The sequence below is a fragment of the Bacillus sp. EE-W1 genome (assembly GCF_009760835.1).
In the GTDB taxonomy this organism is placed as follows: domain Bacteria; phylum Bacillota; class Bacilli; order Bacillales; family Bacillaceae_G; genus Bacillus_A; species Bacillus_A wiedmannii.
In genome coordinates this window covers 1-48,512 of sequence record NZ_WIPE01000101.1, presented here as the reverse complement: position 1 = coordinate 48,512, position 48,512 = coordinate 1, and the positions used below count along the sequence as shown (strand labels likewise).

The following is a 48,512-nucleotide window of genomic DNA, read 5'->3' as shown; positions in this document are numbered from 1 at the left end:
GCGATTCTGAACGAGCCGCTTCCGCTTTTAGATTAAAATACTTGTTCTACTTCAATAACGCCTGGTACTTCTTCTAGTAATGCGCGTTCGATACCAGCTTTTAGTGTGATTGTAGAACTTGGGCAGCTTCCGCAAGCACCCATAAGGCGTAATTTTACGATACCTTCTTCAATGTCTACTAATTCAACGTCTCCGCCATCGCGAAGTAAGAATGGACGTAATTTATCTAATACTTCTAGTACTTGTTCTTCCATATGTGGGTTTTCCATTTTTATCGACTCCTTTCATCAGTTTTATTATAATCAAGATAGAGGGGAAAATCTATTTTTTCTGTTCTTGTTTTAATGTCGAAATTTTTTATCATGTTTACAACGTGTTTTTTCAGTATAGGGGTATGGAATAAGTTTGTAAAATGATGTGCTTATGTACTAAGACATCTGAATATACTGTTGAAACAAGAAGTGGGGGAAAAGAAATGGTTAATGTGCAAGTGTATGGGACGAAAGTAATTTGTGCGAGCTGCGTTGGAATGCCATCTTCAACAGAAACATTTGAGTGGCTACAAGCGGCGATTGGTCGTAAATATGAAGGACAAAAAAATAAATTTAATTTCGAGTATATTGATTTTCAAGAAGAACAAGAAGATGAAGATAAAAAAGCATTCGCAGAGCGCGTAGTGGAAGAAGATCTATTTTATCCGGTCGTTCTTGTAAATGGAGAAATTGTTGGAGAAGGAAATCCTCGTTTGAAGGATGTTTACGAAGAAATCGAGAAATATTTATAAAACAGGAAGCCTTTGCGAATTTGCGAAGGCTTTTTTTAATGGAGGGATAGATGTGAAAAATGGAGTGAAGCATGCGTTACCAACAGAAGTACGACAGTTAATGGAGCGGTACACAGTAGAATTAAAAGAAATTTTTTTAGATGAAAAAATAGTCGGGGTATATATTTACGGCTCCATCGCACTCGGTGCATTTCATGCAGAAACGAGCGATGTTGATTTTATTACAGTAATAAGTGATTCCGTGAATGAAGCTGAAAAACAGCAACTTGTCGAACTTCATAAGAAAATTAGTGGTAGTACGTTAGGTAAGAGAATGGATGGTATGTATATTCCGCTTGCTGATTTAGGGAAATACAATGATGAAATGAATGAGTACGTGTATTGTGCAGATGGTAAAGCGAATGTAGGTCATTGGGATATTAATGCGGTCACATGGTGGACATTGAAAAATCAAGGTATTACAGTTACCGGGAAAGAAGCGGAAGATCTTCCGTTTCAAATAAGGTGGGACGATGTAGTCAATACGATGAAATACAACGTAGAACAGTACTGGAGTGAAAAAGCGAAGCAGCCGTATTTATTTTTCATAGAAGAGTGGGTAGAATCAGCAGTCGTTACGATGGGCCGTATTTTATATACACTAGATCATAAAACAATCGTTTCAAAAGATAGTGGATTGCAATACTTGTTAGAACGTTCAGGGGAAGAATGGGAGCTTTTATTAAAAGAAGTAGCGAGAATACGGCAGAATCCAAAAGAAAAGCGAATGCTCTCAAGGTGGAGAAGGGCAGATATGACGAGGAAGTACTTATTGCATTTAATTGAAACATGTAGAGAGAAATGGTAGGGGAAAAACCGACGATGCAGTAAATTGTATCGTCGGTTTTTGTGTTGAGAATGGTATATAATGGATTAAAAGGTTTAATTATACTGGAGGGGATAGGATGAATACAGAATTAACTACTTATGAAGAAAAGAATGTAGCAATAAGTATGCGCGAAGTAATTAGCATGATAATAATTATTTTTGGGGTAATGTATGGAATTGTTTTTTTGAACATTATATATGACTCTTCCTTATATCCATGGTATGTAGATCATCTTATTCCACCTTTAACATTTCTTACTATTATTTTAATATATGCACCAGCAAGAAATTGCTGTGTGCAGTTAGTAAAATCAATGCAGTTTAATAATTTAAAACATTATGTAAAGATAGTAATGACGATGATTGTACTACTTATATATCTTGCAGTATTAAATTTAGTTTTACCACATGGGCTTGGTGTGAATGAATCTAATATAGTAATAAAGCCTACTAAAAGTGAAATCATTTTATACGTAGTTGTACTCACCACTTTTGCACCGATTTGGGAAGAACTTTTATTTCGGGGGATGTTTTTCACGAAATTATCTCAGCGCTTTTCTACACTTAGTAGTGCCGTTATAAGTGCTGTTATCTTTACTTTAGGTCATCCCCTTACAGTAGGGAGTGTTTTATATATTTTTGGTGGTGGTATATGTTTAGCTTATACGTATAAGAAAACAAATAACTTACTCGTCCCATGGGGGATTCATTTATTAAATAATGCATTTTTTATATTAGTAAATTTTCAACCGTAAAAAGACGCCTTTTGAAAAGGGCGTCTTTCGTATTTTGTAGTAGGTAGAAAAGGCTTTACAAGTATTATGTAGAGGAAAGATAATAGAAAAAATATGTGTATGGGGGAAGATGATGAGTAAATATAAATTACATATAAATAAAGAACAACTATGGAAAGGTTGCATCTTAAAGTCGATTGCAAATGCAATTTTTGTAGCACATGCTCCTGATTTCTCACATGAAAGTTCATGGGATGAATTTAACTATAGTATGCAAGATAGTCAAGGAGGAAGAGGGACAATTACGTTTCATCCGGATTATACGATCGTATGTCTTCAAGATGTGAATAGTGAAAGAATTGATGAGTGGATTGATGCAGCAAATTATTTTGAAGGGGCACCTTCGGAAGTGATAGACATTGCGAAAGAAGAAGCACTTCAATACGTATTAGAAGAAGTAGAAGGCGAAACAGTTCCTTTCATTACAACAGCATTTTGGATTGAGGAGAGCGGTGCATATTCAATTGATTCATTTGAAGAGATGGAAGAGCATGGCGGATTTTTATTAGAAATCCCACTACTTAATCTGCAATCAGCAATGGAAAGATTAGAAGAAGAGTATGAGCTGACAGAAGAACAAATAGAGCTTTTAAAACTCGTGTATGAGAGAAAAATCCAAAATCCAAATGAGGAAATTATGTTGTCTAAAGAAGAGGTGGCGATGATCGGAACTGATGATAGTGAAGGATTAGAAGTGAGTAAGGAGTCGTTTGAAGAGCTGAATGTTACTTGGGAGTTGTAGGAGAGGATAAAATGTTTCCGATTGGTGAGCAGCCGAGGATTATAAAGGACTTGGAAAATGTTACTGCTAATTTAGAAGAACTAGCGATTGAGGGGAAAACAAAAAATATAGAACGATTAGCATCTTTACACGTTAAGAAATTATGGATTTTCGCAGTAAATCAAAAACAGTTTGAACATATTCTTTCGTATGCTCGTCCCGATATATTATATGTTTACGAAATGAGGGTAGAGGATTTAAGTGGCCTTCAGAAGTTATCAGATTTACAACAGTTGTATATGTGCTGGAATACAAAAGCGAAGACGTTATGGGATATCGAGTATAATAAAAAACTCAAATCCTTACTAATTGATGATTTTTCGAAGCTAGACGATTTAAGTGCTTTAAGTAAGTGTCCACAACTTAATACCTTTTACATGGGTGGTGGGATAAATACAGCGATGAAAGTACAAACTTTACAACCACTCGCTGCATTACAGTATTTAAAAAAACTTACTCTTATGAACTTAAAGGTTAAAGATGATTCGTTAGAACCTTTAATACAATTAAAAAATTTACGGGAGTTAAGTTTATCTAATCAATTTAAGGTGGAAGAGTATGCAAAATTATCTGTAGCATTGCCATATACGGAATGTGAATTTTTCAAACCATGCGTATATATGAACGATGCAATAGAAGGAAAAAATATAATGGTGATTGGGAGAAGAAGACCACTCCTTAATTCGAAAATGGATACGGTAAAGATACAAAAGTATGAAGAGCAATTTAAAAAGTTACAAGAGGAATATAAAGCACTAGTAGAAGGTACAATGTAATTTCACATTGTACCTTCTACTAGTTTTTTCATATACATATCAACTTCACGAAAGAAAACTTGCTCTTTTTCCTCGGTATTAAGATGTACAGCACAATGCAAATATTGCTGTAAGTAGCGGTTAGCTTGTTCGTACTGTTTTAATTTGTAGAAAGAGAAACAAGTAAGAAGCAAGAATGCTTTTTCTTGTAATATTGGAACGACAGCTAGCACCGGAGTAATAGCGTGTATATTTGTTTTTGCTAAATTTTCATAAGACGCCCACACTTGAAACCAGTCGAAAATAGTAGAAAGGTAATTCGGAATGTTGATAGTTTCATGTGAAACATTATGCAATAACTGGTTCTGGTTCATATGTATAGGCTCTATTCTCGTTTGTAGAATGCAATCGAATATTGAAATGCTTTCTTTTAGTTGTAATTGACCCGTAATAAGTTGCGGGAGACCAATTGGATGAACCCCGATGTTTATATAAAAACTATCTTCAAACTTGCTTTTTTGTATGTTAATGAGCTTATAAAATCCGTTTTCAGCTTTGCGAAATGTGTGTCTTTTTTTCTTAAATCCAAGTGGTTTTAAAGCAGCGTGCAAATGTGTAATGAAATTTTTCTCCATGACACCCTCCTCTAATGAGAACAATATTTACTTTTTATCATAATGGAACGTAGTGAAGTTTTGTGAAAAAACCCCTTCTGTTCAAACTATACACTTCATATTTAATCACCTGAAATAGTAGTTTTATGAACTTTATTTTATATATTATAGTATGACTAAAGCTAGGTTTTTTAAGAGAGAATGGAGAAACTATTATGATGAATCACAATAAAATTAAACAACTTTTAGAATATGTAGATCGTGCAGAGGATAATGAAGTTGAGTTAGAGTATGAATTTGAACCAATGACAATAGAACTATTTAATAGTGAAGAGATAGAAGAAGGACAACTTGGTTATAGCGTTGATGATGAAGGTCAAAGTTTAATTGGGAATGAAGAAGGAGATTGGAAAGAAGGATGGATTGTAATTGGACTAGATTCATATCTTGGGGATCCAATCTTTATAGATAGTAATGATAAGAATTGTCCGGTTTATACAGCTATGCACGGTGAGGGAGATTGGGAGCCGGATTGTATAGAGGAACGTATAGAAGATGTTATTGAGAAAGTGAAAGGTAGTTTGAAATAGTAAAAAGTTAGTAAGGTGTTTCAAAATAATTTTGAAACATCTTTTTTATGAATATACAAAATGATTAACTTAGTGTATTAAACGTATCATTCATAAGTATTCTAATATATTTAAAAGTAAAATGAAATAATAAACGGATAATTGTCGCAATATATTCGATTTCCGTTCATTTTTATGAAATATATGTACTTTTTGTTAGATTCCTTCTTTTTGTTTCTATAAGATACATGTATGTAGAAATAAGAAAAGGATGATGTACGTGAAGGACACTGTTTTACAAGAAACAATTTCTTCGCAACAGTTACATACAGTCGTTCAAAAGAATACGGCGTATTATGACTTTAAGTGGGGGAAAGTAGAAAATCCAGCGCAAGGGAATACGTGGAATTGGGTAGCCTTTTTCTTCCCAACTTTTTGGTTAGCTTATCGTAAAATGTATAAGTTGTTTATTATACTTACGTTACTGGCGCTACCTAGTATACTTATCCCCCCTTTTATAGACATTCCAGATGGGATTTTTTTATCAATTAGTTTAGTTTTTCAATTAGGAATGATGATATTTACTGGATGGCAAGGAAATCGTTTATATTATAAGCATGCTGTCCGTATTTTACATAAGGAAGAAAATATGCCAGATCATGAGAAGGCATATTACTTACAATTAAAGGGTGGCGCTAGTTTTGCTGGTATGGTTGGTTTACACATCATAGTAGGGTTAGTATTTGGCGGAGCCACGTTCGGACTCTCCTTTTTACCAACTGAACCAAATATAAAAAACGTTGTTCGTGCAAGTGATGAAGGATTTACTTTAGAGATTATGACGGATAATCCAACGTGGAAGCTTGTAACGAAAGAAAAAGATTATGATGTAGTAGAATTTACTGGTTATGATTATACAGAGAAGAAAAACGTAAAAATTAAATTTGCTGTTTATTTCAGTGAAGACTATTTTGAATGGCAAGAAGTATATGAGAATAATAAGAAATTAAGTGAAGAAGAGTTAGAAGAGTATCAATTTTACATTGAAGAAAATAGTTGGGGGTTCTAGTGAGAACTCGTTCATTTTGAAAAGAAGGATCTTGTGAAGGTTCTTCTTTTTTATTGGAAACACCATACGAATTAAAAATTTGTAAAATACAATAAAAAATGAGAATTTGAGGTAGGGTTGTCAATAACGTGAGACTATGGCACTATAAAGAAATGCTATACAAATTTTATTTATCGAGATGTAAACATCAATTTTGATTTTTACGTATAAATAATGAACGGAGGAAATGAATTTATGGCTACTTTACCTAATTGTCCAAAATGTAATTCAGAATATACGTATGAGGATGGCGTTCTTTTCGTATGTCCAGAATGTGCTCATGAGTGGGGCCAAGAAGCAGAAACTGAAAATAATGATGGTGCAAAAGTTGTAAAAGATGCGAACGGAAACGTTCTTCAAGACGGCGATGCTGTTACTGTTATTAAAGATTTAAAAGTAAAAGGAACTTCTTCAGTTGTGAAGATCGGTACGAAAGTAAAGAGTATTCGTCTAGTTGATGGCGATCACGATATTGATTGCAAAATCGACGGTTTCGGAGCTATGAAATTAAAATCACAGTTCGTTAAGAAGGCGTAAATAAAAAGAGGAGGCGATTAGCCTCCTCTTTTTTATTGTCATTTTTTATCGGTAAGTCGATATAATTTTATTTACCATGAACAGTGCAACATTTACTGTGCACCATAGTCAATCTCTTTCAACTGACACCGCTTATTAAAGAATGTTTTATATCCAAGCTGTAAGAAGATAATAACAGCAAAGGCAGTGCTTCCTGAAATACCAAGTATAATGGCGATTTGATATTGAATGGCTGTAAATGGTGATACACCAGATAAGATTTGACCAGTCATCATGCCTGGTAAGCTTATAATCCCCATTCCGACCATAGAATTGATCGTTGGTAAAATAGCAGAGTCAAAAGCGTCTCGTATGAGCGGCGCAGCGGCTTCTTTCGGTGTTGCGCCGAGCATAAGTGCGCCTTCAATTTGACCTCTTTGCGATTTCATATTATTTAAGAACGTATTTGCACCAAGGGAAACACCTGTCATCGCATTCCCAACTAACATTCCCGTAATCGGAACGATATATTGCGGTGCATACCAAGGGTCGTGCCCGATAATAACAAAGATAAATAGTAGAAGTGGGCCAATTGATCCGGCAACCATGGAAAGCGCGGCTACTCGTTTTAATTCTTTAGACATCGGGATATTGACTCGTTTATAAATATTAAAAATTGCAAAGGTAGTAATAGAAGTAATAAGAGCAATTGTATAAAATGGATTACTATTTTCAAATACGTATGTAAGGACATATGCAACAAGTACGAGCTGAATCGTCATACGGAATGTTGCGAGCGCAATTTGTTTTTCACGAGGAATCCCTTTTAATTTTACAAGTCCAATTAAAATAAGAATAAAAATATATGCAGCGGCAAGTTGCCAAATTTGGAGTTCAATAACGCCCTTCAACTGAGAGCACTTCCTTTCTAGTTGCACCGTTTGTTTTACTAATTTCAATAATATCGTCTGCAATTTCTTTTGGAAGTTGTTGTGAGTGTGTAATGAAGATAACTGTTTTTTTCTTTTCTCTTGCTAGCATAGTAAATTGTTTCATAACGCGGCGTTCTGTATCGCTATCTAGTGCCGAGGTTGGTTCATCTAATAAATAAACAGGTGGATCCATAAGTACGATACGTGCAAAAGCAAGTCGTTGTTTTTCTCCGCCTGATAATGAATCAGCGTTGTCTTCTAAATTTTTTTCTAAGCTAACAGTCGTTAATGCGCTTCGCAAGGCATCATCATTTGGAAATGTTTTTTCAGAAAAACGAAGTCCCATTAATAGATTGTCTTTAATCGTTCCATCAAAAATAGGTGGCGTTTGCCCAAGCATGACTACGTCACGTCGTAATTGAATTGGAGGATAATCGGAAATTTGTTTTCCGTTATATTCAATTGTACCGGATGTTGGAGATTGCAAATCATTTAGCATGCGGAGCAATGTACTTTTTCCGCTCCCACTCTCACCGATAATACATGTGATTTTTTCTTTTTGAATCTGTAAATAAGGAATTTGTAGTATATCTTTATATGTAACGTCTTTTAATATAAACATAGATGGCTCCTTTCTGATTCTAGTTCTATCGTATCAAAAAAGAGAGGATAACGGTTATAAAGAACAACGTTTTTTCTTCGTCTTGAGTTCTATTAATAAGTTAAGTAAACGATCTAATTCTTGGCTGAAAGAAATCACTTTATCATGAGTGAATCCGTACTTTTCAACGAGATAGATCAATTCTATCTTCTTCGCTTCTATTCGATCGTTTAGTTTCGTTAAGTTCATAAGTGAAATGGAATACCTCCTGTAAAAGTATTTACAACATAAAAAATAAGACCGAATGACTTCGGTCTTAAAGGAAATAATAAAACAACTTATAAATAGCATACACTGTTTATCAATAGTTTTTAATATAAAAATGAAAAATAAATCATCATCCATATTGAGAAAGATGTGTCTGATAATTATATTTTAACTCATAAAAGAGACTGCCTATTTAGTAGACAGTCTGTAAAGTATTAACCTTTATGATATTTGTACATCCAAAGAAGACCGGATTTTAATAATCTCGGTACACGTCCCATTAATGGTTGGTTTGCTAGTAAACCGAAGCCGTGCTTCTTACCAAGAGAGCCGAGAACACCTTTTAATTTAATTACAGGTAGTTCGTCAGGAAGTGGTTCATTATTCCAACGTTTTAATAATATTTGGACAATTTGTTCTCCTTGACCTTCAGCAAGTTGTGCAGATGGAGCGTGTGGAAGTGCTGCGCAATCTCCTACAACATACACGTGCTCGTTATTTGGAATATTGTGATATTTTGTTAAAACAACCCGTCCGCTACCATCTTGTTCAACTGGAAGGTTTCGAACAACTTCATTTGCTTGAATACCAGCTGTCCAGACGATTGCATCACATTCAAGTGGTTCATCGTGGTTGTACACAATATTTGGTTCTACTTTTGTAATGTTAGAGTTTCGTATAATAGTAACCTTATGTTTTACGAACCATTCTTCTACGTATCTACTTAATTTTTCTGGATATGGGAATAGAATTCTATCTTTTCGATCAAATAAGTGAATTTTTAAATCAGAACGGCTTTCGCGAAGTTCACTTGCAACTTCAACGCCACTTAATCCAGCACCAACGACAGCTACTGTTGCGTTTGGTTCTAGACTATTTAATTGTTCATATGTCTTACGTGTTTGTTCAATCGATTGTAGGCTATGTGTATATTCCTTCGCCCCAGGAACGTTATGATATTTATCCTCACAGCCAAGACCGATAATTAAATCATCATATGGGATTGCTTCGCCGCCATCGAGATGAACAGCTTTTTCTTCGAGATCAATATTTGTTATTGTGCCGTATTGAATATTGAGGCGTGGGTGCTCGGGAAACGGTATACGAATATGTGTTTCTGAAATAGTACCCGCAACTAATGCATAATATTCAGTTTTGAAGCAATGGTATGGTACTTTGTCGATTAATGTCACTTGTACATCATCTGGAAGTTGGTTGCTTGGAAGTAGCCGCTGCAGAATTCTCATTCCACCGTAGCCGCCACCTAGTATTACGAGGTGTTTCATGATGGATTACCCCTTTTCTGTTGAAATATCCCCTAATCATACAATTTTATATTAATAAAATATTTTGACTTTACTCAATCAAATTATATCGAATTTGTGAACAAATAACAATGCATGAATGAATACTCTGTTGTACAATAAGAAGAAAAGTAAAGTAAACTGTTTTTCCTTTTTAATTACTATTTCATTGCGAGTAGCATGTTATATAAAATAAGTCCATCTACTTTGAAGTGAAATAGTGAAGTAACTAAATAGTTTAGAATGTATAACGAAAACAACAAGAGACAGCTTAGTTTTCTTCTTATAGATAGTCAGAAGGTAATTTGTTTTGTAGTACAGGGGGGAGAATTTTGATTAAACCATTAATTGAATTTTGTGTAGGTAACCTTGCGAGTGGTTCACAAGCAGCTTTAGAGAAATTAGAAAAAGATCCGAATTTAGATGTAATGGAATATGGTTGTTTAGGATATTGTGGTATTTGTTTTGAAGGGCCGTTTGCACTTGTAAATGGTGAAGTCGTACAAGGTGCTACAGTAGAAGAACTTGTCCATAATGTATATGAGTATTTGGATGAAAATCCAATGTTTTAAGGTGTTGCAATCAGCAGCACCTTTTTCTATTAGATAAAATCTTCTTTCGCGGGGGAGGATAATATTGTATATAAATAAAAAAAGGCCCTTGTAGAAGGGCTTTTTTTCTTACACAATTTGTGCAAGAATGGCTCATCGCCAAATGTTGTCAAATATGAGAAACGGGGGACATTCATATTGTGTTCTAAAAGCGTGCATTTTATACTTAAAATAACAAACTATTTTTGGAGTGAATACAAATGAGCCAATTTTCTTTTACAAAAATGCATGGTCTTGGCAATAGTTATATATATGTAAATATGTTTGAAGAACAAATTCCTGAAGAAGATTTAGTTCTTGTGGCGGAAAAGGTTTCAAATATTAATACTGGTATTGGAGCAGATGGAATGATTTTAATTTGTCCATCTGACGTAGCTCCGGTGAAAATGCGCATGTTTAATAATGATGGTTCAGAAGGAAAGAGCTGTGGTAACGGTTTACGCTGCGTAGCGAAATATGCGTATGAGCATAAACTAGTAGAAGAAACAGTTTTCAAAATTGAAACGTTAGCTGGTATTGTAACAGCGGAAGTAACGGTAGAAGAAGGGAAAGTTACATTAGCGAAAATCGATATGGGAGCACCGCGTTTAACACGTGCAGAAATACCGATGCTTGGTGAAGGTGAAACACCATTTATTCGTGAAAACTTCTTATACAATAATCATCGTTATGCATTTACAGCTGTTTCAATGGGGAATCCGCATGCGGTTATTTTTGTTGATGATGTAGAGCAAGCACCTCTTACAACACTTGGTCCAGTCCTGGAGACACATGAAATGTTCCCAGAGCGAGTAAATGTTGAATTCGTCGAAATTTTGAATGATGCAGAGATGAACTTCCGTGTTTGGGAACGTGGATCTGGTGTAACACAAGCTTGCGGAACAGGGGCGTGTGCTGCAGTTGTAGCCTCTATTTTAAATGGGAAAATGGAACGTGGTAAGGAAATTATAGTTCATTTAGCTGGTGGCGATTTAATGATTGCATGGACAGAAGAAGGTAATGTGTTAATGAAAGGACCAGCGGAAGTAATTTGCCGCGGAGTGTATGAGTACAAGATAGAAGCGTAAAGATGTATAATAGAATGAGAACAGAAAGGATGGTGTATTTCATGATTGAAGTAACAGAACAAGCAGCTTTTCAAATTAAAGATATGTTAAAAGATGCTGAAGATGGAGAGAAGTACGTGCGCCTTGCTGTACATGGCGGCGGATGTACTGGCCTTTCTTACGGCTTAGGATTTGAAGTAGAACCAAAAGAAGACGACACAGTTCTTGAATTTTTCGGTGTTGAATTTGTTATCGATACAGAAAGTGCTCCAATTGTTAAAGGAGTAAAAATTGATTATAAACAATCTATGCTTGGCGGTGGATTCACAATCGACAATCCAAACGCAATCGCATCATGCGGATGTGGATCATCTTTCCGTACGGCGACGAATGCTGGTAAGCCAGAAGAGTGCTAGTACGAAAAAGTGCGTCAAATCAACGTTTTTAGTATCGAGATATTAGCGTGAAATCTTTTCGTAAACATGAAGCGTATAGGGTGAGGATGGAGAATTGAGGGCGGTAGATAACGTTCGAAATTCGACCATACACAAGTAACTAAGTGTATCTACGTAACCCTACTGCGCATCTATAAGGATTAATAATACCGACCCTTCTTGACGGTGAATTACAAAATTCATTCGTTGAGGGGGGTTTTTTATTGGCATTAAAACGTAAGAAGAAGCGAGCTGAGCGCACTACGCACAAGTCGTACCCTAAGATAACCTTACGGCAAGCTCTCGATATAGCGATAGCAGGTAAAAAAGCAGAGGGTCTGCGAGAACGAACGCTAACAGACTATATGAAGATGTGGGGCTATTTTACCGATTGGCTTGCAGAAAATTATTCCGATATAGATTATGTTAACGAACTTACAGCAGATATTTTCCGTAACTATATTAACTATTTACAGTACGATGCCATACGTTACGATGGTCACAAGTTTATTACTAATCGAGAAGAAAGAGGGTTAAAAGAAACGACAATTAATATAAGGCTGCGTACTTACCGCTCAATGTTGAATTACTTAGAGCGTGAAGAGTTAATAGAGTACAATCCGATGGACAATGTAAGATTGTTGCGTCAAGACATAGACCTTACGAATTGTTTAACAGAGGATGAAGTAAAAGCGGTCTTAGCGCAACCTAATCAACGAGATTATGTAGGTTTTCGAGACTTTGTAATTATTAATTTGTTATTAGATAGCGGGTTACGTATTAATGAGGCTCTTAATTTACGAGTGGAAGAGATTGATTTTAAAACACGCTTTATAACGTTGACGGGTGAACGGAATAAAAACCGCAAACCTAGATATGTACCAATATCGGCATTTGTTGCGAAGCTCTTACTACAGCTTATCGAAGAGAATAGGGCGCATTTTAAAACAGACCGCATATTCCTTTCTTGCTTCGGTGAGTTACTAGGAGCGAATCATTTTAATAAGCGCTTAAAGTATTACGCAGAAAAGGCAGGTATTAAAGGTAAGAAGGTAACTGCGCATGTTTATCGTCATACGTGGGCTAAAAATATGATTTTAAACGGCTGTGATCCATTTACATTACAGAAAATAAAAGTAAAATCTTAGTGCAGTCGCAGTAAGATTCGGACTAGCTGTATTTGCGGCAAATATTACAGATATGATAGGTGCTTGGCGAAAGCGGAGAGGGAAATAAAAAAAAGCGGCGTTTATACGTCGCTTAGTTAATTGTATTATCTGTTTCTTTAATCTCATCATATGGCTCATGCACGTATTGAAAACCGTATCCCGCTTCTACAAGGACTTCGTCAACCTTTTCTAAAAACTCTTTGCCCCATTTAGTGCAACGATGTTTACCGTAGATTTTAATAACAAAATTATACCCTTTTACTTCGGGATATCTTTCGTAAACTTCTTCACTTTCTATAAAACCTAAATACAAATTGATTTTTTCTTGCAGTAACTCAATATGTTTTTCTTCATCAGTCCAGTCTAATTCATCAGCAATGACTAAATAGGCTATTTTTTCTTCTTGATTGTAGCCCATAAAGTCAACTTTTTCTAATTCATATAAAGACATAAAAACACCTCTTATCTATTGTTTTCTTCTAATTTCAACTTTAGTTGGAGGTATTTCCGTGCCACCTACAAATGGTGGTTTTCCTTTACCTACAACTGTTGCGCCGTGTTCTTCAATTTCGGGAATCGCAATTTTTTGTTTTTTAGTAAGGGGAGCAGTTGGCGAACCTTTTGCTTCAACTATTCTTATATCTTCTAAATCTTTATTCGCCCCTAGAAAATCAAGCCTTGTCTTTGTCCCTGTTTTATTAGTCTTTAAAGTTATTTGTTCTACTACTGTATCTACTTCTTTTGAGAAGTCCTTATATACTTCTTTTTCAAATGCTCTCCCAGTTGCTTGATTTATTCCTATTTGTACCTGTCTTTGGGCTTTTACTGCTTCCGCGGTCTTGTCTATCTTTTTCGCAGTATCTACGGCATCAGCTACCTTTTTGGCACCTTTAACTACTTTTATTCCTTTTCCTAGCGGAGTAAGACCCGCAAAAACCATAACACCAGCGCCAGTGCGATCCCACCACGAAAGCTTTTCGCCAGTGTCAGGATCAACACCTTCCATAACGCGTCGCACATCGTATTCACCCGATAGCTCGCCCGCTAAGTCTCTAGCAGCTTTCTCTAAACTATCGTCACCTTTTTTCGAAGAAGATGCACTAGCTGCGGTCTCACCTTCAACTAGATTGCCGTCGTACTCAGCATCTGCCGTGCGGAATTTTTCCGCAGCTCTTTCTAGTTCGTCAGCTATTTTATCGAATTCCATTAAAACAGTGAACATTTTCGGCTTAGCTTCGTTAAACATTTGATAGAAATGTTGACTGGTTGCTCCTATCCAGGTCGCGGCAATGTTTTCTGTTTGATTATATAAATCGTTATGTATCTGTTCTAAGGTGTACCGTACGTCCTTTACTGTCTTGGCTGCTTGCTCTAAACGTTCAGGTGTTACTTTTATTTGTACCATACCATCCCTTCTTTTCTTAATATTTTTGCAAGAAAATTATACCATATATATGCATTGGTCGATGTGTGATAAAAGGACATATTTGCGGTATGTAATGAAAGTTATCGAAAGCTATGAAAAGCTATTAATTTGCATTCGAATGTAATAGAATGTAGCGTTATCTACCATTTGATGTGCGGAGTAAGTTAGCGTTTTATATTTATGTGTAGCGAAAGTTGGTAAAAGTTATCGAAAGCTATAAAAGGTTAATTGATGTAAACTCGTATAATATTTTCGATGAAATAGCGAACCCCTTGCGACTGTAATGTTTACGATGATTTACGTGTAACTTAAATGGTTACGTGAATTTACAAAATAAGCGATGTCACGGGGGGAAATATCGTCAGATTGGCGTGTGTGTAGCGCTGTGGTTGGCGGCTATATAACTGCTGCTCGTTCTGCTGGAGGGAGGTCTTAAAACTCACGGGGTTTATTCTTTACGTACCTAATCATAAAAAAAAGACACCGCCAATTACTGCGCTGCCTCGTATTCTTTTATCTTCTTATAGAACGTTGCTTTCTTCATATTAACAGCCGCCATAAACTCGACTGCTTTTATCTTTCCGCCTTTCCAATCGCAGTATAAGTTATCCCAGTTTTCGGGAAGTGCCATAACAGGACGCCCGAGGTGTTTTCCCTTCGCTGCTGCTGCGTCGATACCTTCACGTTGACGCTCTTTTATCGTTCTTCTTTCTTGTTCTGCGATAGATGTATAAACCTCGATAATAATATTATTAATCATATCAATAACCCAGTCTTGACCCGCTGGTATGTCTGCCATAGTCGTAGGTAAGTCGATGATTTTAACACGAATCTTTTCTTTCTTGAAGTATTCAAGGTATTCTTTTATCTGCGCTTTGTTTCTGCCTAGTCGGTCGATAGATTTTATATAGAGCGTATCACCTTCACGCATTGCTTTAAGCATATTCTGAAAGCCCTCACGCTCGAAGTCCTTACCGCTAGTTGGTTGAGTAAGGAATTATTATTTTTCATCTATTTTCTTACGATTGTTGTCTTTTGCATAATTAGAGGTCGGTTTATGTGTATGAAGAATTTTAATGAAGTAATAGCAACTCATCTGAGTTTAGAATCCGTACTCATTCCAATTGGTGACGGGATGAAGGTTTCTAAAGTGAAGAAATAATTATTATCTTACAAAAGTGTAATGTTCATGTCATGTTTTTGAATTTCTTCTTTAAGCTATGGGCTTTAAGATAAGAATATAAGAAAAAACATATGAGGTGAAGGAAATGAAAAGATATATTGCACTGTTTAGTATTTTAGTTGTATTCGCAAGTTTGTTAGTTGGTTGTGATATTAACCGTATGGGGAAAGATGAGTATTACGTTCAAATCACAGCTGATGGAATTGAAAAAAATGAGAAGTTTGATAACGGAGAGCCACATAAATATTTCGAGTATAAATTAAAAGGATTCGATAAAGGTGGAGAAGAAAAAGAATTAGAATTCACAGCTCCAAAAAATCTTCGTAAAGATGCATTCTTACGTGTATATCACTCAGATAAAAAAGGTGTAACAGCTTGGGAAGAAGTAAAGAAAGATGAGCTTCCTGCGAAAGTGAAAGAAAAACTAGGTGCAAAATAAGAAAGAAAAAAGGAATTGACGAACAGGGTCAATTCCTTTTTATATTCTCAAAATCCTCTTCTGAAATGACTTTAAATCCATGTCTTTTGAATAAAGCAGTTGTTACCCCGTAACCAGTTTGTTTATTCCCGTTAAATTCTCCAGTGTAAATCGTAGAACTACCACAAGATGGACTGCGTTCTTTCAAAATAATATATTCTGGGTGTAAACCTTTCATTTGTTCTAGAGCTTTATAAGCACCGCTCACGAAAGCTGCTGTGACATCTTCACCGTCTTTTGTCACCACTTTTGCTTTTCCATCTAAAACGTCATCGCCATTCCCCCCAATAATTTCAGCTGAAGGACGAGGCGTTGATAATCCTCCTAATACTTCAGGACAAATGAGGACTGTATCTTCTTGTTGCAGTAGCTCCTCTATTTTTGAAACGAGATTGTCATTTCCATCATACCGACAAGCGATACCACCTAAACAAGCGCTAATTACGATCATATTGTCACCTCCAAAAAAATTTAAAATATCCCGCCAATTTTTCTTCCTGACTCTTACCTATAAATGAGGTGATAAAAATGGGAAGCTTATATAATTTAATGAAACCATATAGTGAATTTCGAAGTAAAGAAGAGTTTAATACATATCAAAAACAAGTTTTGAAGTGCTATCGATTTGAATTAAATAAAACGGATACAACCATCATTCATTTTTTAGGGAAGTATGCGGTGAATGAGAAACAAAAAACAGTGGGAGTTGCTTGTCCGTTAATGGAGACGATTGCTACGAAAGTTGGAAAGAGCATTCGTACAGTACGCCGTTCAATTGCAAAGTTAGAGGAACTAGGAATTATAAAGCGTGTTGCGACAAAAGAAAGACATAAGCGCGGCGGATATAGTGCGAACTTATATGTATTTCTTACATCTGCAATTGACCGCATGGATGACCGTATGAAACTGTCCGCATGTGAAAGTGAGGATCGTGTAGATAGCTGTAGTAAAAATGAGCAAAAAAGTGAAGGGGAAACAATTTTTTCTAAAAACATTCCACAAATAAAAGAGAATAGAAAAGAAACGTACGAACTTGATGAGACGTATTGCCGTCATGATATACCGAAGCCTTTTATATACGCACTTGTGCCAATGACGCGTAATCCGAAAAAGATTAATATATTTTGGAGTAAGGTGGAACTTGCATATAAAAAGAGCGGGTTACTAGAGCAAGGTGTTTTACTGGAGCAAATATTAGCTGATGAAGAAGTGTATGGAAATTTCATTTGGCGAGTAAAGAGTGTTGTGAGAGCGTATAAATACGGGGAAATCCGTAAAAATGTGAAGGCTCTTTTATATAGTACAGTGCGGGATTTATTTTTAGAAATTGGATTAGAATGGGGAGCAGCCTTGAGAAGAAGTAAGGGGATACCGTTATTTGATCCGTTTAAAAAAGAGCCATGCGTATAACACATGACTCCAAGTAGTTAATCAAACTTTCTTACAACTGGAACACGAATCGCTACAAATAGTACGAAGACGATAACGGCGATTGCACCGCTTTTCATAACGGTTACGATTGGAATTCCTATTGCAAGTGCGATTGATGTGAATGCATAAGAAAGCGGGATAAAGCCCATTGATGAGAGCATAAGTAAACTCATTACGCGTCCCATCATTTCTTCTTTTACTGTCGATTGAATCATCGCCATAAGCGGAACGATAGCCATTGCAATTGTAATACCGTAAAACATGCCAGCTAATAATGCTTGCCACAGTACGGTGCTAAAGTTGATGGATAAGAAGAATACACCAGATAGTAGCATCATGATAATGCAAAATAGACCGCGTCTACGATTAATATTTTTTAAACCGACAATGACAGCGCCTATCGCCATTCCGCCTCCTACAGATGCTTCTAAGTAACTAAACTGAAGCGAGTCACCGTGCAGAACATTTTTAACGAAAAGCGGGAAACCGACTTGCATTGGACCGATTAAAAATAAGTTTAAAAAGGCACTACAAATAAGGAAGGTTGAAAGGAATGGTGATTCCTTTACATATAAGATTCCTTCTTTAATAGAAGTGAACATGCCTTTGTCTGTATTTTGCTGTTCTGGCATCGTAAATTGTATTTTTTGAACGAGTATGGCTGCAACGATTAGTAATAAAATCGTGATCGAAAAGATCGTTTCATAGTTCGTAAATTTGATAAGAATTCCGCCAAGTACAGGGCCTAAGATGACCGATGCTTGATTTGACATTTGTGTAAGTGAGTTTGCTTGTGTTAAACGGCTTTTTTCTACAAGTTCAGGCAAGATAGATCCATCAGCTGACCAGAAAAAAGCATCAGCAAGCCCAAAGAATAAAGCGAATAAAGCAAATGTATATAGTGTTACATCACCTACGATGAACCATGTAAGGATGGTTGCGACGAGAATAGCACGAATAATATTAGAATAAAACATAATGTTTTTTTTCGGGAATTTATCAGCTACAGCACCGCCGATAATCATAAAAATAAGCCTTGGAACACTAAGAGCTACGAAAACAACACCGAGTGAAGCCTCAAGGTTTAATGTTTTTGCTATGTACCACGTTTGTGAAAAAGTAAAAAAGGCTAAAGCAAAACTTGAAAAAAGAGTAGCTGCCCAAAGAAAAAGGAAATTCGTATTTTTTAATAACGGTTTCGCATTTTCTTTTAAAGCAGATTTATTTTGTTGTAGTTCCTCCATATTGCTTCCTTTCTATGTGACAAATTTAAACTGAAAAACCTATTAACAATCGTTTTATACAGTTTCTAATATTTCTATACTACACTTTCTCATTGTAGACAATAATGTTGGGTTTGCACAGTGGCTATTTAACGACAAAAAAGAAGATACCAAATGGTATCTTCTTTTTTGTCGTTCAGGCTAATGCAATATAAATATCCAATTGTACGTTGGTTGGATCTGTTGCTTTTTCATCATAAAGCTCAAAGTCTGTTGTAAAAGCACGTTTGTTTTCTTTTGACCATTGCCAAATATATTCCCAAGCCTCACAAACGACTTCAGCAACTGGCCCCTTTCTCGTTGTAAATACCGCATACGTAGCAGCAGGTATTGTTAAAGGTGTCATATTTTCAGGTGCGTCTTCTAATGAAGAAACGGGCATACCGATCGTAAATTGATATGTACCAGTTTCATCTGATTCATAATTTGAGTAGAACGCGAATGTTTCTTTCGTTTGTTGATTTGGGATGTGATGCATCATTTGTTCTTGGAAGTATTGGTTCCAAAGCCCTGGAATTTTTCCTTCAGTAGATGCCTCTATTTCATTTGTCGTCGTAATCGAAATACCGATTGCTTGGAAAGCTTCTTTTTTTACGATAATAGGTTCTTTCATTTTAAAATATCCCCCTCATTGATAAGAACGTTTGTTCTTATTGATTGTAACATATTTTGGAAGGATACGGTAGCACAATAACAAAAGAACTCCTTCGCATAAAAGGAGCTCTTTTCATTTCTATATTAAAACATACTAGAGCTGTGCATCGGTTGAAGTTTTGCGTTTGGATCGAAGTAAGCTTTTGCATTGTTTACTGCTGTTGGTGCTTCACCGAAGCCGCAAGCAATGAGTTTTACTTTTCCTTCATATGTACAAATGTCACCAGCAGCGTAAATGCCAGGAATATTTGTTTCCATTTTCGAATTCACGAGAATGCTGTTTTTTTGTATATCTAAGCCCCAATTTTTAATTGGGCCAAGAGAGGAAACGAAGCCGTAGTTTACGATGACATCATCCACATCGATGATAATTTTTTCTTCCGTTTTTATATGCTGAAGAACGACTTGTTCAATGTTGTCATCACCAATGAGTTCTACTGGTATGTACGGTGTGCTTACTTCTGCACGAGAATTCATTAAGCTTTCTACGCTATGTTCATGTGCACGGAACTTATCACGGCGATGAACGATTGTAACTTTTTCAGCGATCGGCTCTAACATCATTGTCCAATCAACAGCTGAGTCGCCGCCGCCAAATACTACGACGCGCTTACCAGCAAATTTATTCATATCATCAACGAAATAATGTAAGTTTTTCTTTTCATACTTTGCTGTACCTTCTAATTCTAAGCGGCGTGGTTGGAAAGCACCATTGCCAGCAGTAATAATAACTGATTTAGAATAGTGAGTTTGCTTATTCGTAACAAGTTTAAATATACCGTCAGCTTGTTTCTCAAGCGTATCAACAGCTTCTTCTAAACAAACGGTTGGATCAAATTTCTTCATTTGCTCTTTTAAGTTATCAACTAGTTCTTGTGCGCGCACTTTTGGAAATCCAGCTACATCATAAATGTATTTTTCAGGGTAGAGTGCGGATAATTGTCCTCCAAGTTGAGGTAAGCTTTCAATGATTTTTACACTTGCTTGTCTCATACCGCCATAAAATGCTGTGAACAGCCCTGTTGGACCACCACCAATAATCGTTATGTCGTAAACTTTTTGATTTTCTGCCACTTTCATTCCCCCTATAGATGGAATTTTGATATTGATTTCATATATTGTTCATATGTACACGAAAATCCTGCAAATGATGACACTTTCAAATAAATGATAGCATATTTGAGTTCATAATACTTCTGAAAACGACTGAATTGTGTGTAAGTTTTCGCATAGATGCTTTTTTAATTGTATAAAATATGGTGAAAGGAAAATACATGAAAAAAAGGCTGAAAAACCCTTGAAAACGCTATGTTATTTTAAAATATTGATAATTCTCCAGACGCTTGAATTCTGGAATAAAACCGACTAATATAGGGAAGTATTATGTTAAATTTCTATGACAAAATTCGTACGATTTTTTGACTGCGTTTTGTTATGATATAGAATGTGATAAATTCCACATTCTTGACAAATATAGTTTTTAGTACTTGGTATTATTTTTCATTACTATTATATAAAGAAAAGGGTTGTGATTTGGTGAAGACTCCAAAAATCGTAGTTTTAGGTGCAGGTTATGGCGGGATGATTACGACTGTTCGTCTGCAAAAAGCATTATCTGTAAATGAAGCTGAAATTACGTTAGTAAACAACAACAGCTATCACTACCAAGCGACTTGGTTACATGAGAGCGCAGCTGGTACATTACAAGATGAAAAAATCTGTCTAGATATTCAAGACGTTATTGATACAAATAAAGTGAACTTTGTACAAGACACAGTAGTAGAAATTAAAGCTGCTGAAAAACGCATCATCTTAAAAGACGGCGAGCTAGAGTATGACTATTTAGTAATCGGTCTTGGTTTCGAATCAGAAACATTCGGAATTACAGGATTAAAAGAGCATGCATTCTCAATTGCTAACATTAATGCAACTCGTGAAATTCGTGAGCATATGGAAGCTAGTTTCGCTAAATATGCAACTGAAAAGCGCGATGAGTTAGTAACAATCGTTGTTGGTGGTGCTGGATTTACTGGTATCGAGTACGTAGGTGAGCTTGCAAACCGTGTTCCTGAACTTTGCAAAGAGTACAATGTACCACGTGAAAAAGCACGTATTATCTGTGTAGAAGCTGCTCCGACAGCACTTCCAGGTTTCGATCCGGCATTAGTAGAATACGCTGTAAAACAACTTGAGAAAAAAGGTGTAGAATTCCGCATCGGTACAGCAATTAAAGAAGCAACTGAAGAAGGTATTATCGTTGCAAACGGCGATGATACTGAATTAATTAAGTCTGAAACAGTAGTTTGGGCTGCGGGTGTTCGTGGTAACGGTATTGTAGAAGAGTCTGGCTTTGAAGCAATGCGCGGACGTGTAAAAGTTGATGAGTACATGCACGCTCCAGGATACGAAGATGTATTTATGGTTGGTGACGCAGCGTTAATCATTAACGAAGAAATTAATCGTCCATACCCACCAACGGCACAAATCGCAATTCAAGAAGGTTACAACATTGCACACAACTTAACTGTGTTAGTTCGTGGTAAAGGCGAAATGAAAAAATTCGCATTCGACAATAAAGGATCTGTATGTTCTTTAGGTCATGACGATGCAATGGGCGTTGTTATGGGCAAAAAGTTAACAGGTTGGAAAGCTTCCTTCATGAAGAAAGTTATCGATAACCGTTACCTATTCTTATTAGGTGGACCTTTATTAGTTCTTAAAAAAGGTAAATTAAAGTTCTTTTAATATATAGTAGAAAAAGCAGAAACGGCTAAGAGCTGTTTCTGCTTTTTTCATTTAAAAAATATAGTATAATATATAAAAAAGAAAGAATATTCTGTCCGTTCTGATAGAGGAGGGTATTACATCATGGAGAAGCGAGGGAAAGTATGGCTAGCTGTTGGTGGCTTAGTAGCTACAAAAGATGGCAGGTGGCTGTTCGTTAAGAAAAAATATAGTGGATTAAAGGGGAAATGGTCTTTGCCGGCTGGTTTTGTAAATGAAGGTGAGACGGTTGATGAAGCTGTGAAACGTGAAGTGTTAGAAGAGACAGGTATCGTCGCTCATGTGAAGGGGATCATTGGTGTTCGATCGGGCGTGATTCGCAATGAGATTAGTGATAATATGATTATTTTCCTTTTGGAGCCTGAAGGAGAAAACATTATTGTACAGGAGAAGGAATTGTCTGAAGTAGCATTTTTACATCCAGATACGATTGCGGACGATCCAAATACGTCTCTACTTATCAAATATTTGTTTGAAGGAAGATCAGAACTACATCTTGAGATGAACAAAACATTAGATCCAGGAGAGCAATTTGGTTATACAGCCTATCATGTATTTACGGCGCATGCGAAGGAGAGGGAGAAAGAGTGAGTATACCAGTACTACTTATTTCAATGATGTTATTTTTTATTTTGTTTTTTGGAATTGGATTTTTACTCAACATGATATTGCGAGCGACATGGGTAATGGTTATTGTGTATCCGATTGTTTGTATACTTATTATTAATAAGGCGAGTGTGTGGGATTATTTTTCAAAGCCGAAAGAAACATTCTCTTCATTTGGGACAAGTGTATCGCATTTAGGGCAGGCAGATGTGTTTATTCTATCTACTGGATTAGTAGGTGCTGCTTTAGCCGGAATTGTCATTAAGAAACTTCGGAAAAGCGGATATCAAATGTTTTAATCTCCAATTCATTTGGGGATTATTTTTTTGCATATTCCTTCATCGTATAGGGAATGATTAACGATGAAGGAGTGTGGAATATAAAAATGTTAAAACGATATTGTATTCGCATTATGATGACTTGTTTACTTGTATCCGCATTATGCGTAACATGGAATGCTTTCACAGGAGTTTCTTTATTAGAGATTGTAAAGAAATATGAGGGAACGAGTGCAAAAGAAGTACATGCAGCAGAAGTTAAGAGAAATGTTGCTCCGAGTAAAGAAGTGATAAATGCTTTAGAGCAGGCAAACGACTGGTCTAAATATCGTTCAATTGAAATGACTGCAACAGGTTATACGTCGGGAATTGAGTCAACTGGTAAGAGACCGGGACATCCGGAGTATGGTATTACATATTCAGGAGTTAAGGTGAAAAGGGATTTATATTCCACAATCGCTGCGGACTTACGCGTATTCCCAATTGGAACGATTCTATTCGTACCAGGTTATGGGTACGGTGTAGTAGCTGATAAGGGCGGTGCAATAAAAGGAAACCGTCTTGATCTGTATTATGATACGGTGAAAGATGTTTATAGCCAATGGGGTAAGAAAAAAGTGAATGTGTATGTAGTGAAAGTTGGAAATGGTAAGTTTTCAGAAGAAGAGTTAACGATGTTAAATCAAGACGAAACGATGCAAGTGTTTCGTGGTCAATATTTAAAACAAAGATAGTCTAGTGGTAATTACGCTAGACTTTTTTATTTTATAAATAGAAGAAATATGGATTATATAGGATGTAACAGAAGTTAGAATTGTCGCATTTTATCGAAAATAAAGTTATAATAAAGGCAGAGTAGAGAAATTTAGGGGGTCTGAACATGTTTCAAGTACAAAAAGAATTAGCAAGCCATGAAGCGGTAATCGTTGCCTTATTTGAAGAAGAGAAAACGAGTAGTTTTGTACAAGAACTGGACAAAGCGTTTGAAGGACAACTACAAGTTTTATTAGAAGAGAAAGAACTTTCTACGAAGAAGAAAGCTATTTCAAAAGTACATAGTTTAGGAAAAACAAATGTGAAACGTTATTATTTCGTTGGTTTAGGTAAGAAAGAGTCTTACACGACAGAAACGTTGCGTGCTGCTCTTGGTAAGGCATTTAAAACGTTACAAGCAGCAAAAGTACAAGATGCAACAATCTTACTTGATTCTTTCGTAACAGAGAAATTAGATGCAATTGATGTAGCTCATATTGCAGCAGAAGTACAAGGTCTTGGTACATATGAGTTACAAACGTATAAATCAGATAAAAAGGATCGTGTGGAACTAGAGAAGTTCACGGCTATTACAGCAGAAGATGCACAAGAAATTGAAGCTGCATTAACAGTTGGCTACGTACATGGACGTGCAACAAATTCAGCTCGTACACTTGTAAATATGCCGCCAAACGTATTAACAGCAACAAAGCTTGCTGAGTATGCTGTTGAGTTAGCGGAAAAGTATGATATGGATTATAAAGTTCTTGAGAAAGAAGAGATGGAAGATCTTGGTATGGGCGCGTTACTTGCAGTAAACCAAGGTAGTACAGAGCCACCAAAAATGATTGCTCTTATTTATAAAGGAAAAGAAGAGTGGACAGATGTCATTGGATTCGTTGGAAAAGGGATTACATACGATACAGGTGGTTATTCTTTAAAACCACGTGAAGGCATGGTCGGTATGAAAGGTGATATGGGCGGTGCTGCGTCTGTATTAGGTGCGATGGAAATTATCGGTGAACTTCGCCCAGAGCAAAATGTGATCGCTGTTATTCCATCAACTGATAACGTTGTAAGTGGTACAGCATTTAAGCCAGACGATGTAATCACATCTATGAGCGGAAAAACAATTGAAGTATTAAATACAGATGCAGAAGGTCGCCTAGCGTTAGCTGACGGTATTACGTATGCGAAAAAACTAGGTGCAAACTATCTTATTGATGTTGCGACATTAACAGGTGGTGTAATTGTTGCACTTGGAAATCAGACGACAGGCGCAATGACAAACAATGAAGAGTTGTTTGAGCAAGTGCTAGAGGCGTCTATGGAAACAGATGAATCAATTTGGCAATTACCGATTTTTGATCGTGATAAAGAACGCGTTCGAAACAGTAAGTTTGCCGATTTAAATAACTCACCAGGCCGCGAAGGACATGCGGTTATGGCAGGTACATTCTTAGGTGAATTTGCTGAAGATACACCTTGGGTACACTTAGACATCGCTGGAACATCTGAAACGTCAGGAGCGCATGATTTAGGGCCAGCTGGAGCAACAGGTGCAATGGTACGTACACTTGCAACACTTGTTGAACGTTTCGGAGAAGAGTAAGATCCATAAGAGAAGGCTGTTCCGATATTTTGGAACAGCCTTTTTTATTGGTATGATTATTGTCATTTTTTGTCGTTAAGTCGATATAATTTCATTTCCTATTGTACTGTTCTATAGGAAAAGATGGATCCTATAAAGAAATCGTATATAACGTTCCATTTAAAGCGAATGAAGTGCGACCTGTTTCTTCAGAGACAACTAAAATAAGTGCGTCGCTTTTTTCTGATAAGCCAATCGCAGCTCTGTGACGTGTTCCTAGTTCAGGATCAACTTCTGTGCTTTTCGTTAACGGAAGAATATTGGCAGCTGAAACAATATGATCATTTTTAACGAGAACGGCTCCGTCATGAAGAGGGTTACCTGGATAGAAAATGGATTCAAGTAACGGTGAGGTTAAATGAGCATGTAATGTTGTTCCAGTTTGAATGAGAGAGTCAAGTGGTTCGTTTCTTTCCACAACAATAAGAGCCCCGTGTTTTCGGGCGCTTAAATGTTGGACAGTTGCTGTAATAGAATGTGAGCTTTCAGTATAAGGTGATAAATACGCTTGAATATAGTATGTAGCTGCCAATGTTTGTACGTTTGCTAACATATGATGAATATCTTCCATTTTGCACAAAATACATTCATCTTCTTTATCAATTGCTTGTCTCATAATTGATAATTCTTTCTCAGCAATTTCAATCATTTGCTTTGTTTGTATTTTGAGCTCTTCTGACAAGCCCCATTCTTGCATAATCCTCATTCCCTTTAGTGGAGTATTTAACCATAGTGTATACAAATATTCCTAGTAAAATCCTGTTAGATTGTAAAAAATATTGAGATACAGGTTGTTTTTTTCATATAATAAAGGTATGACAAGCGAGAGGAGATAGAAATATGAGCTGGAAACAAGAATTTAGTCGCTGGCTTTCCTATGCAGAGTTAGACGCAGAACTAAAAGAACAGTTAGAAAACATGAAGCAAGATGAGAAGAAAATTGAGGACAGCTTTTATAAAAATCTAGAATTCGGCACAGGTGGTATGCGTGGTGAACTTGGTGCTGGTACGAACCGTTTGAACGTATATACAGTTCGTAAAGCAACACAAGGATTAGCGAAGTTTATTGAAAAATTAGGTGAAGAAGCGAAAAAACGCGGTGTTGTTGTAGCGTACGATTCTCGTCATAAATCACCTGAATTTGCAATGGAAGTAGCTGCTACACTTGGTGCACACGGTATCACAACATATGTGTTTGAAAGCTTACGCCCAACGCCAGTGCTTTCTTTCGCAGTTCGTCATTTACATACAGTAAGTGGAATCGTTCTTACGGCAAGCCATAATCCGCCGGAATATAACGGTTATAAAGTATATGGTGAAGATGGTGGGCAGTTGCCTCCAAAAGAAGCTGATGAGTTAATTAGCTATGTAAATGCAGTAGAGGATGAGTTAACAGTTGAGGTTGCTAATGTGGAGCAATTAAAAGCTGACGGTTTATTACATATTGTTGGACAAGAAGTAGATGATGCATATGCAACAGAATTGAACAATGTCATCATTAATAAAGAAATGGTACAAAATGTTGGAAAAGACTTAAAAATCGTCTTTACACCATTACATGGAACATCAAATATTTCTGTGCGCCGTGGTTTAGAAGAAGTTGGATTTACAGATGTAACAGTTGTAAAAGAGCAAGAGTTACCAGATCCGAACTTCTCTACAGTAAAATCACCGAACCCAGAAGAGCATGCAGCGTTTGAGTATGCAATTCGTGACGGTGAGAAGGTAGGAGCAGATGTGTTAATCGCAACGGATCCTGACGCAGACCGTCTAGGCGTTGCAGTTCGTAATCACGATGGTGAGTTCCAAGTATTAACGGGTAACCAAACAGGTGCATTAATGCTTGATTACTTATTATCTCAAAAGAAAGAAAACGGAACGCTTCCAGAGAACGGTGTTGTATTAAAAACAATCGTAACGTCTGAAATTGGCCGTACAATCGCGAAAGCATACGGTTTAGATACAGTTGATACGTTAACTGGATTTAAATTTATCGGTGAGAAAATTAAACAGTATGAAGAAAGCGGACAATACGAATTCCAATTCGGTTATGAGGAAAGCTATGGTTATTTAATCCGTCCATTCTGTCGTGATAAAGATGCAGTACAATCTGTTCTATTTGCATGTGAAGTAGCTGCATACTACAAATCACAAGGTAAAACGTTATACGATGGTTTATTAGAAGTATTTGAGAAGTACGGTTTCTTCCGTGAAGATCTTGTATCGTTAACGTTAAAAGGAAAAGATGGAGCGGAACAAATTCAAGAAATGATGGCAACATTCCGTGAAAATCCTCCGAAAGAAGTAGCGGGCTTAACAGTTGTAGCTGTTGAAGACTATAAAGCGAGCATCGTTACATCTTTACAAGATGGACATAAAGAAGAGATTCACTTACCGAAATCAAATGTGTTAAAATATCAATTAGAAGATGGTTCTTGGTTCTGCCTACGCCCATCTGGAACTGAACCGAAGATTAAGTTCTACTTCGGTGTTCAAGATAATTCTTTACAAAATAGTGAACAAAAGTTACTTACTATTAAAGAAGATATTATGAATCGTTTATAATATAAAGTAATTTTAAGTAGTAAGGAACGAAAGGGAGTGAAACCTCCCTTTTGTTTTATGTAAGGAAATAATCGTTATTGATTCTGACAGAAGAGAGGGTATTTTGTGATGAAAAAAGTAAGAAAAGCCATAATCCCAGCAGCTGGATTAGGAACACGTTTTTTACCAGCTACAAAAGCAATGCCAAAAGAAATGTTACCGATAGTAGATAAACCAACTATCCAATACATTGTAGAAGAAGCAATAAAATCAGGAATCGAAGATATTATTATCGTTACTGGTAAAACGAAGCGCTCTATTGAAGATCATTTTGATAATGCATTTGAGTTAGAGCAAAACTTATTAGAAAAGAAAAAGTATGAGTTACTTGAAAAAGTACAGGCTTCTTCAAAAATGGTAGATATTCACTATATCCGTCAAAAAGAACCAAAAGGATTAGGACACGCTGTTTGGTGTGCACGTAAATTCATTGGTGATGAGCCATTCGCTGTTTTATTAGGTGATGATATCGTTCAAGCTGAAAAACCATGTTTACGTCAATTAATTGAAGAATATGATAAAACGCTTTCTTCTGTTATTGGTGTACAAACGGTTCCAGAAGACGAAACACACCGTTATGGAATTATCGACCCATTAGAGCAGGAAGGACGTCGTTACCAAGTTCGCAATTTCGTTGAGAAACCAGCAGCAGGTACAGCACCTTCAAACTTAGCAATTATGGGACGTTACGTTTTAACACCTGAAATCTTCATGTTCTTAGAACAGCAACATGTTGGTGCTGGTGGTGAAATTCAGTTAACAGATGCAATCCAAAACTTAAACGAAATTCAACGTGTATTTGCTTACGATTTCGAAGGAAAGCGCTACGACGTAGGTGAAAAGTTAGGATTCGTTCAAACGACAATCGAAATGGCTCTGCGACACCCAGAATTACGTGATGACATGGTTCCAATGATGCAGAAAATTTTAGAAGAACACACGAAGCAACAGTCTTAATGTAAAAAAGGAGTTATTTCAGTGTACTGAAATAACTCTTTTTTATTATGAAATCGTCGAATGAGAATGCTGATAAGCGGAACGACGTACAGCATAGTATATGCGAGGTGCGATAATAGCACCGATAATGGTAAATGCAATATCTTTTACTGCGAACCACATCATAATCATCCAAGCCGCTTTATAACTCATATTACCACCCATGAAGAAATTGACTGCCCCGTACATATAAGTAGTACCGATAATATACGTTAAAATGATTCCTGTGAAAGAGGCAATTGCAAATGTACTGAATGTTGGTCGTTCTTTTTGTTCTACTAGTTTTCCGGATACGTAAGCAACGATAATAAATGCAATAATAAAACCACCAGTAGGATCTAAAAGCGCTCCGAATCCAGCTTTGAAGTTAGCGAAGATTGGTGCACCAGCTAAGCCAACGAGCATATACACAGTCATTGATAATGCGCCAAGTCTACTTCCAAGAAGAAGCCCTGCTAAAATTGCGAAAAATGGTTGCATAGATAATGGGATACCCGCTACTTGCAGGAATGGTGCCCAAGATACAATATTTGCACCAATGGCCATAAGAGCGACGAACATGGCAGCTAATGCTAAATCTAAAACATGAAATCTCCTCATAATGTTAACCTCCTGTTGTTTTTAGGTTAACATTATCGTAGCGAAAATATTTACTTGTTGTCAATCAAAATATTTTGATAAGAAGGCTTCAAATACTCTCTTAGCAACGTATACGGAATACGAAATTGAGGGATTCCGCTTGAATAAGGAGCAATCTCATATAAAGGGAAATAAATGACGAGATTGTCCGGTTCTAAAAAGAAGTGGAACTTTTTCGTGCTCATGACCTTTTCAGTTGCATCGGGAAAATAAATACTTTCATTTTGTTTAATTTGTCTTACAATCTCAGCACGGATTATTTCTTTATATTTATCTTCTGGTTGAAATAGATCGTCTAAGTGTAGTAACTTTTTTTCTTTTAAATCAAATGTGTTTGCCTTCCACTTATAAAGACCGTGTGCTCCGCCTGTATATTGATAGTAATTCACATATAGGCTGAGCAACGGTGGTTTATTTAGGGAGACTTTATAATCAACATTCGCCACGTACGGATGAAAAGGTGTACTAGATCCTTCTGTTTCTTTATAATATTTTTTTGCGTCTTTTTCTAATTTTGTTTTAAATTTGTCAGTAGATTTTTTGTAATAGAAATTGAGCTTATTTTGAAATTTAGAATCGGGAAAATTGTGAAACGAAGGTCTGTTAATTTGATATTCTATATAAGGTTTCTTACCTTTTTGTGTTACAGTCTGAACATCGATTGTCAGGTTGGATGCTTTGGCTGCTAGTGCACAATTTGGTACAATAGTCAGCAAGGAGAACATAAGCAGTAATATACAAAATTTCTGTTTCATTTAGGTGAAACCTCCTTATATAAGTGTTATAAGTAGTTTGAAAATAAATAGGTAAAATTATACATTCAATTAAAGTAAGAGAAGGAGGAAACGATATGGGAAAAACTTTAATGGATTCACTTGGAATTGAGTTGTTAGAGATGACAGAAGATAAGGTGGTTGCTACGATGCCTGTTGATGAGCGTACGCATCAGCCGTTTGGTTTTTTACACGGCGGTGCATCTCTTGCATTAGCGGAAACAGTAGCAAGTGTTGGTTCATACAATTTAATTGATCAAGAGAAATGTATTTGTTTCGGTCTAGAAATTAATGCAAATCACATTCGCTCAAAGAAAGATGGGATTGTAACAGCGATCGGAACACCGATACATAGAGGACATTCAACGATGGTTTGGGATGTACGTATTATTGATGAGAATGATGATTTACTATGTATATCAAGATGTACAGTAGCAATTAAAGAAAAACGTGAAAAGTAAAAAGAGGCGGCTCAATAGAGCGCCTCTTTTTTATAATTAGAACTGGATTTTCTTCTCTAAGAAGCCTTTTAGCTCGCTAATTGGCATACGAACTTGTTCCATTGTGTCACGGTCACGTACTGTAACAGCTTTGTCTTCAACTGAGTCGAAGTCGTAAGTGATACAGAATGGTGTACCGATTTCGTCTTGACGACGGTAACGTTTACCGATAGAACCAGTTTCGTCAAAGTCTACCATGAAGTCTTTAGCTAGTTCTGCGAATACTTCAGTAGCACCTTCAGATAGCTTTTTAGATAATGGTAAGATAGCTGCTTTGTATGGTGCTAAAGCAGGGTGGAAACGAAGAACTGTACGAGAATCGTTTTCCAATTGCTCTTCTTCATATGCATCACATAAGAATGCTAATGTTACACGGTCAGCACCTAAAGATGGCTCGATGCAGTACGGTACGTAACGCTCATTCGTTTGTGGATCGATATAGTTAAAGTCTTCATTAGAGTGTTCCATGTGACGTTTTAAATCGAAGTCTGTACGAGATGCTACGCCCCAAAGTTCGCCCCAACCGAATGGGAATCTGAATTCAATATCAGTTGTTGCGTTACTGTAATGAGATAATTCCTCTTCACCGTGGTCACGAAGACGCATGCTTTCTTCAGTCATACCAAGTGAAAGTAACCAGTTCTTACAAGTTTCACGCCAGAATGCGAACCATTCTAAATCTTCACCAGGCTTACAGAAGAATTCAAGTTCCATTTGTTCGAATTCACGTGTACGGAATGTGAAGTTACCAGGCGTGATTTCGTTACGGAAGCTCTTACCGATTTGGCCAATACCAAATGGAAGTTTTTTACGCATAGAGCGTTGTACGTTTTTAAAGTTTACGAAAATACCTTGTGCTGTTTCAGGACGAAGGAAGATTTCGTTCGTGCTAGACTCTGTAACACCTTGGAATGTTTTGAACATTAAGTTGAACTGACGGATTTCAGTGAACTCTTCACTACCACAATCAGGACATTTTACTTCATGTTCTTTCATTAGGTCAGCCATTTGGTCGAAAGTAAGACCATCAACAACCATTTCGATGCCTTTTGCATCTAATGCATCTTCAATTAATTTGTCAGCACGGTGACGCGCTTTACATTTTTTACAGTCGATCATTGGATCGTTGAAGTTACCAACGTGACCAGAAGCGATCCAAGTTTTTGGGTTCATTAAAATAGCTGCGTCTAAACCAACGTTGTATGGAGATTCTTGAATGAATTTTTTCCACCAAGCTTTTTTAACGTTATTTTTTAATTCGATTCCAAGTGGACCGTAATCCCAAGTGTTTGCAAGACCACCGTAAATTTCAGAACCAGGGAAAACAAAACCGCGATGTTTCGCTAAGTTTACAACTTGTTCCATTGAATACATAATAAAATCCTCCTTTTGAAAGTTAACGTATTGGCGATGACGTGCTCTGATACTTGTGAAACGAGCGGTATATGCTTTGAAAAACATAAAAAAAACGCTCATCCCAAGGCTTAATTGCCTAGGGACGAGCGTTTGCCCGCGGTTCCACCCTAGTTGATACACAACAGGTGCATCCACTTTATCACGTATTGCTCGGGACTGCCGTTTCCTTGCGGCATCAGGCTTTCACTATCCCTGAATCGCTTTTTGTGCAAGTACTTATAAGTCCGTCATCGCTACTTATATTAATAATAATGAACATATTCTAACACGTTCTTTTTTAAATCTCAATAGAGGAACGCGTCTATCTATGATAGAGTCTCGCCTATTTTTTCGTTATTTATTCCGTAATTTTGTTTAATGTGCTTAATTGCTTCACGTTTACTAAGGGGAGCAAGCTCGTTATTTTGCACGTATTCCCAAACGACATCGGGCTTCGTTTTTGCATACTCGCGAAGGACCCAGCCAATCGCTTTTTGAATGAAAAATTCTTTTGAAGAATGTAGTTGTCCAATAATCCAGAAAAGAAGTTCTTCGTCCATCTTTTGTTTATATTTTAGCTGGAATAAAATAGCGGCGCGTTGTAACCATATGTTGTCTGATGCAATCCATTTTGGAATATAGGCAGAAATTAATTCCGGATGTTTTAAAAAGATATTTCCTAAAAATGTAGGGACGATGCTATCAACAGAATCCCACCAAGATTTTGTTACAATAAGTTCTTCTAAAAACGGGATATGCGTTTCGTTTATATGCTTTTTATATTTTTGCATAATATCGAGTGCGGCCGCTTGAAATTCACGTTCTGGTAAATCCCAAAGCTCACGTACGATAACTTGGAAATCTTTTTGATCTGGGGGAGTGTGTATTTGGATGACGTCTTTCAATAGTTGTCTTCTTTCAGGTGTTTGAATACCGAGAAATGGGAAGTGGTTTTTCATATAACATGCCATCGGTTCTGCTTTTTCAGGATTTTTATGGGCTGTGAAATGCTCTTGTAATGCTTGTACAAATGGATGCATAAGTGCGTTCTCCTCTCTTATTATCTCGCTCCTATTATTATACAGAGAGTTTGGATAAATTTTAAAACATAACTTGTAAAGTAATGAAATATGTTGAGAGTAGAGAGGAGAGGATAAGATGGAAGATCAAGGCGTACTAGCAGGTTTCTTTGCTCTTAGTTTTGCGTTTATTCTTCTTGTATTGATTTGGGCAATTATTGCGTATTTATTAACGGCTTTTGCACTGTATACGATGGCGAAAAATGATGGTGCAACGGATGGTGCTCTTGCGTTTATTCCTTTTTTAAATAGTAAGATATGGGGTGATTTAGCAAAAGACAAATTACCGGATTTCTTAAAAGAAGAAGCAGGATGGAAAGTATTCGGCATATATGTCGCGTGTTTCATTTTTAACTTCGTACCAATTCTATATTTATTAGCAACAGCTGTATCGATTGTGCTGTCTATTTATCTTATCTACGCAATTTTAGATAGATACGGAACGAATTCTATATTGTTTACGATTATTCATACAATCACATTTTCGGTTTTCTTACCGATTCACTTGTTCATTATTCGGAATGAGCCGGTAAGGTATAACGAGTAGGGATATTTGAAAAATCATTCATATAATTGTATTGAACAAGAAAAAGGGCTGTCACATGTGACAACCCTTTTTCTACTACATAAGGTAGCGTAAATAAATATAAATATGAGAAATGATTAATGAAACGATCATAATTGGGAAGCCGACTTTAAGGAATTCCATGTAGCTAAATTTATGGCCCTCACGACTTGCGATACCTGCAACAATTACGTTAGCAGAAGCTCCGATTAATGTTCCGTTTCCACCTAGACAAGCACCTAATGCTAATGCCCACCATAATACGTCGATTTGTGCGTCAGAAGGTGATAAACCTAGCCCAACTGCCATATCGTTAATAAGTGGGATCATTGTTGCAACGAATGGAATGTTATCAATTGTTGCAGAGGCGATACCAGATACCCATAAAATAAGGATAGATGCGTAAGAAACATCTCCACCTGTTATTCCAATTACTTTTTGAGCTAACATTTTGATAAGGCCGATATCAATAAGTCCTCCAACAAGTACGAATAGTCCTGCGAAGAAGAAGATTGTTACCCACTCTACACTTGCGAATACCTCTTCAATTTCATGTTCTTTCACACCGATTAGCATAAGTACAGTAGCACCAGTTAAAGCGATGATAGCTGCATCAACATGGAAGATCGAATGAGTCATGAAACCTACGATTGTAAGTCCAAGTACGGTTAAAGATTTTTTCATTAATACTGGATCTTTAATGTATTGTTTTTCATCTAAACTCATTAATTTTTTAATTTGTACAGGATCAGCAATTAATTGTTTACGATACATGAAGTAAAGTATTGTCGCTGTAACAGCAATAATAATGATTACGATAGGTGCTAAGTTGAATAAGAACGCATTGAAATCTAAATGCTTATTTGCAGAACCAATCATAATGTTAGGTGGATCACCAATTAATGTTGCTGTTCCTCCAATGTTTGAAAAAATAATTTCAGAAAGTAAATAAGGAACAGGATTTACTTTCAGTATGCGCGTAATAGATAAAGTAACTGGAACAACAAGAAGTACAGTTGTAACGTTATCTAAAAATGCGGAACCAAGCGCAGTAAGTAAGGAAAGTGAAATTAAAATTTTAATTGGATTTCCTTGCGCCCCTTTTGCTGCTTTAATGGCAACGTATTGGAAGACACCCGATTTACTTGTAATGTTCACCAGAATCATCATACCGATGAGTAGCGTAATCGTCCCCCATTCAATATGTTTCGTAAAGGCGTTGTGTAAATCAACGACCCCCATAATTACCATGAGTGCTGCACCAAGAAGTGCGATGACAGCGCGATTAATTTTTTCTGAAATAATAATGGCATATGTAATTAAAAAGACTGCGATAGCAAAATAATACTGCCAGTTTGCGAGCTCTTGCGTTGTTTCGTGCAAAACTCTCATCTCCTTTCATTCACTTTTCTTAGTGTGTCAAAAAATTAACTAGATGAAACACACATAACGTCATTATAAAGTAGAAAAAAGGGGGATGTAAATGAAAGGGCTTATTTTGTCATATTTTCTGCATCGGTCATTTTTTCTTATTTTTAAAAATATTTGTGGGCATTTGACATATATATAAGATACATCCAATCTGAATATTTAAAATGGAATTAGCATTCGAGCTTGTTCGTGTAGGAGTGTCAAATAGAAAGGAATGACAAAGATGATAAGGAAGGGATCGTATGGATGAACAACGATTTTTATTTTTGGATTTTGAGTTTACGATGCCCCAGCACAGAAAAAAACCAAAAGGATTTTTCCCGGAAATCATTGAAGTAGGACTCGTTTCGGTTGTTGGCTGTAAGGTAGAAGACACGTATTCAGCTCATGTTAGGCCGAAAACTTTTCCTTCTTTAACGGATCGATGTAAGAAATTTTTAGGAATTAAACAAGAAGTCGTAGATAAAGGAATTGCGTTTCCAGAACTCGTTGAAAAACTTGCAGAATATGAAAGGAGATGTAAACCAACCATTGTTACGTGGGGAAATATGGATATGAAAGTGTTGAAGCATAATTGTGAAATGGCAAGAGTAGACTTTCCGTTCTTAGGACAGTGTCGTGATTTATCACTTGAGTATAAGAAGTTTTTTGGGGAGAGAAATCAAACAGGATTGTGGAAAGCAATTGAGGCATATGGAAAAGCAGGGACGGGTAAGCATCATTGTGCGCTAGATGATGCGATGACGACGTATAATATTTTTAAATTAGTAGAAAAAGATAAAGAGTATTTAGTGAAACCAGCACCTCCAACATTGGGAGAACTCGTTGATTTTTCAAAAGTGTTAAAGAAAGTGAGTACACAGTAACGACCAAATTGCATAGTATGTAATTTGGTCGTTTTGTTTTTTTAAAGTTTGTAGTCTTTTTTTAACTGCTCTAATGTTTCTAGACTACGAACCGCAAAAGGTGAATCATCTTCAGAAAATGAATTCATTTGAGTTTCCAATGCTAATTTGAGTGACTCTGTATACTCTGGAATTTCTCCTTCATATTTCTTCACCATTTGCTCTGGAATGTTCGTCTGTTCACGGAAAGCTAAAGCACGTCTTTCATGGAAAAATGGTACGTCAGCTTGTTTTACGTTATGTAAGTCACCTTGCACCGGATGTTTTAAAACAGCTAACACTTTTACGACGTAACTGCCAGGACGGCTATTTGTAACTTCGCCGATGTATTTGCCAGTTTTATAAATACCAGTAACGATTTCACCAATTTCAAATGTTTCTCTCATATTTTTCACCTCAAGTTTATAGTAAGGAAAGTGTGCGAAGGAGTCAAAGAAATCATTCGCTTTCGGAATGCCCCCTTGAGAATATGGATAGGTTCCACTATAATTTTATATTATATAACAGAAAATTCTGATGTTTTTTGAATCCTATAATAAGGAGTGTTCCGTATGATGCCTTTATATTTTCCGGAAGATAAAACAGAATATATTATTCCAGGGATTGTTTGCGTTCTATTTATCATTGGTGCCGTTGCTACGTGGCGTATGTTCATTCGTGTATCAAAACGCGAAGCGGAGCGATTACAGAAAGTTGAAGAAAAACTTTTAGCGGAAAAGAAACAGTAACTCATTTTTGTATGTTTCCCTCTATGCTCGGACAATCTAAGGGCAGAATATATTTTGGAGGGAATAGAATGAAAAAACGGCTTTTTTTAAGTTGTTGTTTATTATTTCTGATGGCAGGTTGTGACCAAGGGAAGCCGAAAGAAATTGACGTGAAATTACATAATGCTTCAGGCGATGAAGTGGGGACTGCGAAAGTAGTGCAGCAAACAAGCGGAGTGAAAATTACGATTAAAGGGGAAGGTTTCGCACCAGGCGCGCACGGACTGCATGTACACGAAATTGGTGAGTGTAAAGCACCACGTTTTGAATCATCTGGTAATCATTTTAATCCTGATAATAAAAAGCATGGACTTCTTAATCCGAAGGGTGCAGAAAACGGTGATTTACCGAACGTAATTGCAGACGGTTCTGGAAAGATTAAAGCAGAAATCGATGCGCCGCACATAACGCTTGAAGAAGGGAAAACAACGATTCATAGAAAAGATGGAGCGTCTATTATTATTACAGAAAACGCTGATGATGGTATGACACAACCAACAGGTAAATCCGGTGATCGAATTGCTTGTGGTGTCATTGTAAAAAAAGCGTCGGATATGAAGAAAAAGTAAAAGCTACCGTGCATGGTAGCTTTTTTTGTGAAACGTATTTGAAAAGATATTGATAAAGGAGGTTTTCCCGAATTACCTCCTTTCTTATTCTGAAAACGTATGGCGCAGTCTATTTAAAATTTCTTCTAAAACAGATCTTGGACAGCCGATGTTAATTCGAATATGTTCTTCGCCGCCTAATCCGTATTTCTCACCAGGTTCAACGATGATTTTCCCTTTTTCCTCAAGTAATGCAGTGCGTTCATTTTGAGAAAGCTGTAGGCGGGAGCAATCGATCCATAATAAAAAGCTACCTTCTGGTTTCGTTACAGAAAGAGCGGGTATGTGATTTTTAATATATTTACAAGCGAATTGAGCGTTATCTTCTATATATAATCGAATTTCATGTAGCCAATCATTACATTCTGTATAGGCACTTTGCATCGCTGTATAGGCAAATGTATTTAATCCGTGGAAACCTTGTCTATATTGGATAGATATAAAGGTTTGACGGAGTTTTTCGTTTGGAATGATAATAATCGATGCCTGTAATCCAGCGATATTAAATGTTTTACTCGGAGCCATACAAGTAATCGTGCGCGCTGCTAATTCTTCAGATAAGGAAGCGAACGGTGTATGCGTATGATCTCCGTAAATAATATCGGAATGAATTTCATCCGCGACAACGATTACATTATATTTTGTACATAACGTGCCAAGTTGTGTAAGTTCCTCTTTTGACCAAACACGCCCGATTGGATTGTGAGGACTACAAAGAAGCATGAGTTTGACGCCTTGTTGAAATTGCTTTTCTAAATGATCGAAGTCTATCGTATATGTATCATTTTGTTTCTGTAAAGGACTCACGCATAATCGTCTGTTGTTTGTTGTGACCATTTCGAAAAATGGGGGATAAATAGGTGGTTGTACGAGAACGGATTCGTTTTCCTTTGTGAAGGCCTGTATGCTCGCACTAAGAGCTGGAACGATTCCCGCGCTAAAGACAATCCAATCTTTTTGAATATCCCAGTTGTACTGTTTTTTTGTCCAGTTACAAATAATATCTCCAATATTTTCGGGAGGAAGTGTATAGCCGAAAATAGGATGCTCGATACGTTTCTTTAAAGCAGTCTGAATTGGTTGTGGTACTTCAAAATCCATATCAGCAATCCAAGCATGGAGAAGTTCTTCGTTTTTATACGTATCCCATTTCGTACTATGGGTTCCACGTCGATTGACTGTTTTATGAAATAGTTGCATAAGTTTGCCCCCTTCTTCTGTAAACCGTTAAGTTATGAAAGTTCTCTCTCTTCTTATAGAATAGCTGATGTGATAGGATAAAGAAAAGCATTAAAAAGTGAAAAGGCGGGAAGCGAATGGGTACATATGAAAAGATGATAGAGGTTGTGAAGAATTGGGATCCGTTTCAAATGGGACCGGAGTTTTATGAAACAGAAGCGAGCGATGTTGTGAACGTCGTAAGTGTGTTCGACGATCCAAAATACATCGCAAAAAAGATTCAACATATATACTTTATGTCTTTTGAGGAAGTACCTGCGCTTGGAAAATGTGAGAAGTTAGCTGTGGAATTACTTGTAATAAAAGAAGGCGGAAGTTGTTCATTGTAGGCTGTCGGAATTTCCGACAGCCTTTTGTATTATTGTGCAGAAAAAGCGATAATTTCTTCATAAACAAGTTCAGGCTTTTCTTCAGGTAGTAAATGTCCTGTGTTTTCGTAAGAAATAAATTTAGAATTTGGTAAATCTTTGTGTAGCCGATGACCTACATGTACAGGGACGACACGATCTTTTTCACCCCAAATGAGTAGTGTAGGTGTTTCGATTTTTTGTAATTCATTTGAAGATAAATCACCTTCACGGTCTCTTATCATACGAGTTAAAGCAGGGAATATACGGTTGTCATAAAAAGGAGCGGAGTAACCTTCCTTCATTTCATCGTCAATTAATGAGTGATCATGAACGACATTCATTAAGTTATGAACAATCCCGCGCCGTATAATCCAGTTCTTTACGTATAAATGAAAGAACGGTAAATAAGAAGAGTACAGTAAAGGTAAGGTTGCGCGTGCTAAATAGCTAGAGCTGCATAGTAAAATTGTCTTTGAGATTAATTCAGGGCGTATACGGTTTACATAGAGAGAAATTTGTCCACCCATAGAATGCCCAACTAACACAATATTTGAGAGAGATAAATGTTCAATTAAATCGATAATAACCGTTGCTAAATTATGATAAGAATACTTAAAGAGATGAGACTTATCACTTTTTCCGAACGGTGGCAAATCAAGAGCTAGTACTGTTCCTGCTTTCGATAATAAAGGAATGAGGCGGCGGTAACTGAATGAGGAAGATAAAAAGCCGTGAACGAGTACGAAAGTAGGACGTTCCGTTTTGTTGTCATGTTCATACAATTCGTAATGAATAGTAGTGCCGCGAGTGGAAAAAGTGAAATAAGGACAAGTATATTCGTGATTCATTTTTTGTCACTCCATTGATTTTTGTTCATATCATCTCCAAGGCAGAAAAAAATATGTTAACAAAAAAAGGCAAGATGACGATGTCATCTTGCCTTTTGCTTATTCATCATTATCCACGAACAATATTAGGCGGTGTTTTTCCTTGTAACCCTGCAACTAAATTTTCAGCGGCTGTCATAGCCATTTGCTGCCTAGTTTTTAATGTTGCAGATCCGATGTGTGGTAAAGTCACAACATTTTGTAATGATAAGAGCGGATTATCTTTTTGAATCGGCTCTTGTGTAAAAGTGTCAATGCCTGCTGCAAAGATTTTCTTTTCTGTTAACGCATGTATTAACGCTTCTTCATCTACTGTTTTTCCGCGAGAGGCATTAATGAAGATTGCTGTTTCTTTCATTAATGAAAATTCCTTTTCTCCGATAAGATGATACGTTTCATCTGTTAATGGAGTAAGAAGAACAATAAAATCAGATTGTTTGAGTAACGTCTGTAAATCACAATATGTAGCATCGAATTTTTGTTCAGCTTCTTCTTTACGGCGACGGTTATAATACAGAACATTCATATCAAATCCGAATTTCGCCCGTTTTGCAACGGCTTCTCCAATTCGTCCCATTCCGATAATACCGATTGTACTATGGTGTACATCCAGCCCGAAGTGCTCTTTTCCGATTTCGGCGTTCCATTCACCATTTTTCACGTAGGAGTCGAGTTCGCAGACGCGGCGACCAGCAGATAACATAAGAGCGAAAACAAGGTCCGCTACTGTATCATCTAATACATATGGTGTATTCGTTCCAATGACGTTGCGCTTTTCCATCGCTTGTAAATCAAAATTATCGTAACCGACAGAAATGTTGCTCACTACTTTTAAGTTAGGAGCTACATTTAATAATTCTTCATTAATAGCAGATCCGAAATTTAATAAGCCATCTTTATTTTGTATTTTCTCCAATAGGACATCACGAGGTACCTTCTCATTTTGCTCCCATTTTTCATAATCACAGTGTTCTGATAAATAGTTTTCTACAAATGTTGGAACTGGTTCAGCAATATAAACCTTTGGTTTCACGGTTCCATCCCCTTTCGCTTTATCACGCATTTTCCCGCTGATTAAAGTTTCACTTTACCCCGCTTTAACGAGCAGTAAGACTCCCACCTAAAAAGACGGCTGAGGCAAAGAAGTGAGGTGGGAGATCAACTGCTCGTAAAAGCCCGATTGGTGCGGGCTAATAATCAGCGGGGTGAAGCATTCCGCTGATTAAAGTTTCACTTTATTTTGACATAATTCACTAAAAAAATCTTCTTTTCAAACTGGAAGGGGTATTTGTATAATTTAGACACAAACGAAAAGGAAGGATGATTTATATGGTGACAGAAAAAGAATTAGAATTATTAGCTTGTCTTGAAAAAAGTAGTCGATTATCTGTAGATACATTAGCGAAGCTGTTAAATATAGAAGTAGAAGAAGTAAAGAAGATGGTTGAAAAATTAGAAGCGGAAAAGATTATTGTTGATTATGTAACACATATCGATTGGACGAAGGTAAAAGAACATACAGGTTTAACGGCGATGATCGATGTGAAAGTTACGCCAAAGCGCGGCGTTGGGTTCGATGCGGTTGCTGAACAAATTTATCGTTATTCAGAAGTGAAATCTGTGTATTTAATGTCAGGGACATACGATCTTTCTATTACATTAGAAGGAAAGACAATGGGAGAAGTCGCGATGTTTGTTTCTGAGAAATTAGCAACAATTGAATCTGTCGTTTCTACAACAACGCATTTCATTTTGAAAAAGTATAAACATGAGGGAATTATTTACGAAAAAAACGATGATGATAAGCGCATTGTGGTGACACCATGAAGCAATTTGAACTATCTAGAACGGCAGAATCTTTACAACCATCTGGTATTCGAAAGTTTTTCGATTTAGCAGCAAATATGAAAGGTGTTATTTCTCTTGGAGTAGGAGAGCCTGACTTTGTTACACCTTGGAATGTAAGGCAAGCATGCATCCGTTCTTTAGAACAAGGATATACGTCATATACAGCAAATGCAGGATTATTGGAACTGCGCCAAGAAATAGCAAAGTATCTAAAAAAACAATTTGCAGTATCTTATGATCCGAACGATGAAATCATTGTTACAGTTGGAGCGAGTCAGGCGTTAGATGTAGCGATGCGCGCCATTATAAATCCTGATGATGAAGTACTCATTATTGAACCAAGCTTCGTTTCTTATGCACCGCTTGTGACATTAGCTGGAGGAGTTCCGGTTCCTGTGGCAACGACTTTAGAAAACGAGTTTAAAGTACAACCAGAACAAATTGAAGCAGCTATTACAGCGAAAACAAAGGCAATTTTGCTTTGTTCACCAAATAACCCAACAGGTGCAATGTTAAATAAATCCGAGCTTGAAGAAATAGCAGTGATTGTTGAGAAGTACAATTTAATCGTATTATCTGATGAAATTTATGCAGAGCTTGTATACGACGAAGTATATACAAGTTTCGCGAGTATTAAAAATATGCGCGAGCATACAATTTTAATTTCGGGATTTTCAAAAGGGTTTGCGATGACAGGATGGCGCCTCGGTATGATTGCAGCTCCTGTTCAATTTTCGGAATTAATGCTTAAAATTCATCAATATTCCATGATGTGTGCACCGACAATGTCTCAGTTCGCAGCACTCGAAGCGTTACGCGCGGGGAATGATGAAGTAATTCGGATGAGAGATAGTTATAAGAAACGCCGTAATTTTATGACGACATCGTTTAATGAAATGGGTTTAACGTGTCATGTGCCGGGCGGAGCATTTTATGTCTTTCCTTCTATTTCTTCAACTGGACTATCTTCGGCAGAATTTGCAGAACAGTTATTATTAGAAGAAAAGGTGGCTGTTGTACCTGGAAGTGTATTTGGCGAAAGTGGTGAAGGATTTATTCGTTGCTCGTATGCAACATCGCTTGAACAACTTATGGAAGCAATGAAGAGAATGGAACGGTTTATAGAAAATAAAAAAAGGACAAAACATAATACGTTTTGTCCATAAAAGGGGGGGAATACTAGAAAGCCATGTGTTAGTATTCTATCCCAATATTAGAAAATTATACGTACTCTAGGAAATTTTTCGTTAATTTTGAATGAGTTCTGTCATAGTGGTATAATTTACTAATATGAGGTATGCATATCCTGAGTAGCTTTACTTAGGGTACGTACTAACTAATCGGATATTTAACAATAAATCATCTGCTTTACTATCTACAATTGTAGAGAAAATGGTAACGTATGGGAGTGTTTCATATGTCAGAACAATATACAACTGGAGTGGTTGTAACAGGGAAAGTGACTGGGATTCAAGATTACGGAGCATTTGTAGCGTTAGATGCAGAAACACAAGGGCTTGTGCATATATCTGAAATTACAAATGGATATGTAAAGGATATTCATGACTTTTTAAAAGTCGGCGATACAGTAGAAGTAAAAGTACTTTCAATTGATGAAGAACACAGAAAAATGAGTTTATCGTTAAAAGCGGCGAGAAGAAAACAAGGGCGGATCCTTATACCGAATCCATCTGAGAACGGATTTAATACGCTGCGAGAAAAGCTAACCGAATGGATTGAAGAGTCCGAGTTAACAAAGTAAAAGAGGAGCGCATATGAGCGTTCCTCTTTTACTTTGTCTTATGATATATATTTGCAAATATGATTGCATGCAATCATATTTGTATGTCGGAGGTGAAATAAAGACATACTGACTAGTGGATTTCGTTCGTTTCTGGGTGAGTGCCAAGATTTTCTGATGGTTTAAAGAGTAAACCAAGATTGATAAGCCCAGAAATACCGACGATGCCGTAAATAATACGGGAAAGAGCTGAATTTTGTCCACCGAAAATGGCTGCCACTAAGTCAAACTGGAAGAACCCGATTAGTCCCCAGTTCACGGCGCCAATTACAGTAAAGACTAATGCGATACGTTGCAGAGTACTCATGAAAAAGCCCCCCTTAATTGTGAAGCGTGAACAAGCGATGAGTTAATTAACTCCTTTATAGAATGGTGTAGTTATGTTGTTTTTATACATAAAAAATATAAGAAAAAGGATGTATATACATCTATACCGAAAAATGCGAATTTTTATGCAAAAAATGAACTTTTTCTAAAAAATATATATTGGTTACGTTTACAATGGTTGAATCGCTTGATTTACAACTTCAGTTTCGCTAAAGTGAATACAGAAATACATATACATTATTGGAGGGAAAAAGATGAGTACACATGTAACGTTCGACTATTCTAAAGCGTTATCCTTCATCGGTGAACATGAAATCACTTATTTACGTGATGCAGTGAAAGTAACACATCATGCAATCCACGAAAAAACTGGAGCTGGGAACGATTTCCTTGGGTGGGTAGACCTTCCGCTTCAATATGACAAAGAAGAATTTGCTCGCATTCAAAAATGCGCAGAAAAAATTAAAAATGACTCTGACATTTTACTTGTTGTAGGTATCGGTGGTTCTTACCTAGGAGCACGTGCAGCAATCGAAATGTTAAACCATTCTTTCTACAACACGCTATCTAAAGAACAACGTAAAACTCCACAAGTGCTATTTGTTGGACAAAACATTAGCTCCACTTACATGAAAGATTTAATGGACGTATTAGAAGGTAAAGACTTCTCTATTAACGTTATTTCCAAATCAGATACAACAACAGAGCCGGCACTAGCATTCCGTATTTTCCGTAAGTTATTAGAAGAAAAGTATGGAAAAGCAGAAGCTCGCAAACGTATTTATGCAACGACAGATAAAGCACGTGGTGCATTAAAAACATTAGCTGATAACGAAGGTTACGAAACATTCGTTATTCCAGATGATGTTGGAGGACGTTTCTCTGTATTAACGCCAGTTGGTTTATTACCAATCGCAGTAAGTGGCTTAAATATTGAAGAGATGATGAAAGGTGCAGCTGCTGGTCATGATGACTTCGGTGCATCAGAACTAGAAGAAAACCCAGCTTACCAATACGCAGTAGTTCGTAACGCTTTATACAATAAAGGAAAAACAATTGAAATGCTTGTTAACTATGAGCCGGCACTTCAATACTTCTCTGAATGGTGGAAACAGTTATTTGGTGAAAGTGAAGGGAAAGATCAAAAAGGTATTTTCCCATCTTCAGCAAACTTCTCAACTGACTTACACTCATTAGGTCAATACGTTCAAGAAGGTCGTCGTGACTTATTCGAAACAGTTCTGAAAGTAGGTAAATCTACACATGAACTAACAATTGAATCAGAAGAAAACGATTTAGATGGATTAAACTACCTTGCTGGTGAAACTGTAGACTTCGTAAACACGAAAGCATACGAAGGTACATTACTTGCACATAGCGATGGTGGCGTACCAAACTTAATCGTAAATATCCCTGAATTAAATGAGTACACATTCGGTTACCTTGTATACTTCTTCGAAAAAGCATGTGCGATGAGCGGCTACTTATTAGGCGTAAATCCATTCGACCAACCAGGAGTAGAAGCATACAAGAAAAACATGTTTGCTTTACTTGGTAAACCAGGATTTGAAAAGTTAAAAGCAGAATTAGAAGAGCGTTTAAAATAATAAAAAGCGACCGGAATCCGGTCGCTTTTTATTATTTTATCGAAAAGTCCATCGGTATATTCAAACTAGAGTGGGTATGCTAAAGAAAAAGTCTAGGAGGGATGGGCTTGATTCCGATTCAATCAAATTTAGAAGGACGTACATATGCGTTATATAAGTTAGAAGAGATAATGAAGCCACTTGGGTATAACATTGGTGGCAATTGGGATTACGATAAAGGATGCTTTGATTACAAAATCGATGAAGAAGATGGATATCAATTTCTGCGAGTGCCATTTACAGCAGTGAATGGCGAATTAGATGTGCCTGGTGTAATAGTCCGTCTGGAAACGCCGTATATTCTTTCGCACGTATATCAAGACGAACTAGATGATCACGTAAATACTTTAACGGCTGGAACGAGTGGAATGGATCAATTTGCTGAGCCGAAAGATCCAGATGGAGATGTGAAAAGAAAATATATCAATATTGGGAAAGTGCTCATGCAGGAACTAGAAAAACATTTTCTTAATGGTGAATAACAATGAGTATGTCGCTTTCAATGAGAACAAAGGAATGGACTGGATTAATCATATATTGTTCGTCGCGTTTTATACCTAGTAAGAGAATATTTTGCTTTAAAAGAGTATAGCTACAATTTGCAAAAGTTTGTCCAGTGCAGGAAGGATAAAGCTCCATCAGTTGTAATTTGTTATCAGAGATTTCATCGTAAAGTGAGAATAGTACGCCTGAAATGGAAGGGAATAAAAGAGAAGCGGTAAATACGTAGCTCGTTAATTTATTTCCTTCTATAATTTCTGATACACCAGCTCTAGTTGCATTTTGTATTTGTTCAGAAGTAAGAAGTTCGGCGATGCAGTGAATGTTTGGATTGAGACCTTTCGCAGTTAAAATATTTAAAATGGACTGTGTATCTGCTAAGCTTTCATTTTTTTCTTTATCAGCTGTTATTAATATAGTGTGAGCCGTTGTAATGTTAGCTTTTAATAAAGTTTGATCGTGATGCGGGCAACCCTTTATAAATTCTAAATGATGAAATGGTTTTGGAAGTAAAGAAAGTGTTTCATCAATTAAAACGATATCAAGGTTCGGTTGTAAGATGTGCATTTGTTTTACAACATGTTTTGCCCGTTCATTCCAACCCACGATAATCATATGACCGTTAGAGGTAGCGGCTTCTTCTCCTTTAATTTTCATATATTGTTTATTAATCATATCAGTGGCGAACAGAACCATATAATAAGAACAAAAACCGGTTCCAAATAAAATAATACCCATACCGATAAGTTTGCCTATTAGTGTATGCGGGGCAAAGTCACCATAGCCAACGGTGAAAATGGTAACGATTGACCACCAAACTCCATCAAACCATGTGGTGAAGTGCGATGGCTCTAATCTATGTATAAGGAAGCCAGAAAAAGCAGTAAGTAAAACAATAAAGCAAACTAAACGAAAAATAATGGAATCACGAAATGTATCTACTAAATTTGGACGGGATTTCAAACTCTTATTCCTCCTTACTTTGCAGGACTACATTCATTGTTACCATTATAGAAAAAAGAAAAACTCTCTAATTTAAAAGAGAGTTTGTTTTACATTACATACTTTCTAATTCAGTTTGTTGGACACTTTCAAGATGCTGGAGGGCGTAGTAAACATCAGCGGTATGCCTTTTTTGATCGATAGATAATTTCAAATGTAAATAGTGAGAACCATTCTCCAATGTTTTGAGCTTCATATTCTTAACTTTTATATCCATTTCTTTTATTTCTTCAATTACAATTGGGATATTGTCCATATTTCGCACGACAAGTTTTACTGCGATATCACGTTGACGAAATGATCTCGGTCCTACAAATTTCATTGCTAATGGTATAAGTTCAACGCTAATCATAAGGAAACACATTCCGAAAATCGCTTCGATATAGAATCCAGCCCCAACAGCAATACCAATACCAGAAGCACCCCAAATCATAGCAGCAGTCGTTAGTCCTGCAATGCTATCGTTTCCTCTTCGTAAAATAACACCGGCACCTAAAAAACCGATTCCTGATACAATTTGAGCGGCAAGTCGAAGTGGATCCATATTCATATGATCGGTATGTGGTAAATTGTAAGCCGCTTTAATAGAAACAATCGTCAGGAGGCAACTAATGATAGAAATAACTAAACAAGTTTTTAAACCAAGTGGTTTTCGTTTTAATTCGCGCTCTAAACCGATAGCGAACCCTAAAATAGCCGAGAGACCTAGTTTGATTAATAAATCGGCATAGTCCATATATATTCCTCCTTGTATGATATGGTATATGAATAAAACATTTATTATAGAAAGAAACGCTTTTGATAGAGTGACTTTATATAGAATATATGTAGGAATTATTTATACATGAAAGAGATATTTCGTTTAAGTATATGATATTAACAAAGAAATTAGGGTGATCTAAAAAAAAGTTTATAAAAGGTGTTGCATTTCGATTTTCACCATGATATATTAATAACCGTCGCTGATGCG

58 protein-coding genes and 1 pseudogene are annotated in these 48,512 nt (G+C 36.6%); 33 read left to right on the top strand and 26 right to left on the bottom strand.

Annotation, left to right across the window (positions count from 1 at the left end; genetic code table 11):
- Positions 1-32: 32 nt before the first annotated feature.
- A complete protein-coding gene (locus tag GFJ36_RS25440) occupies positions 33-269 on the bottom strand; it encodes a NifU family protein (RefSeq protein WP_000431158.1) in 237 nt (78 codons plus the stop codon).
- A 206-nt stretch (positions 270-475) separates the two neighbouring features.
- Here GFJ36_RS25440 and GFJ36_RS25435 point away from each other — a divergent pair, with 206 nt between their 5' ends.
- From GFJ36_RS25435 to GFJ36_RS25415, 5 genes are all read left to right on the top strand, one after another.
- Entirely contained in the window at positions 476-784 is a 309-nt protein-coding gene (locus tag GFJ36_RS25435) for a YuzD family protein (RefSeq protein WP_088608542.1), read from the top strand.
- Positions 753-1,631, top strand: a complete 879-nt coding sequence (locus tag GFJ36_RS25430) for a nucleotidyltransferase domain-containing protein (protein ID WP_097907392.1) — start codon at positions 753-755, stop codon at positions 1,629-1,631. The genes GFJ36_RS25435 and GFJ36_RS25430 overlap by 32 nt, the downstream gene beginning before the upstream one ends.
- 97 nt (positions 1,632-1,728) lie before the next feature.
- Entirely contained in the window at positions 1,729-2,406 is a 678-nt protein-coding gene (locus GFJ36_RS25425) for a CPBP family intramembrane glutamic endopeptidase (protein ID WP_098082237.1), read from the top strand.
- A 112-nt stretch (positions 2,407-2,518) separates the two neighbouring features.
- Complete coding sequence (locus tag GFJ36_RS25420) at positions 2,519-3,187, top strand: hypothetical protein (RefSeq protein ID WP_098082236.1); 669 nt, start codon at positions 2,519-2,521, stop codon at positions 3,185-3,187.
- 11 nt (positions 3,188-3,198) lie between these two features.
- A complete protein-coding gene (locus tag GFJ36_RS25415; protein WP_098082235.1) occupies positions 3,199-4,002 on the top strand; it encodes a leucine-rich repeat domain-containing protein in 804 nt (267 codons plus the stop codon).
- Between the two features lie 2 nt (positions 4,003-4,004).
- Here the strand turns inward: GFJ36_RS25415 and GFJ36_RS25410 are convergent, their stop codons facing one another.
- Positions 4,005-4,616, bottom strand: a complete 612-nt coding sequence (locus tag GFJ36_RS25410; RefSeq protein ID WP_157349778.1) for a DUF4304 domain-containing protein — start codon at positions 4,614-4,616, stop codon at positions 4,005-4,007.
- A 194-nt stretch (positions 4,617-4,810) separates the two neighbouring features.
- Here GFJ36_RS25410 and GFJ36_RS25405 point away from each other — a divergent pair, with 194 nt between their 5' ends.
- From GFJ36_RS25405 to phnA, 3 genes are all read left to right on the top strand, one after another.
- Positions 4,811-5,185 (top strand): hypothetical protein, encoded by a 375-nt coding sequence (locus GFJ36_RS25405; protein ID WP_098082234.1) that lies wholly within the window; start codon positions 4,811-4,813, stop codon positions 5,183-5,185.
- Between the two features lie 250 nt (positions 5,186-5,435).
- Positions 5,436-6,233 (top strand): DUF2628 domain-containing protein, encoded by a 798-nt coding sequence (locus GFJ36_RS25400; RefSeq protein WP_141542777.1) that lies wholly within the window; start codon positions 5,436-5,438, stop codon positions 6,231-6,233.
- Positions 6,234-6,467: 234 nt separating this feature from the next.
- Complete coding sequence (gene phnA / locus GFJ36_RS25395; protein ID WP_048528370.1) at positions 6,468-6,809, top strand: alkylphosphonate utilization operon protein PhnA; 342 nt, start codon at positions 6,468-6,470, stop codon at positions 6,807-6,809.
- 92 nt (positions 6,810-6,901) lie between these two features.
- On the opposite strand, the gene GFJ36_RS25390 is transcribed toward phnA, so the two are convergent.
- The 4 genes from GFJ36_RS25390 to GFJ36_RS25375 form a co-directional block, all read right to left on the bottom strand.
- Positions 6,902-7,699 (bottom strand): ABC transporter permease, encoded by a 798-nt coding sequence (locus GFJ36_RS25390; RefSeq protein WP_088608534.1) that lies wholly within the window; start codon positions 7,697-7,699, stop codon positions 6,902-6,904.
- Positions 7,683-8,342 (bottom strand): ABC transporter ATP-binding protein, encoded by a 660-nt coding sequence (locus GFJ36_RS25385; RefSeq protein WP_088608533.1) that lies wholly within the window; start codon positions 8,340-8,342, stop codon positions 7,683-7,685. The genes GFJ36_RS25390 and GFJ36_RS25385 overlap by 17 nt, the downstream gene beginning before the upstream one ends.
- Before the next feature lie 54 nt (positions 8,343-8,396).
- On the bottom strand, positions 8,397-8,570 hold the full coding sequence (locus GFJ36_RS25380; RefSeq protein WP_060488142.1) for an aspartyl-phosphate phosphatase Spo0E family protein: 174 nt from the start codon (positions 8,568-8,570) through the stop codon (positions 8,397-8,399).
- Positions 8,571-8,803: 233 nt separating this feature from the next.
- Positions 8,804-9,874, bottom strand: coding sequence for an NAD(P)/FAD-dependent oxidoreductase (locus tag GFJ36_RS25375; protein ID WP_000682062.1), 1,071 nt, complete (start codon positions 9,872-9,874; stop codon positions 8,804-8,806).
- A 350-nt stretch (positions 9,875-10,224) separates the two neighbouring features.
- Here GFJ36_RS25375 and GFJ36_RS25370 point away from each other — a divergent pair, with 350 nt between their 5' ends.
- From GFJ36_RS25370 to GFJ36_RS25355, 4 genes are all read left to right on the top strand, one after another.
- A complete protein-coding gene (locus GFJ36_RS25370; protein WP_000595024.1) occupies positions 10,225-10,464 on the top strand; it encodes a YuzB family protein in 240 nt (79 codons plus the stop codon).
- Positions 10,465-10,703: 239 nt separating this feature from the next.
- A complete protein-coding gene (gene dapF, locus GFJ36_RS25365; protein WP_000077407.1) occupies positions 10,704-11,570 on the top strand; it encodes a diaminopimelate epimerase in 867 nt (288 codons plus the stop codon).
- Positions 11,571-11,611: 41 nt separating this feature from the next.
- Entirely contained in the window at positions 11,612-11,965 is a 354-nt protein-coding gene (locus tag GFJ36_RS25360) for a HesB/IscA family protein (RefSeq protein ID WP_000573830.1), read from the top strand.
- A gap of 242 nt (positions 11,966-12,207) precedes the next feature.
- Entirely contained in the window at positions 12,208-13,131 is a 924-nt protein-coding gene (locus GFJ36_RS25355; protein WP_242016035.1) for a tyrosine-type recombinase/integrase, read from the top strand.
- A gap of 112 nt (positions 13,132-13,243) precedes the next feature.
- Here GFJ36_RS25355 and GFJ36_RS25350 read toward each other — a convergent pair whose 3' ends face one another.
- The 3 genes and pseudogenes from GFJ36_RS25350 to GFJ36_RS25340 all read right to left on the bottom strand — a co-directional run.
- Complete coding sequence (locus tag GFJ36_RS25350; protein WP_087986034.1) at positions 13,244-13,603, bottom strand: DUF6572 domain-containing protein; 360 nt, start codon at positions 13,601-13,603, stop codon at positions 13,244-13,246.
- A 15-nt stretch (positions 13,604-13,618) separates the two neighbouring features.
- The gene (locus GFJ36_RS25345) at positions 13,619-14,557 is read right to left on the bottom strand and encodes a WXG100 family type VII secretion target (RefSeq protein ID WP_157349777.1); all 939 of its coding nucleotides are present in this window, start codon (positions 14,555-14,557) and stop codon (positions 13,619-13,621) included.
- A 511-nt stretch (positions 14,558-15,068) separates the two neighbouring features.
- Positions 15,069-15,557, bottom strand: a pseudogene (locus tag GFJ36_RS25340) (recombinase family protein); the annotation flags it as partial.
- A gap of 78 nt (positions 15,558-15,635) precedes the next feature.
- On the opposite strand from GFJ36_RS25340, the gene GFJ36_RS25335 reads away from it, so the two are divergent.
- Both GFJ36_RS25335 and GFJ36_RS25330 read left to right on the top strand, forming a co-directional pair.
- Entirely contained in the window at positions 15,636-15,740 is a 105-nt protein-coding gene (locus GFJ36_RS25335; RefSeq protein WP_241661622.1) for a methyltransferase, read from the top strand.
- Positions 15,741-15,846: 106 nt separating this feature from the next.
- A complete protein-coding gene (locus GFJ36_RS25330) occupies positions 15,847-16,200 on the top strand; it encodes a YxeA family protein (protein WP_064472480.1) in 354 nt (117 codons plus the stop codon).
- 28 nt (positions 16,201-16,228) lie between these two features.
- On the opposite strand, the gene GFJ36_RS25325 is transcribed toward GFJ36_RS25330, so the two are convergent.
- The gene (locus GFJ36_RS25325; RefSeq protein ID WP_097891424.1) at positions 16,229-16,690 is read right to left on the bottom strand and encodes a 2-thiouracil desulfurase family protein; all 462 of its coding nucleotides are present in this window, start codon (positions 16,688-16,690) and stop codon (positions 16,229-16,231) included.
- A gap of 77 nt (positions 16,691-16,767) precedes the next feature.
- Between GFJ36_RS25325 and GFJ36_RS25320 the strand changes: the two genes are divergently transcribed.
- A complete protein-coding gene (locus GFJ36_RS25320; protein ID WP_157349776.1) occupies positions 16,768-17,649 on the top strand; it encodes a helix-turn-helix domain-containing protein in 882 nt (293 codons plus the stop codon).
- A gap of 17 nt (positions 17,650-17,666) precedes the next feature.
- Here GFJ36_RS25320 and GFJ36_RS25315 read toward each other — a convergent pair whose 3' ends face one another.
- The 3 genes from GFJ36_RS25315 to GFJ36_RS25305 all read right to left on the bottom strand — a co-directional run bounded on the left by GFJ36_RS25315 (position 17,667) and on the right by GFJ36_RS25305 (position 20,681).
- Complete coding sequence (locus tag GFJ36_RS25315) at positions 17,667-18,914, bottom strand: MFS transporter (RefSeq protein ID WP_046959971.1); 1,248 nt, start codon at positions 18,912-18,914, stop codon at positions 17,667-17,669.
- Positions 18,915-19,089: 175 nt separating this feature from the next.
- A complete protein-coding gene (locus tag GFJ36_RS25310) occupies positions 19,090-19,566 on the bottom strand; it encodes a GyrI-like domain-containing protein (protein ID WP_097891428.1) in 477 nt (158 codons plus the stop codon).
- Between the two features lie 125 nt (positions 19,567-19,691).
- Positions 19,692-20,681, bottom strand: coding sequence for an NAD(P)/FAD-dependent oxidoreductase (locus tag GFJ36_RS25305; RefSeq protein ID WP_048542263.1), 990 nt, complete (start codon positions 20,679-20,681; stop codon positions 19,692-19,694).
- A gap of 462 nt (positions 20,682-21,143) precedes the next feature.
- Between GFJ36_RS25305 and GFJ36_RS25300 the strand changes: the two genes are divergently transcribed.
- The 5 genes from GFJ36_RS25300 to pepA all read left to right on the top strand — a co-directional run bounded on the left by GFJ36_RS25300 (position 21,144) and on the right by pepA (position 25,640).
- Positions 21,144-22,352: an NAD(P)/FAD-dependent oxidoreductase gene (locus GFJ36_RS25300; RefSeq protein WP_000856605.1), complete on the top strand. Its 1,209-nt coding sequence runs from the start codon at positions 21,144-21,146 to the stop codon at positions 22,350-22,352.
- A gap of 123 nt (positions 22,353-22,475) precedes the next feature.
- Complete coding sequence (locus tag GFJ36_RS25295) at positions 22,476-22,982, top strand: NUDIX hydrolase (RefSeq protein ID WP_000415296.1); 507 nt, start codon at positions 22,476-22,478, stop codon at positions 22,980-22,982.
- Positions 22,979-23,296, top strand: a complete 318-nt coding sequence (locus GFJ36_RS25290; protein WP_000027007.1) for a YuiB family protein — start codon at positions 22,979-22,981, stop codon at positions 23,294-23,296. Before GFJ36_RS25295 ends, GFJ36_RS25290 begins: the two co-directional genes overlap by 4 nt.
- Before the next feature lie 86 nt (positions 23,297-23,382).
- Positions 23,383-24,009 carry a 3D domain-containing protein gene (locus tag GFJ36_RS25285; protein WP_000920109.1) on the top strand — a complete coding sequence of 209 codons (627 nt, stop codon included), beginning with the start codon at positions 23,383-23,385 and terminating at the stop codon, positions 24,007-24,009.
- Between the two features lie 146 nt (positions 24,010-24,155).
- Positions 24,156-25,640, top strand: a complete 1,485-nt coding sequence (pepA, locus tag GFJ36_RS25280; RefSeq protein ID WP_097891430.1) for a cytosol aminopeptidase — start codon at positions 24,156-24,158, stop codon at positions 25,638-25,640.
- A 130-nt stretch (positions 25,641-25,770) separates the two neighbouring features.
- On the opposite strand, the gene cdaS is transcribed toward pepA, so the two are convergent.
- Complete coding sequence (gene cdaS, locus GFJ36_RS25275; RefSeq protein WP_070169194.1) at positions 25,771-26,376, bottom strand: sporulation-specific diadenylate cyclase CdaS; 606 nt, start codon at positions 26,374-26,376, stop codon at positions 25,771-25,773.
- 143 nt (positions 26,377-26,519) lie between these two features.
- On the opposite strand from cdaS, the gene GFJ36_RS25270 reads away from it, so the two are divergent.
- The gene (locus GFJ36_RS25270; protein WP_088064703.1) at positions 26,520-28,244 is read left to right on the top strand and encodes a phospho-sugar mutase; all 1,725 of its coding nucleotides are present in this window, start codon (positions 26,520-26,522) and stop codon (positions 28,242-28,244) included.
- Between the two features lie 108 nt (positions 28,245-28,352).
- On the top strand, positions 28,353-29,240 hold the full coding sequence (gene galU, locus GFJ36_RS25265; protein ID WP_087986056.1) for a UTP--glucose-1-phosphate uridylyltransferase GalU: 888 nt from the start codon (positions 28,353-28,355) through the stop codon (positions 29,238-29,240).
- Positions 29,241-29,285: 45 nt separating this feature from the next.
- Here the strand turns inward: galU and GFJ36_RS25260 are convergent, their stop codons facing one another.
- Positions 29,286-29,879 (bottom strand): biotin transporter BioY, encoded by a 594-nt coding sequence (locus tag GFJ36_RS25260; RefSeq protein WP_001252151.1) that lies wholly within the window; start codon positions 29,877-29,879, stop codon positions 29,286-29,288.
- 50 nt (positions 29,880-29,929) lie between these two features.
- The gene (locus tag GFJ36_RS25255) at positions 29,930-30,673 is read right to left on the bottom strand and encodes a DUF3298 and DUF4163 domain-containing protein (protein ID WP_088064702.1); all 744 of its coding nucleotides are present in this window, start codon (positions 30,671-30,673) and stop codon (positions 29,930-29,932) included.
- A 95-nt stretch (positions 30,674-30,768) separates the two neighbouring features.
- Here GFJ36_RS25255 and GFJ36_RS25250 point away from each other — a divergent pair, with 95 nt between their 5' ends.
- The gene (locus tag GFJ36_RS25250; RefSeq protein ID WP_000520763.1) at positions 30,769-31,152 is read left to right on the top strand and encodes a hotdog fold thioesterase; all 384 of its coding nucleotides are present in this window, start codon (positions 30,769-30,771) and stop codon (positions 31,150-31,152) included.
- A gap of 36 nt (positions 31,153-31,188) precedes the next feature.
- Here the strand turns inward: GFJ36_RS25250 and GFJ36_RS25245 are convergent, their stop codons facing one another.
- On the bottom strand, positions 31,189-32,565 hold the full coding sequence (locus tag GFJ36_RS25245; RefSeq protein WP_000287155.1) for a glycine--tRNA ligase: 1,377 nt from the start codon (positions 32,563-32,565) through the stop codon (positions 31,189-31,191).
- A gap of 347 nt (positions 32,566-32,912) precedes the next feature.
- Positions 32,913-33,626 carry a DNA alkylation repair protein gene (locus GFJ36_RS25240; protein WP_097891432.1) on the bottom strand — a complete coding sequence of 238 codons (714 nt, stop codon included), beginning with the start codon at positions 33,624-33,626 and terminating at the stop codon, positions 32,913-32,915.
- Positions 33,627-33,744: 118 nt separating this feature from the next.
- Between GFJ36_RS25240 and GFJ36_RS25235 the strand changes: the two genes are divergently transcribed.
- Entirely contained in the window at positions 33,745-34,212 is a 468-nt protein-coding gene (locus GFJ36_RS25235; RefSeq protein ID WP_097891434.1) for a hypothetical protein, read from the top strand.
- A 75-nt stretch (positions 34,213-34,287) separates the two neighbouring features.
- Here the strand turns inward: GFJ36_RS25235 and GFJ36_RS25230 are convergent, their stop codons facing one another.
- A complete protein-coding gene (locus GFJ36_RS25230; protein ID WP_137011545.1) occupies positions 34,288-35,613 on the bottom strand; it encodes an ArsB/NhaD family transporter in 1,326 nt (441 codons plus the stop codon).
- A 290-nt stretch (positions 35,614-35,903) separates the two neighbouring features.
- Here GFJ36_RS25230 and kapD point away from each other — a divergent pair, with 290 nt between their 5' ends.
- Complete coding sequence (gene kapD / locus GFJ36_RS25225; protein ID WP_088064700.1) at positions 35,904-36,527, top strand: 3'-5' exonuclease KapD; 624 nt, start codon at positions 35,904-35,906, stop codon at positions 36,525-36,527.
- 41 nt (positions 36,528-36,568) lie between these two features.
- Here the strand turns inward: kapD and kapB are convergent, their stop codons facing one another.
- Positions 36,569-36,952 carry a kinase-associated lipoprotein KapB gene (gene kapB, locus GFJ36_RS25220; RefSeq protein WP_001209345.1) on the bottom strand — a complete coding sequence of 128 codons (384 nt, stop codon included), beginning with the start codon at positions 36,950-36,952 and terminating at the stop codon, positions 36,569-36,571.
- Positions 36,953-37,117: 165 nt separating this feature from the next.
- Here kapB and GFJ36_RS29260 point away from each other — a divergent pair, with 165 nt between their 5' ends.
- Both GFJ36_RS29260 and sodC read left to right on the top strand, forming a co-directional pair.
- Positions 37,118-37,294 (top strand): hypothetical protein, encoded by a 177-nt coding sequence (locus tag GFJ36_RS29260; RefSeq protein ID WP_000982763.1) that lies wholly within the window; start codon positions 37,118-37,120, stop codon positions 37,292-37,294.
- A 68-nt stretch (positions 37,295-37,362) separates the two neighbouring features.
- Positions 37,363-37,902, top strand: a complete 540-nt coding sequence (gene sodC, locus GFJ36_RS25215; protein WP_000746533.1) for a superoxide dismutase [Cu-Zn] — start codon at positions 37,363-37,365, stop codon at positions 37,900-37,902.
- 84 nt (positions 37,903-37,986) lie between these two features.
- Here the strand turns inward: sodC and GFJ36_RS25210 are convergent, their stop codons facing one another.
- A complete protein-coding gene (locus GFJ36_RS25210) occupies positions 37,987-39,141 on the bottom strand; it encodes a MalY/PatB family protein (protein WP_087986051.1) in 1,155 nt (384 codons plus the stop codon).
- Positions 39,142-39,257: 116 nt separating this feature from the next.
- Here GFJ36_RS25210 and GFJ36_RS25205 point away from each other — a divergent pair, with 116 nt between their 5' ends.
- Positions 39,258-39,509 (top strand): YugE family protein, encoded by a 252-nt coding sequence (locus tag GFJ36_RS25205; protein ID WP_000537643.1) that lies wholly within the window; start codon positions 39,258-39,260, stop codon positions 39,507-39,509.
- A 29-nt stretch (positions 39,510-39,538) separates the two neighbouring features.
- Here GFJ36_RS25205 and GFJ36_RS25200 read toward each other — a convergent pair whose 3' ends face one another.
- Positions 39,539-40,378: an alpha/beta fold hydrolase gene (locus GFJ36_RS25200; protein WP_088064697.1), complete on the bottom strand. Its 840-nt coding sequence runs from the start codon at positions 40,376-40,378 to the stop codon at positions 39,539-39,541.
- Positions 40,379-40,487: 109 nt separating this feature from the next.
- On the bottom strand, positions 40,488-41,480 hold the full coding sequence (locus GFJ36_RS25195) for a 2-hydroxyacid dehydrogenase (RefSeq protein WP_087986052.1): 993 nt from the start codon (positions 41,478-41,480) through the stop codon (positions 40,488-40,490).
- A gap of 266 nt (positions 41,481-41,746) precedes the next feature.
- On the opposite strand from GFJ36_RS25195, the gene GFJ36_RS25190 reads away from it, so the two are divergent.
- From GFJ36_RS25190 to yugI, 3 genes are all read left to right on the top strand, one after another.
- Positions 41,747-42,244, top strand: coding sequence for an Lrp/AsnC family transcriptional regulator (locus GFJ36_RS25190; RefSeq protein ID WP_000255701.1), 498 nt, complete (start codon positions 41,747-41,749; stop codon positions 42,242-42,244).
- A complete protein-coding gene (locus GFJ36_RS25185) occupies positions 42,241-43,431 on the top strand; it encodes an aminotransferase (protein WP_087982765.1) in 1,191 nt (396 codons plus the stop codon). The genes GFJ36_RS25190 and GFJ36_RS25185 overlap by 4 nt, the downstream gene beginning before the upstream one ends.
- A gap of 251 nt (positions 43,432-43,682) precedes the next feature.
- Entirely contained in the window at positions 43,683-44,027 is a 345-nt protein-coding gene (gene yugI, locus GFJ36_RS25180; RefSeq protein WP_000003769.1) for a S1 domain-containing post-transcriptional regulator GSP13, read from the top strand.
- A 112-nt stretch (positions 44,028-44,139) separates the two neighbouring features.
- Here yugI and GFJ36_RS25175 read toward each other — a convergent pair whose 3' ends face one another.
- Positions 44,140-44,373 (bottom strand): DUF378 domain-containing protein, encoded by a 234-nt coding sequence (locus GFJ36_RS25175; RefSeq protein ID WP_048542215.1) that lies wholly within the window; start codon positions 44,371-44,373, stop codon positions 44,140-44,142.
- A gap of 274 nt (positions 44,374-44,647) precedes the next feature.
- On the opposite strand from GFJ36_RS25175, the gene GFJ36_RS25170 reads away from it, so the two are divergent.
- Both GFJ36_RS25170 and GFJ36_RS25165 read left to right on the top strand, forming a co-directional pair.
- Positions 44,648-46,000, top strand: a complete 1,353-nt coding sequence (locus GFJ36_RS25170) for a glucose-6-phosphate isomerase (protein WP_157349775.1) — start codon at positions 44,648-44,650, stop codon at positions 45,998-46,000.
- A 107-nt stretch (positions 46,001-46,107) separates the two neighbouring features.
- Positions 46,108-46,521 carry a YugN-like family protein gene (locus GFJ36_RS25165; RefSeq protein WP_137014476.1) on the top strand — a complete coding sequence of 138 codons (414 nt, stop codon included), beginning with the start codon at positions 46,108-46,110 and terminating at the stop codon, positions 46,519-46,521.
- On the opposite strand, the gene GFJ36_RS25160 is transcribed toward GFJ36_RS25165, so the two are convergent.
- Together GFJ36_RS25160 and GFJ36_RS25155 are read right to left on the bottom strand one after the other, a co-directional pair.
- Positions 46,508-47,503, bottom strand: coding sequence for a potassium channel family protein (locus GFJ36_RS25160; RefSeq protein ID WP_087986054.1), 996 nt, complete (start codon positions 47,501-47,503; stop codon positions 46,508-46,510). The two genes, GFJ36_RS25165 and GFJ36_RS25160, sit on opposite strands and share 14 nt — an antisense overlap.
- A gap of 94 nt (positions 47,504-47,597) precedes the next feature.
- Positions 47,598-48,278 carry an MgtC/SapB family protein gene (locus GFJ36_RS25155; protein ID WP_000384160.1) on the bottom strand — a complete coding sequence of 227 codons (681 nt, stop codon included), beginning with the start codon at positions 48,276-48,278 and terminating at the stop codon, positions 47,598-47,600.
- Positions 48,279-48,512 lie beyond the last annotated feature (234 nt).

Excerpts from the sequence above, each read along its gene's own strand:
- GFJ36_RS25440 (WP_000431158.1), bottom strand. The coding sequence starts at position 269 with ATGGAAAACCCACATATGGAAGAACAAGTACTAGAAGTATTAGATAAA.
- GFJ36_RS25435 (WP_088608542.1), top strand. The coding sequence starts at position 476 with ATGGTTAATGTGCAAGTGTATGGGACGAAAGTAATTTGTGCGAGCTGC.
- GFJ36_RS25430 (WP_097907392.1), top strand. The coding sequence starts at position 753 with ATGTTTACGAAGAAATCGAGAAATATTTATAAAACAGGAAGCCTTTGC.
- GFJ36_RS25425 (WP_098082237.1), top strand. The coding sequence starts at position 1,729 with ATGAATACAGAATTAACTACTTATGAAGAAAAGAATGTAGCAATAAGT.
- GFJ36_RS25420 (WP_098082236.1), top strand. The coding sequence starts at position 2,519 with ATGAGTAAATATAAATTACATATAAATAAAGAACAACTATGGAAAGGT.
- GFJ36_RS25415 (WP_098082235.1), top strand. The coding sequence starts at position 3,199 with ATGTTTCCGATTGGTGAGCAGCCGAGGATTATAAAGGACTTGGAAAAT.
- GFJ36_RS25410 (WP_157349778.1), bottom strand. The coding sequence starts at position 4,616 with ATGGAGAAAAATTTCATTACACATTTGCACGCTGCTTTAAAACCACTT.
- GFJ36_RS25405 (WP_098082234.1), top strand. The coding sequence starts at position 4,811 with ATGATGAATCACAATAAAATTAAACAACTTTTAGAATATGTAGATCGT.
- GFJ36_RS25400 (WP_141542777.1), top strand. The coding sequence starts at position 5,436 with ATGATGTACGTGAAGGACACTGTTTTACAAGAAACAATTTCTTCGCAA.
- phnA (WP_048528370.1), top strand. The coding sequence starts at position 6,468 with ATGGCTACTTTACCTAATTGTCCAAAATGTAATTCAGAATATACGTAT.
- GFJ36_RS25385 (WP_088608533.1), bottom strand. The coding sequence starts at position 8,342 with ATGTTTATATTAAAAGACGTTACATATAAAGATATACTACAAATTCCT.
- GFJ36_RS25380 (WP_060488142.1), bottom strand. The coding sequence starts at position 8,570 with ATGAACTTAACGAAACTAAACGATCGAATAGAAGCGAAGAAGATAGAA.
- GFJ36_RS25375 (WP_000682062.1), bottom strand. The coding sequence starts at position 9,874 with ATGAAACACCTCGTAATACTAGGTGGCGGCTACGGTGGAATGAGAATT.
- dapF (WP_000077407.1), top strand. The coding sequence starts at position 10,704 with ATGAGCCAATTTTCTTTTACAAAAATGCATGGTCTTGGCAATAGTTAT.
- GFJ36_RS25360 (WP_000573830.1), top strand. The coding sequence starts at position 11,612 with ATGATTGAAGTAACAGAACAAGCAGCTTTTCAAATTAAAGATATGTTA.
- GFJ36_RS25350 (WP_087986034.1), bottom strand. The coding sequence starts at position 13,603 with ATGTCTTTATATGAATTAGAAAAAGTTGACTTTATGGGCTACAATCAA.
- GFJ36_RS25345 (WP_157349777.1), bottom strand. The coding sequence starts at position 14,557 with ATGGTACAAATAAAAGTAACACCTGAACGTTTAGAGCAAGCAGCCAAG.
- GFJ36_RS25335 (WP_241661622.1), top strand. The coding sequence starts at position 15,636 with ATGTGTATGAAGAATTTTAATGAAGTAATAGCAACTCATCTGAGTTTA.
- GFJ36_RS25330 (WP_064472480.1), top strand. The coding sequence starts at position 15,847 with ATGAAAAGATATATTGCACTGTTTAGTATTTTAGTTGTATTCGCAAGT.
- GFJ36_RS25325 (WP_097891424.1), bottom strand. The coding sequence starts at position 16,690 with ATGATCGTAATTAGCGCTTGTTTAGGTGGTATCGCTTGTCGGTATGAT.
- GFJ36_RS25320 (WP_157349776.1), top strand. The coding sequence starts at position 16,768 with ATGGGAAGCTTATATAATTTAATGAAACCATATAGTGAATTTCGAAGT.
- GFJ36_RS25315 (WP_046959971.1), bottom strand. The coding sequence starts at position 18,914 with ATGGAGGAACTACAACAAAATAAATCTGCTTTAAAAGAAAATGCGAAA.
- GFJ36_RS25310 (WP_097891428.1), bottom strand. The coding sequence starts at position 19,566 with ATGAAAGAACCTATTATCGTAAAAAAAGAAGCTTTCCAAGCAATCGGT.
- GFJ36_RS25295 (WP_000415296.1), top strand. The coding sequence starts at position 22,476 with ATGGAGAAGCGAGGGAAAGTATGGCTAGCTGTTGGTGGCTTAGTAGCT.
- GFJ36_RS25285 (WP_000920109.1), top strand. The coding sequence starts at position 23,383 with ATGTTAAAACGATATTGTATTCGCATTATGATGACTTGTTTACTTGTA.
- pepA (WP_097891430.1), top strand. The coding sequence starts at position 24,156 with ATGTTTCAAGTACAAAAAGAATTAGCAAGCCATGAAGCGGTAATCGTT.
- cdaS (WP_070169194.1), bottom strand. The coding sequence starts at position 26,376 with ATGCAAGAATGGGGCTTGTCAGAAGAGCTCAAAATACAAACAAAGCAA.
- GFJ36_RS25270 (WP_088064703.1), top strand. The coding sequence starts at position 26,520 with ATGAGCTGGAAACAAGAATTTAGTCGCTGGCTTTCCTATGCAGAGTTA.
- galU (WP_087986056.1), top strand. The coding sequence starts at position 28,353 with ATGAAAAAAGTAAGAAAAGCCATAATCCCAGCAGCTGGATTAGGAACA.
- GFJ36_RS25260 (WP_001252151.1), bottom strand. The coding sequence starts at position 29,879 with ATGAGGAGATTTCATGTTTTAGATTTAGCATTAGCTGCCATGTTCGTC.
- GFJ36_RS25255 (WP_088064702.1), bottom strand. The coding sequence starts at position 30,673 with ATGAAACAGAAATTTTGTATATTACTGCTTATGTTCTCCTTGCTGACT.
- GFJ36_RS25250 (WP_000520763.1), top strand. The coding sequence starts at position 30,769 with ATGGGAAAAACTTTAATGGATTCACTTGGAATTGAGTTGTTAGAGATG.
- GFJ36_RS25245 (WP_000287155.1), bottom strand. The coding sequence starts at position 32,565 with ATGTATTCAATGGAACAAGTTGTAAACTTAGCGAAACATCGCGGTTTT.
- GFJ36_RS25240 (WP_097891432.1), bottom strand. The coding sequence starts at position 33,626 with ATGCATCCATTTGTACAAGCATTACAAGAGCATTTCACAGCCCATAAA.
- GFJ36_RS25235 (WP_097891434.1), top strand. The coding sequence starts at position 33,745 with ATGGAAGATCAAGGCGTACTAGCAGGTTTCTTTGCTCTTAGTTTTGCG.
- kapD (WP_088064700.1), top strand. The coding sequence starts at position 35,904 with ATGGATGAACAACGATTTTTATTTTTGGATTTTGAGTTTACGATGCCC.
- kapB (WP_001209345.1), bottom strand. The coding sequence starts at position 36,952 with ATGAGAGAAACATTTGAAATTGGTGAAATCGTTACTGGTATTTATAAA.
- GFJ36_RS29260 (WP_000982763.1), top strand. The coding sequence starts at position 37,118 with ATGATGCCTTTATATTTTCCGGAAGATAAAACAGAATATATTATTCCA.
- sodC (WP_000746533.1), top strand. The coding sequence starts at position 37,363 with ATGAAAAAACGGCTTTTTTTAAGTTGTTGTTTATTATTTCTGATGGCA.
- GFJ36_RS25210 (WP_087986051.1), bottom strand. The coding sequence starts at position 39,141 with ATGCAACTATTTCATAAAACAGTCAATCGACGTGGAACCCATAGTACG.
- GFJ36_RS25205 (WP_000537643.1), top strand. The coding sequence starts at position 39,258 with ATGGGTACATATGAAAAGATGATAGAGGTTGTGAAGAATTGGGATCCG.
- GFJ36_RS25200 (WP_088064697.1), bottom strand. The coding sequence starts at position 40,378 with ATGAATCACGAATATACTTGTCCTTATTTCACTTTTTCCACTCGCGGC.
- GFJ36_RS25195 (WP_087986052.1), bottom strand. The coding sequence starts at position 41,480 with ATGCGTGATAAAGCGAAAGGGGATGGAACCGTGAAACCAAAGGTTTAT.
- GFJ36_RS25190 (WP_000255701.1), top strand. The coding sequence starts at position 41,747 with ATGGTGACAGAAAAAGAATTAGAATTATTAGCTTGTCTTGAAAAAAGT.
- GFJ36_RS25185 (WP_087982765.1), top strand. The coding sequence starts at position 42,241 with ATGAAGCAATTTGAACTATCTAGAACGGCAGAATCTTTACAACCATCT.
- yugI (WP_000003769.1), top strand. The coding sequence starts at position 43,683 with ATGTCAGAACAATATACAACTGGAGTGGTTGTAACAGGGAAAGTGACT.
- GFJ36_RS25175 (WP_048542215.1), bottom strand. The coding sequence starts at position 44,373 with ATGAGTACTCTGCAACGTATCGCATTAGTCTTTACTGTAATTGGCGCC.
- GFJ36_RS25170 (WP_157349775.1), top strand. The coding sequence starts at position 44,648 with ATGAGTACACATGTAACGTTCGACTATTCTAAAGCGTTATCCTTCATC.
- GFJ36_RS25155 (WP_000384160.1), bottom strand. The coding sequence starts at position 48,278 with ATGGACTATGCCGATTTATTAATCAAACTAGGTCTCTCGGCTATTTTA.